This window comes from Xanthobacter dioxanivorans (assembly GCF_016807805.1).
Taxonomy (GTDB): Bacteria; Pseudomonadota; Alphaproteobacteria; order Rhizobiales; family Xanthobacteraceae; genus Xanthobacter; species Xanthobacter dioxanivorans.
This window is the reverse complement of sequence record NZ_CP063362.1, coordinates 619,063-674,773: the sequence shown is the minus strand read 5'-3', so window position 1 is coordinate 674,773 and position 55,711 is coordinate 619,063. Positions and strand designations below refer to the sequence as shown.

Below are 55,711 nucleotides of genomic sequence, written 5' to 3'. Positions count from 1 at the left end.
CTCGGCCGACGGGTGGCGGCGGCGGCCGAGCAGATGACCCGGCTCTATTGCGGCGCCGACGAGGTGCTGCCCCAGGACTACGCTGTCTATCGGTGAGGCTCGCGCCCGGCGCGAAAGTCCGCCGCATGCGGGCGTGTGACCAGCGCTGCCGACACTGCCCGCCGCGCGGGGGAGACCCTGCGCCGGATCCCGGCTCTCCTTGCGCTGCGCTTCAGTCGGCCAAGACACCAGGGCGGGAAGGCGCGGTTGCGGAGGCGGGCTGCGTTTCGGTCCCAGGCTTCCTGTGCCGGCCTCGGTTACCTGCGTGCGGGACTGTATCCGGGTGAAACTGGTATACATTATTCTAGACAATTAAATACACGGTACCAAATTCGGAATTGAAAATTCCATTGACACTAGTGGCATACGTTATACTCTTTTCAGGCCGCCCTAACGTAAGCGGCAAAAACGCCAAATAAAGCAATATGTTACGTCACGATCCGCAAAACAAACAAAGCGGACGATCCGGGAGGAAGACGACCATGCATTTGGCAATCGCCAGAACAGTCAGGAAAAGTGCGGCTGTGCTCGCCGTGGCGGCGGCCATGACGCCGCTCGGAGCTCTCGCCTGGGAACCCACGAAGACGGTGGAGTTCATCGTTCCCGCCGGCACCGGCGGCGGCGCCGACCAGATGGCGCGCATGATCCAGGGCATCGTTCAGAAGAACAACCTGATGAGCCAGCCGCTCGTGGTCATCAACAAGTCTGGCGGCGCGGGCGCCGAAGGCTTTCTGGATGTGAAGGGATCGAACCGAAATCCCCACAAGATCATCATTTCACTGTCCAACCTCTTCACCACGCCGCTCGCCACCGGCGTGCCCTTCTCCTGGAAGGACATGACCCCGGTCAGCATGCTGGCCCTCGACGAGTTCGTGCTGTGGGTGAACGCCAAGGCGCCCTATGACGACGTGAAGGGCTATCTCGCCGCGCTGAAGGCGGCGTCGGGCGACCAGATCTTCAAGATGGGCGGAACCGGCTCCAAGCAGGAAGACCAGATCATCACCGCCGCCATCGAGCAGAAGACCGGCGCCAAGTTCATCTACGTGCCGTACAAGGGCGGCGGCGACGTAGCCGCCCAATTGGTCGGCGGGCACGTGACGTCGTCGGTGAACAACCCCATCGAGGCCGTCTCCCAGTGGCGCGCGGGTGAGCTGAAGCCGCTCTGCGTGTTCGACGACAAGCGCCTGCCCTACAAGGAGCCCATCGCCAACGGCAAGTCCTGGGCCGACATTCCCACCTGCAAGGAGGCCGGCCTCGACATCGAATACCTGATGCTGCGCGGCATCTTCATGCCGCCGGGGGCGAACAAGGAGCAGGTCGACTATTTCGTCGAGCTGTTCAAGAAGGTGCGTGGCACCCCGGAGTGGCAGGAATTCATGCAGAAGGGCGCGTTCAACACCACCGCCCTCACCGGTCCCGAATATGCCGCCTGGCTCGGCAAGGCCGACACCACCCACAAGGACCTGATGGAGAAGGCCGGCTTCGTCGCGAAGTAGAGGAGCAAGGCTCCTCCGGTTTTCGCCGGGGGAGCCTTTCGCGACGCAAGACGCTTCTGCCGGCCAACCGGAGGACAGGTTCATGAGCAGCGAAACCGGGCATTCCGGACACAGTGAGACAACCGTCACCAACCGCACCGTGGACGTGGCGGTGGCCCTCGTCTTCATGGCGCTGGCCGCGCTGGTGATGGCGGACAGCGTGCGCGTCGGCATGAGCTGGGCGTCGGACGGGCCGCAGGCGGGATACTTCCCCTTCTATGTGGGCCTGATCATGTTCGTCGCCAGCGCCGTCACGGTGGTGCAGGCGCTGGTCACGCGCCATCCCGACCTCGGCAACTTCGTCGATCGCACCCAGCTCAAGTCGGTGATGCAGGTGCTGGTGCCGACGACGGCCTATGTGGGGCTGATCTTCCTGGTGGGGATCTACCTCGCCTCCGCCGTGTTCATCGCCTTCTTCATGTGGTGGCTCGGCAAGTATTCGATCGCGCGCATCCTTCCGGTCGCGGTGGGGGTACCCCTGGCGCTGTTCGTGATGTTCGAGATCTGGTTCCTCGTGCCGCTGCCGAAGGGGCCGCTCGAGACCGCCCTCGGCTACTGAGCGCCGCCTGAAATCCGAGGCGCCTGAAATTCGAGGCGCGCGACATCCTGATGCGTGAACGGGCCGGACCGCCGTATTGGCCCGGGGCCCGCAGCGCCCGCGCCTCCTGCGTCGCGTCCGCGTCCCCTTGCTCCCTCCGGGACGAGGCCGGCGGGCGCCCCGCGACCGTCAAGTCCGCGACAGGCGCGCCGGCTCAGCCGCGACGCCTGGAGACGGCGAAACCCGACCAACGAACCACGCGCCCGCCCCTCCAGCCGCCGCCAGAAGCCGGCAGAGGAGGCGCAACGGAGGACCCCCGTGGAAGCGCTCACGTCCCTCATCGGTGGGTTTGGCGTCCTCGCCGACCCCATGAACATCGTCTACATGTTCGTCGGCATCACGCTCGGCGTCCTCATCGGCGTGCTGCCGGGGCTCGGAGGCGCCAACGGCGTCGCCATCCTCCTGCCGCTCACCTTCTCGATGACGCCGGTTTCCGCCATCATCATGCTCTCCTCCATCTATTGGGGAGCGCTGTTCGGCGGCGCCATCACCTCCATCCTGTTCAACATCCCCGGCGAGCCGTGGAGCGTGGCCACCACCTTCGACGGCCATCCCATGGCCCAGAAGGGAAAAGCCGGCGAGGCGCTGACCGGGGCCTTCACCGGCTCCTTCATCGGCGCCTTCTTCGCGGTGCTGCTCATCACCTTCCTGGCGCCGGTGATCGCCAAGTTCGCGCTGCAGTTCGGCCCGGCGGAATTCTTCGCGGTCTATCTCCTCACCTTCTGCGCCTTCGTGGGCATGGGACGGGAGCCGGCGGCGAAGGTCATCGCCGCCATGATGCTCGGCTTCGCGCTGGCGGCGGTGGGCATCGACACGGTGACCGGCCAGCTGCGCATGACCTTCGGCTCGGTGGAGCTCTTGCGCGGCTTCGACTTCCTGGTGGCGGTCATCGGCCTGTTCGGGGTGGGCGAGATCCTGCTGACCATGGAAGAGGGCCTAGCCTTCAAGGGCAAGAGCGCCGCCATCAACGCCAAGGTGGTGTTCGAGACCTGGAAGAAGCTGCCCAAATACTGGGTGGGCTGCCTGCGCTCGGCCATCGTCGGCTGCTGGATGGGCGTCACCCCCGGCGGCGCCACCCCGGCCTCTTTCATGAGCTACGGCCTCGCCAAGAAGTTCTCCAAGAACGGACGCAACTTCGGCAAGGGCGAACTCGAAGGCGTGGTGATGCCGGAAGTGGCGGCCCACGCCGCCGGCACCTCGGCGCTGCTGCCCATGCTGACGCTGGGCATCCCCGGCTCGCCCACGGCGGCGGTGCTGCTGGGCGGCCTGCTGATCTGGGGCCTCCAGCCGGGACCCCTGCTGTTCGTGGAGCAGAAGGAGTTCGTGTGGGGCCTCATCGCCTCGATCTATCTCGGCAACATCGCCGGGCTGATCGTGGTGCTGACCACGGTGCCGATCTTCGCGGCGATCCTGCGCATTCCGTTCAGCGTCATCGCGCCGGTCATCCTCGTGATCTGCGCGGTGGGCGCCTACACGGTGCACAATGCCGGGCTCGACATCGCCGTCATGCTGGTCTTCGGCGTCATCGGCTACCTGTTCAAGAAGCTGCACTACCCGCTGGCGCCGCTGGTGCTGGCCCTGGTGCTGGGCGACATGGCGGAAAGCTCCTTCCGCCAGGCCATGCTGGTGTCCCAGGGCCATCTGTCCATCTTCTGGTCCAACCCGCTGGTGGGTTCCATCGTCACCCTCGCGCTGGTGATGCTGGTGTGGCCGCTGATCGCCATGGTCATGGCGCGGCTGAGGCCCGAGGGCGAGAAGCCGGCGGCCGCCGAGTGAGGCCGCCCCGGGGCGCGCGCGCCGCGCCCCGGCCGCCCGGGATTGCAGCTGCCGTCCATGTTGCGGCGCGCAATGGAATTCCGGGACGAGAGGATTGCGTTGGCGTTATGAAGACCGTATACAGTATTTCACGCGGATGGACGGCCTCGACAGAAGGCCGCCGTTCCAGGGAGAGGAAACCCAGGTCGTGCATCAATCGCCCGTGCATCAGACCCCCGTGCAGGCCACGGACCCTCCGAAGCTCAACGTGGAGCCGCTGGAGGCCGCGTCCAGCCTGCGCATGCTGGCCTATGACGCGCTGAAGCGGGCGATCACGCAGATGGACATCTACGGGACCACCGCCGAATTCCGCCTCGACGAGCGCCAGCTGTCCGAGACGCTGGGCGTGTCGCGCACGCCCATCCGCGAGGCCATGACGGTGCTGGAGCAGGAGGGCTTCGTTCGCTCCGTGCCACGCCGGGGCATCTTCGTGGTGCGCAAGACCAAGCGCGAGATCCTCGACCTCATCGTGGTGTGGGCGGCGCTGGAGGCCATGGCCGCGCGCCTCGCGGCCACCGCCGCGTCGGACGACGAGATCGCCGGGCTGAACCGCCTCTTCAAGGAGTTCGAGGCCCAGCCCATCTCGGCCCAGATGCACGAATATTCGGAGGCGAACATCGCCTTCCACCAGGCCGTCATCCGCATGGGCGGCTGCCGGCTGATCGTGGACATGACCGGCAACCTGTTCCTGCACATGCGCGCCATCCGCGCGGTGTCGGTGCGCCAGGAGAACCGGTTCGAAATCTCCATGCGGGAACACATGGCGATCATCGACGCGCTCGAGCACAGGGACCCCGATCTCGCCGAGCGCCTGGTGCGGGAACACACCATGGGCCTTGCGGCTCATGTGGAACGACACGGTGTCTTCCCCGAATAGGCCGGTCACAGGCTCGCCCGGAACGACACAAGTAAGGAGACGCCTCATGGCAACGGCGGAAAAGAGCAAGATCGAAGACAACGTGGTGCATCTCGACCCCGCGGCCGAGCCGGAGCTCACCGACGGCTTCCACCTGGTCATCGATGCCCTGAAGCTGAACGGCATCGAGACCATCTACGGCGTGCCCGGCATCCCGATCACCGACCTCGGCCGCATGGCCCAGGCCGAGGGGATCCGCGTCATCTCCTTCCGCCACGAGCAGAATGCCGGCAACGCGGCGGCCATCGCCGGCTTCCTCGGCAAGAAGCCCGGCGTGTGCCTCACCGTCTCCGCCCCCGGCTTCCTCAACGGCCTGACGGCGCTGGCCAACGCCACCACCAACTGCTTCCCCATGATCCTCATTTCCGGCTCGTCCGAGCGCGAGATCGTCGACCTCCAGCAGGGCGACTACGAGGAGATGGACCAGCTCGCCATCGCCAAGCCCCTGTGCAAGGCCGCCTTCCGCGTGCTGCACGCGGCGGACATCGGCATCGGCGTCGCCCGCGCCATCCGTGCGGCGGTGTCGGGGCGTCCCGGCGGCGTCTATCTCGATCTGCCGGCGAAGCTCTTCTCCCAGGTGATGGACGCCGAGGCCGGTGCCAAGTCCCTCGTCAAGGTGATCGATCCCGCCCCGGCGCAGATCCCCGCGCCTGCCGCCGTGGACCGGGCCATCGACCTGCTCAAGGGCGCCAGGCGGCCCCTTGTCATCCTCGGCAAGGGCGCGGCCTATGCCCAGGCGGACGAGGAGATCCGCGCCTTCATCGAGAAGAGCGGCCTTCCCTTCCTGCCCATGAGCATGGCCAAGGGCCTGCTGGAGGATACCCATCCCCAGTCGGCCGGCGCGGCGCGCTCCACCGCGCTCAAGGAAGCCGACGTGGTGCTCCTGGTGGGCGCCCGGCTCAACTGGCTGCTCTCCCACGGCAAGGGCAAGACCTGGGGCGACGCGCCCAAGAAGTTCATCCAGGTGGACATCGAGCCCCGCGAGATGGATTCCAACGTGGAGATCGCCGCCCCGCTGGTGGGCGACATCGGCTCCGTCATCGCCGCGCTCAACGCCCGCCTTGACGGCTCCTGGCAGGCGCCGCCCGCCGAGTGGATCGAGAACATCCGCACCAAGAAGGAAGCCAACATCGCCAAGATGGCGCCGAAGCTGCTCAAGAATTCGGTGCCCATGGACTTCCACGGCGCCCTCGGCGCCCTGAAGACCGTCGTCAAGGAACGCCCCGACGCCATCCTGGTGAACGAGGGCGCCAACACCCTCGACCTCGCCCGCGGCATCATCGACATGTATCGCCCGCGCAAGCGCCTCGACGTGGGCACCTGGGGGGTGATGGGCATCGGCATGGGATTTGCCATCGGCGCGGCGGTGGAGACCGGCAAGCCGGTGCTGGCGGTGGAAGGCGACAGCGCCTTCGGCTTCTCCGGCATGGAGGTGGAGACCATCTGCCGCTACGCCCTGCCGGTCACCATCGTCATCTTCAACAACAACGGCATCTATCGCGGCACCGACACCGATCCCACGGGCCGCGATCCCGGCACCACCGTGTTCGTGCCCGGCGCCCGCTACGACAAGATGATGGAAGCCTTCGGTGGCGTCGGCGTGAACGTCACCTCGCCGGACGCGCTCTACCGCGCGGTGAGCGCGGCCATGGACAGTGGCAAGCCCACCCTGATCAATGCGGAGATCGACCCGGCCGCCGGCTCGGAGAGCGGCAATATCGGCTCGCTGAACCCGCAGAGCGTGGTGAAAAAGAAGAAGTGAGAGCGTCGGGCTGACGCGACCGGCCGGCGGGATACGTCCCGCCGGCGCGAACCCGAAGACCAAACAAAAACAAAAGTAAAACCGGGAACGAGACCCAGAGCGGAATTGCGAGGACACTATGGGCAAGGCTTTAGAGGGAGTCCGCATCCTGGACTTCACCCACGTTCAGTCCGGACCGAGCTGCACCCAGCTGCTCGCCTGGTTCGGCGCGGACGTGATCAAGGTGGAGCGGCCGGGCGAAGGCGACGTGACGCGCGGCCAGCTGCGCGACCTTGGCGACGCGGACAGCCTCTATTTCACCATGCTCAACTCCAACAAGCGGTCCATCACCCTCGACACCAAGACGACGGACGGCAAGGCCGTGCTGGAAGACCTGGTGAAGCAGTGCGACGTGCTGGTGGAGAATTTCGCCCCCGGCGCGCTGGACCGCATGGGGCTGACCTGGGAGCGTCTGTCCTCCATCAATCCGCGCCTCATCCTCGCCTCGGTGAAGGGCTTCGGCCCCGGCCCGTTCGAGGACTGCAAGGTCTATGAGAACGTCGCCCAGTGCGCCGGCGGCGCCGCCTCCACCACCGGCTTCCGCGACGGCCCGCCGGTGGTCAGCGCGGCGCAGATCGGCGACAGCGGCACCGGCCTGCACCTGGCGCTGGGCATCGTCACCGCGCTGTTCCAGCGCGAGCACACCGGGCGCGGCCAGAAGGTGCTGTGCGCCATGCAGGATGCGGTGCTCAACCTGTGCCGCGTGAAGCTGCGCGACCAGCAGCGCCTCGCCCACGGCCCGCTCAAGGAATACAGCCAGCACGGCGAGGGCGTGCCCTTCGGCGACACGGTGCCGCGCGCCGGCAACGATTCCGGCGGCGGCCAGCCCGGCCGGATCCTGCGCTGCAAGGGCTGGGAGCACGATCCCAACGCCTACATCTACTTCATCACCCAGGGCCCGGTCTGGGAGAAGATCTGCGACGTCATCCACGAGCCCGAGTGGAAGACCGATCCCGGCTATGCGACGCCGGCCGCGCGCCTGCCGCACCTCAACGAGATCTTCACCCGCATCGAGGCGTGGACCATGGCCCACACCAAGTTCGAGGCCATGGAGATCCTCAACCGCTACGACATTCCCTGCGGGCCCATCCTCTCCATGAAGGAGATCGCCGAGGACCGCTCCCTCTACGCCACCGGCACGCTGGTGGAGGTGGAGCACCCGGCGCGCGGCTCGTATCTCACCGTCGGCAACCCCATCAAGCTGTCCGACAACCATGTGGACGTGGAGCGTTCGCCGCTTCTGGGCGAGCACACCGACGAGGTGCTGGGCGAGGTGCTGGGCTTCACGCCCGACCGCATCGATGCCCTGCGCCGGTCGGGCGCGCTCGGCACGCCGCGGCGGATGGCGGCCGAATAGGTTCCGCCCCTTCGGCCGGCGCCCTGAGGGACCGGCCGGGGAAAGAGCCTTGCCGCCGGCGAACCCTCCGGCGGCAAGGTCGAACGAAGTTCAGGAAGGAAGAGTTGGTCCCATGACTGCGGCCCTGGATCTTGCTCAGCTGCTGGATGCCGTCGGCGACGCCATCGTCGTCTGTGACGCGGCCGGCGCCATCACCCTCTGGAACCGGGCGGCCGAGCGCATGTTCGGCTTTAGCCCGGATGAGGCGCTGGGCCAGTCCCTCGACATCATCATCCCCGAGCGCCAGCGCCAGCGGCACTGGGACGGCTATCACGAGACCATGCGCACCGGCATCACCCGTTACGGGACCAGCCTCCTGCGCGTGCCGGCCCTCCACAAGGACGGCCATGCCCTCTCCATCGCCTTCACCGTCGCCATCGTCTCCTCGGGCGAGGGGCGGCCGTCCCAGATCGCCGCGGTGATCCGCGACGAGACGGCGCGCTGGAAGGAGGAGCGGGACCTTCGCAAGCGCCTCGCCGAGCTCGAGGCGAAGCTGAAGGAGCTTTCACAAGCAACATAGCCGGGCCAACCGGCAGGAAACGGACCGCCGGCGGCGTCCTGCTGCCCGGACCGGAGGGTTCCTGGGAGGAGACGGGCGCGAAGGTCCTTCTCACCTTGATCTTAAAGGCACTGTTGAAAGGGAACGCGACAATGACGAAGCCATTGGAAGGCATCAAGATCATCGATTTCACGCACGTCCAGGCGGGCCCCGCCTGCACGCAGCTCCTCGCCTGGTTCGGCGCGGACGTGATCAAGGTGGAGCGCCCCGGCTCCGGCGACGTGACGCGCAACCAGCTGCGCGACATCTCCAATGCCGATGCCCTCTACTTCACCATGCTGAACTCCAACAAGCGCTCGCTCACCCTCGACACCAAGACCCCCGAGGGCAAGGAAGTGCTCACGAAGCTCATCAAGGAGAGCGACGTGCTGGTGGAGAATTTCGGCCCCGGCGCGCTCGACCGCATGGGCTTCACCTGGGAGCACATCAAGGAGCTCAACCCGGGCATGATCGTCGCCTCGGTGAAGGGCTTCTCCGACGGCCACCATTATGAAGACCTGAAGGTCTACGAGAACGTGGCCCAGTGCGCCGGCGGCGCCGCCTCCACCACCGGCTTCTGGGATGGCCCGCCCACCGTATCCGCGGCGGCGCTGGGTGATTCCAACACCGGCATGCACCTCGCCATCGGCATCCTCACCGCGCTGCACGCCCGCAACAAGACCGGCCAGGGCCAGAAGGTGGCCGTGTCCATGCAGGACGCCGTCATCAACCTGTGCCGGGTGAAGCTGCGCGACCAGCAGCGCCTCGACCGGGTGGGCTACCTGGAGGAATACCCGCAATACCCCCACGGCACGTTCTCGGACGTGGTGCCGCGCGGCGGCAATGCGGGCGGCGGCGGCCAGCCGGGCTGGGTGCTGAAGTGCAAGGGCTGGGAGACCGATCCCAACGCCTACATCTACTTCACCGTGCAGGAGCAGGCCTGGGGCAAGGTGGCGGAAGCCATCGGCAAGCCGGAATGGATCAACGATCCCGCCTACAACACCGCCCGCGCCCGCCAGGACAAGATCTTCGACATCTTCGCCGTGATCGAGGCGTGGCTCGCCGACAAGACCAAGTTCGAGGCGGTGGACATCCTGCGCAAGTTCGACATCCCCTGCGCCCCGGTGCTCACCATGAAGGAGATCGCCGAGGACGAGTCCCTGCGCAAGAGCGGCACCATCGTCGAGGTGGACCACAAGCAGCGCGGCAAGTACCTGACCGTGGGCAGCCCGATCAAGTTCTCCGACATGAGCGTGGAAGTCACCGGCTCGCCGCTGCTCGGCGAGCACACCGACGAGGTGCTGTCCGAGCTCGGCTATTCGCCCGAGCAGATCAAGTCCATGCACGAGGGCCGCGTGGTCTGATCCGTCCGCTCGCACACGCGTGGTGGCCGGGCTTGTCCCGGCCACCACGCGGCAGGACCGGGCACGGTCCTGTCGCGTGGTGGCGGCGCCGAAACGTGGATGCCCGGCATACGGCGGGCATGACGCGTGCCCTCGCGCATTTCCCCGTTTCTCGGAATCGGTGAAATGCTCTGGATCTTTGAATTAACGCGTTTTCTTCACGCGGGCCGGTAACCACTTCGCCCGAAAACGCTCTAGACACAGGCTGCCTTTGAACGGCCCGCCTTCGACGCGAGCCGCGAGACGGCGGTTCCGCCGCCCGACCGGCCCGCCGCGCTGAGCGCACCGGCCGCCGGCTCCGCGCCGCCCCTGAGGGGCCCGGCGATCTTCGCCCCAAACCCGCCGAGAGCGTCACGCCTCCGGCCCCACCGGCGCCGTGTCGCATTGGTGCGTGCCGCCGATTGCGTGCACACTCCGACTTTGGTCGAAGTGCGCCGCCGGAAGAGCAGCGCCGGAGCCGCCACGCACGCGGCCCTCGACGAGGGAGGAAGCCCCGATGAACATTCACGAATATCAGGCCAAGGCCATCCTCAAGGATTTCGGCGTCCCGGTCTCCCGCGGCGTCGCCGCCTTCACCCCGGAGGCGGCGGAGGCCGCCGCCCGGGCGCTGGGTGGTATCGCCTTCGTGGTCAAGGCGCAGATCCATGCCGGCGGGCGCGGCAAGGGGCGTTTCAGGGAGCTGCCGGAGGGGGCGAAGGGCGGCGTGCGGGTGGTTCGGACCCCGGCCGAGGTGAAGGCGAACGCCGCCGAGATGCTCGGCAATACCCTCGTCACCCTCCAGACCGGCCCCGAGGGCAAGCAGGTGAACCGCCTGTACGTGGAGGAAGGCGCCCTGATCGACAAGGAGCTCTACCTTTCCATGCTGGTGGACCGCGCCACGTCCCGCGTCGCCTTCGTGGTCTCCACCGAGGGCGGCATGGACATCGAGGCGGTGGCGCACGCGACGCCGGAGAAGATCCACACCTTCTCGGTGGACCCCGCCACCGGCATCCAGCCCCTGCACGGCCACAAGGTGGCGCAGGCGCTCGGGCTTTCCGGCGACCTCGGCCGGCAGGCGGTGGCGCTGACGGAAGGCCTCTACCGGGCCTTCACCCAGAAGGACATGAGCCTGCTGGAGGTCAACCCGCTGGTGGTGACGAAGGACGCCCGCCTGGTCTGCCTCGACGCCAAGGTGGGCTTTGATGCCAACGCCTTGTTCCGCCATTCCGACGTGGCGCAGCTGCGCGACGAGAGCGAGGAGGACTTCAAGGAGATTGAGGCCTCGCGCTACGATCTTTCCTATATCGCGCTCGACGGCACCATCGGCTGCATGGTCAACGGCGCCGGCCTCGCCATGGCCACCATGGACATCATCAAGCTCTATGGCCGCGAGCCCGCCAACTTCCTCGACGTGGGCGGCGGCGCCACCAAGGAGAAGGTGACCGCGGCCTTCAAGATCATCACTGCGGACCCGAACGTCGAGGGAATATTGGTGAACATCTTCGGCGGCATCATGCGCTGCGACGTCATCGCCGAGGGGGTGATCGCCGCCGTGCGCCAGGTGGGTCTCAAGGTCCCCCTCGTGGTGCGCCTCGCCGGCACCAACGTGGACGAGGGCAAGAAGATCATCCGTGAGTCGGGGCTGAACGTGATCCCGGCGGACGATCTGGATGATGCGGCGCAGAAGATCGTGACCGCGGTGAAGAAGGAAGCTGCGTGATGTCCGTGCTCATCGACGCCAATACCAAGGTCATCACCCAGGGCTTCACCGGCAAGAACGGCACGTTCCATGCGGAACAGGCCATCATCTACGGGACGAAGATGGTCGGCGGCACCTCGCCGGGCAAGGGCGGCTCCACCCATCTGGGCCTGCCGGTGTTCGACACGGTGATCGAGGCGAAGGAGAAGACCGGGGCCGACGCCTCGGTGATCTACGTGCCGCCTCCGGGGGCGGCCGACGCGATCCTGGAAGCCATCGACGCGGAGATCCCGCTCATCGTGTGCATCACGGAAGGCATTCCGGTGCTGGACATGGTGAAGGTGAAGCGGGCGCTTTCGGGCTCCAAGAGCCGCCTCATCGGGCCGAACTGTCCGGGCATCGTGACGGCGGGCGAATCGAAGATCGGCATCATGCCGGCCAACATCTTCAAGAAGGGCTCGGTGGGCATCGTCTCGCGCTCGGGGACGCTGACCTACGAGGCGGTGTTCCAGACCTCGCAGGAGGGGCTGGGGCAGACCTCGGCGGTGGGCATCGGCGGCGACCCGGTGAAGGGGACCGAGTTCATCGACGTGCTGGAGATGTTCCTGGCCGACCCGCAGACCCAGTCGATCGTGATGATCGGCGAGATCGGCGGCTCGGCGGAGGAAGAGGCGGCGCAGTTCATCGCCGACGAGGCGAAGAAGGGGCGCAAGAAGCCGATGGTGGGCTTCATCGCCGGCCGCACGGCGCCTCCCGGCCGCCGCATGGGCCATGCGGGGGCCATCATCTCCGGCGGCAAGGGCGGCGCCGAGGACAAGATCGCGGCCATGGAGGCGGCGGGCATTCGCGTGTCCCCGTCCCCGGCTCGCCTCGGCAAGACCCTCGTCGAGGTGCTCAAGGGCTGATCCCCACAGTGCCCCGGACAAGCGACGGCGACAGCTGGAGTAGCTGATCCGGGGCCCAGGAAAAAGTCGGCGAAGCCGGCCGAAACAGCCCCGTCACAAGATGAAGCCGCCTTCAGCGCGGTCTTGCGCTGGGCCACGGCTCTCCTTCCACTTCGTTCCAGTCGGCCGAGGCACGAGGCTGCTGCCCGCCAAACAATCCCAGAGGAAACACCCATGGCCACCTGGCTGCGCTTCGCCGCCGACGGAAAGACCGGCTTCGGCACCCTTGAGGGCGACGCCATCGCCGTGCACGAGGGCTGCATGTTCTCCGGCGCCACCCCCACCGGCGCGCGTCTCGCCCTTGCCGACGTGACGCTGGAGGCGCCGTGCGCGCCCACCAAGATCGTCGCTTTGTGGAACAATTTCCATGAGCTGGCGGCCAGGCTGAAGGTGGCCGAGCCGGCCGAGCCGCTCTATCTGCTCAAGGCCACCACCTCGGTGGCGGCGCCGGGGGCCACCGTGCGCCGGCCGGCCGGCTATGACGGCAAGACCGTGTACGAGGGCGAGCTGGGCATCGTCATCGGCCGGACCGCCACCAACGTCTCTGAGGACGCGGCGGCGGACTACATCTTCGGCTACACGGTGGTGAACGACATCACCGCCGCCGATATCCTCACCCGCGATCCCACCTTCCCGCAATGGGCGCGAGCCAAGGGCATCGACGGCTACGGCCCGTTCGGCCCGTGGATCGTCACCGGCTTCGATCCGGCGACGGCGCGCGTGCGCACCATCCTCAACGGGCAGGAGCGGCAGGACTATCCGCTCTCCGACATGATCTTTCCGCCGGCACGCCTCGTCTCGCTGCTGTCGCGGGAGATGACGCTGAATCCCGGCGACCTCATCGCCTGCGGCACCTCGGTGGGGGTGGGCACCATGAAGGAGCCATCCAACACCATCGAGGTGGAGATCGCCGGCATCGGCACCCTCAGCAACACTTTCGTGCAGTGAGGGGATCGGGTCAGGCCCTGAGCGCCCGCGCCCCGCCGATCAGGATGCAGGCGCCGACGACGCCGGCCACCAGGTAGCCGAGCCAGCCGCCGAAGCTCACCCCCAGCAGCCCGAACAGGAAGCTGGCGATGGCGGCGCCGAGGATGCCGAGGATGATGTTCATGAAGAGGCCGGTACCGCTCTTCATGAAGGAGGATGCGATCCAGCCGGCGAGCCCGCCGATGATGATGGCGGCGATCCAACCCACTTGGGCGTCTTCCATAATGTGCCTCAACCGTTGGCGTCGCCGTCCGGCGCGCGCAAGGGAAACGGCCGGCGGCCGTGCTGGTTCCCGGCTGCGCGGTGGACGTGCCCGGTAAAAATGCGAAGGCCACCCGGACATGTGTCTCCGGGTGGCCTTGCTCGCTGGTGCCCGCGGTGCGGGGAATGGCGGCCCTTGCGAGCCGGCCGCCCTACTTCTTCAGCGCCGCCTGCGCCGCCGCCAGCCGGGCGATCGGCACGCGGAAGGGCGAGCAGGACACGTAATCGAGCCCCACCTCGTGGCAGAAAGCGACGGAGGCCGGGTCGCCGCCGTGCTCGCCGCAGATGCCGAGCTTGATGTTGGGCCGCGACCGGCGGCCGCGCTCCACGCCGATCTTCACCAGCTCGCCCACGCCGTCCACGTCGATGGAGACGAAGGGGTCGGTCTCCAGGATGCCCTTCTGCACGTACGGGCCGAGGAAGGTGCCGGCATCGTCGCGCGAGACGCCGAAGCAGGTCTGGGTGAGGTCGTTGGTGCCGAAGGAGAAGAATTCGGCGCCCTTGGCGATCTCTTCGGCGCGCAAGGCGGCGCGGGGCAGCTCGATCATGGTGCCCACCTGGAAGGTGAGGGTGGCGCCGGTCTCCTTCTCCACCGCCGCGGCGGTGTCGCGGATCACCTTGTCGACGATATCGAACTCGGCCTTGGTGGCGATGAGCGGCACCATCACCTCCGGCACCACCGCCTCGCCGGTGCTCTTGGCGGCGATGACCGCCGCCTCGAAGATGGCGCGCGCCTGCATCTCGGCGATCTCGGGGAAGGCGATGGCGATGCGGCAGCCGCGGAACCCGAGCATCGGGTTCACCTCGTGCAGCTCCTTGTTGCGCCGCTCAATGCGCTCCACGTCGACGCCGAGGCTCTTCGCCACCTCGGCGGTCTCCTCCGCCGTGTGGGGCAGGAACTCGTGCAGCGGCGGGTCGAGCAGGCGGATGGTGACCGGCAGGCCCTTCATGATCTCGAACAGCTCGACGAAGTCCGCCCGCTGCATGGGCAGCAGCTTGGCCAGGGCCGAGCGGCGGCCGGCCTCGTCGTCGGCGAGGATCATCTCGCGCACGGCGAGAATGCGGCCGGCGTCGAAGAACATGTGCTCGGTGCGCGACAGGCCGATGCCCTCGGCGCCGAACGAGCGGGCCATGCGGGCATCCGCCGGGGTCTCGGCGTTGGCGCGGACCTTGAGCTTGCGCACCTTGTCGGCCCAGCCCATGAGGGTGGCGAACTCGCCCGACAGCTCCGGCTGGAGCATGGGCACCTCGCCGGCCAGCACCTGTCCGGTGGAGCCGTCGATGGTGATGATGTCGCCCTTCCTGAAGGTCTGGCCGGCGACGGTCAGCGTCTGCGCCGCATAGTCGATGCGCAGAGAGCCGGCGCCGGAGACGCAGGGCTTGCCCATGCCGCGCGCCACCACGGCGGCGTGGGAGGTCATGCCGCCGCGCGAGGTGAGGATGCCCTGGGCGGCGTGCATGCCGTGGATGTCCTCGGGGCTCGTTTCCACGCGCACCAGGATCACCTTGCGGCCCTGCTCCTTCATGGCCTCGGCCTCGTCGGCGGAGAACACGATGGAGCCGGAGGCGGCGCCGGGAGAGGCCGGCAGGCCCGAGGCGATCACCTTGCGCTCGGCCTTGGGATCGATGGCGGGATGCAGCAGCTGGTCGAGGGCGGCGGGGTCGACCCGACCCACGGCCTCCTGCTCGGTGATCAGCCCCTCGGCGGCGAGCTCCACGGCGATGCGCAGGGCCGCCTTGGCGGTGCGCTTGCCGGAGCGCGTCTGGAGCATCCAGAGCTTGCCCTTCTCCACCGTGAACTCGAGGTCCTGCATGTCCCGGTAATGGTTTTCGAGCACATGCGAGATGCGCTCGAACTCCTTGAAGGCGTCGGGCAGGGCCAGTTCCATGGAGGGCTTGTCGGAGCCGGCGGCCTTGCGGGCCTTCTCGGTGAGGTCCTGCGGGGTGCGGATGCCCGCCACCACGTCCTCGCCCTGGGCGTTCACCAGGAACTCGCCATAGAGCGCGTTCTCGCCGGTGGACGGGTTGCGGGTGAAGGCGACGCCGGTGGCCGAGGTCTCGCCCATGTTGCCGAACACCATGGACTGCACGTTCACCGCCGTGCCCCAGCTCTCCGGGATGGAGTGCAGCCGGCGGTAGGTGATGGCGCGGGCGTTCATCCAGGAGCCGAACACGGCGCCAATGGCGCCCCACAGCTGCTCGTGCGGGTCCTGCGGGAAGGGCTTGCCGAGCTCGGCCAGCACCTTCGCCTTGTACTTCACCACCAGGGCCGCCCAGTCGTCGGCGCTGAGGTCGGTGTCGAGGGTGTGGCCGTTCTGGAGCTTGTAGTGCTCCAGGATCTCCTCGAAATGGTGGTGGCTCACGCCCAGCACCACGTCGGAATACATGGTGATGAAGCGGCGGTAGCTGTCATAGGCGAAGCGCCGGTCGCCGGCGAGCCTGGCCACGGCCTCCACGGTCTCGTCGTTGAGGCCGAGGTTGAGCACCGTGTCCATCATGCCCGGCATGGAGGCGCGGGCGCCCGAGCGCACCGAGACCAGGAGCGGGTTGGCGGCGTCGCCGAACGACTTGGCCGCCAGCTGGCCCACCTGCGCCAGCGCGGTCTCCACCTCGCCCTTCAGCTCGGCCGGGTAGGTCTCGCCGTGGGCGTAATAATAGGTGCACACCTCGGATGTGATGGTGAAGCCGGGAGGGACGGGCAGGCCGAGGTTGGACATCTCGGCGAGGTTGGCACCCTTGCCGCCGAGCAGGTTCTTCATGTCGGCTTTGCCCTCGGCCTTGCCGTCGCCGAAGGTGTAGACCCATTTCGTCATGTAGCTGATCCCTGTAGCTGGGACGTGCGGAATGTGGCCGTTGCTTTAGCGTGCAGCGCACACAGCATCAACTGCGCAATCGGCGGGCAGCCGCGCGGGCATGCCGCTCCGGTGCCGCGCCGGCTCAATGCCCCATCAGCCCGGTGACCCCGATAAAGATCAGGTAGAGCGCGACCAACACGTTGAGAAGCCTCGGAAAAGCGAGGATCAGGATGCCGGCGATCAGGGCGACGGCGGGCTGAACGATGACCATGTTGAAAGACATTGTGAACCTCCCGGGGGCCGACGCGCGCCGGGCCGTCTGCGGGCGCGTGCGGCGGCGGCGGCGGCGGCTCACGCTGGCGTGAGGCGCGCGCGATTGCAAGCGGGAGGGGAGGTGCCACAATCGGGTCGTCTCCTCCCGTGGCGGGCCGGTCGGGCCCGCCGAAGCAGAGAGAGGGTCTGCCTTGCCCTGCCGTGCCGTCCCGTCGGCCGTTCTCGCGGCCCTGTCCCGATTGCGTGCCCTTGCCGGGGTGTCGCCCCTGGCGCTGGTGCCGCTGGCCGTGACCCTGCTCCTGGCGGCGGGAACGGGGCTGGCGGCCGCCGCGCCGGAAAAGTGCCCGCGCATGGTCGCCGGGCCGAAGCCGGTGCGCCTCGCCGCCCTGGCGCCCGTCGCGCCCGGCTCGGCCCGCCGCGACGTATCGGCGCTGCGCCTCGCCCAAGGCCCGGACGGAAAGGCGGGCGGAGGGGCGGGGGAGGTGCGTCTCACCTTCCTCGGCCACGCCAGCTTCCTCATCGAGAGCCCGGCCGGGGTGACAATCGTCACCGACTACAACGATTACGTGCGCGCCCCGCTCGTTCCGCGGGTGGCCACCATGAACCACGCCCACGACACGCATTTCACCGAGGCGGCCGATCCGGGCATCGAATTCGTGCTGCGCGGCTGGAATCCGCAGGGCGGGGCGGCCCATCACGAATTGACCCTCGACGATGTGTGGGTCCGTAACGTGCCCACCAACACCCGCAACGGGTCGGGCACGGAGTATGACGGCAACTCCATGTTCGTGTTTGAGGTGGCGGGCCTGTGCATCGCCCATCTCGGCCACCTGCACCACCTTCTGACGCCCGACCATCTGGAGGCGCTGGGGCGCATCGACGTGGTGCTGGCGCCGGTGGACGGCTCCTACACCCTCGACATCGAGGGGATGGTGGAGACGCTGAAGGCCATCAACCCGCCCCTCGTCATCCCCATGCACTATTTCAGCGCGTGGGGGCTGGACCGCTTCCTGTCGCGGCTCGGCAAGGACTGGCAGGTGGAGCGCTCCGGCACGCCCACGGTGATGCTGTCGCGCCCGACCCTGCCGAAGGAGAGGACCCTGCTGGTGTTGCCGGGGCGGTGAGGGGAAGAGCGCGCAGCGGACAATGCCCGGCAGGGCCGGTCACACGGCACGCCTGCGGCGCACGGTTGCGCTGGGTCCCGGCGCACATTCCGCTACGTCGCATGCGTCCGGGTGGCCGGGGCCGTTCGCGGTGCTCAGTGCTTGCTGTTGCCCAGCTTGTCGGACCAGGCGAGCACCAGGCTCGATCCCACGAACACCACATGGATGATGACCAGCCACATGAGCGTGTTCTCGCTCATCTGGCCCTTGTCGATGTTCATGAAGGCCTTGAGCAGCTGGATCGCCGAAATGGCGACGATGGAGGCGAGCAGCTTCTGCTTGAGGCCGGTGAAATCCACCCGCGTCATCCATTCCGGCCAGTCCGGATGGCCCTCGGGATCGATCTTGGAGACGAAGTTCTCGTAGCCGGAGAAGATGACGATCAGCACGAGGTTGCCGGTGAGCGTCAGGTCCACCAGGGCGAGGATGCCGAGGATGGTGTCGCTTTCCGTCGCCCCGATGGCGTGGGTGATGAAGTGCAGCACCTCGGTGCCGAACTTGAACAGCAGCACCAGCAGCGAGACGACGAGGCCGAGATAGAACGGCGCCATGATCCAGCGGCTGCGGAACAGCACCGATTCGATCGCGCGCTCGATCATCCCCTCACCTCCATGCCCTGCGGTCTCCCGGCGCGTGACGCGCCGCAGCGAAGGCGGAAAGGGGTGCCACGGGCGCGGCCCCAGGGCAAGCGGGCAAAGCTTCGCAGGGGAAGGCCCGCCAGCCGCCGGCGGCGGGCGTCGCTACTCCTTCACCGCCCCGGTCATGGAGGAAACGTAGTAGTCCACGAAGAAGGAGTACAGGATCACCACCGGCAGCGACCCGATGAGGGCGCCGGCCATCAGCGAGCCCCACTCATAGACGTCCGAGCGCACCAGTTCGGTGAGCACGCCCACCGGCACGGTCTTGTTCTCCGACGACTGGATGAAGGTCAGGGCGTAGATGAACTCGTTCCACGACAGGGTGAACGAGAAGATGCCGGCGGAGATCAGCCCCGGCACGGAGAGCGGCAGCAGCACCTTGATCAGGATCTGCCAGCGCGAGGCGCCGTCCACCAGCGCGCATTCCTCCAGCTCGAACGGGATGGAGCGGAAATAGCCCATGAGCAGCCAGGTGGAGAAAGGCACCAGGAAGGTGGGGTAGGTGAGGATCAGCGCCAGCTTGGTGTCGTAGATGCCGAGGCCGAACACCATGATGGCCAGCGGGATGAACAGGATGGAGGGCGGCACCAGGTAGGCGAGGAAGATGCCGAGCCCCACCCACGGCGAGCCGTGGAAGCGCAGCCGCTCGATGGCGTAGGCGGCGAACACCGAGGTCACCAGCGAGATGACGGTGGCCGCCACCGAGATGTAGATCGTGTTCCACAGCCAATGCGGGTAGGAGGTCTCGAACAGGAGATACTTGATGTGCTCCAGGGTCGGCTCCACCACCCAGAGCGGAGAGTAGTTGTTGTAGTCGGTAAGCTGGTAGTTTGGCTTGATGGCGGTGATCGCCATCCAGTAGAACGGGAACAGCAGCACGAACACGAAGACGAGCAGCGGCAGGATCACCGTGACGAGCCGCTTGGGCAGGCTGTCGAGATAGCTCATGCCCGAGGAATTGTCGGTCATCTGGTCTGGGGCCTGGGTCATGGGCGTATCCTGATCAATCCTGCCGTCATGTCCCGGCTGGTCCGGGGCATCCACCGAGGCCTCCGGCGCGGTGCAGGCGGTGGGGTGGATCCTTCGCACAAGGCGGAGGGTGACGGCCGTTTCAGCTGCATCGGGCGGGGTCCACCCTGCGGTCCATGGAGCGCCATCAGTCCGCTCCGCCCTGCTGCCACCTGCGACGCTGGAGGCCGAAATAGCTGAACAGGATCGCCGCCAGCAGGAACGGGATCATCGCCACCGCGATGGCCGCGCCCTCGCCCAGGGAGCCGCCGGGAATGGCGCGCTGGAAGGACAGGGTGGCCATGAGGTGGGTGGAGTTGAGCGGCCCGCCGCGGGTCAGCACGTAGATGAGCTGGAAGTCGGTGAAGGTGAACAGCACCGAGAAGGTCATCACCACCGCGATGATGGGCGAGAGCATGGGCAGGGTGATGAAGCGGAAGCGCTGCCAGTTGGTGGCGCCGTCCAGCGTCGCCGCCTCGTGCAGGGAGGGCGAGATGGTCTGCAGGCCGGCCAGCAGCGAGATGGCGACGAAGGGGATGCCGCGCCAGACGTTGGCGGCGATCACCGAGGCCCGCGCATTGGTCACGTCGCCGAGGAAGTTGATGGGCTGGGAGATGAGCCCCATCTTGATGAGCGCCCAGGAGATAATCGAGTACTGGCTGTCGAAGATCCACCAGAAGGCGATGGCGGAGAGCACGGTGGGCACCACCCAGGGCAGCAGCACCACGGCGCGGAAGAACGACTTGAACGGCAGGTTCTGGTTGAGCAGCAGCGCCAGCCACAGGCCGAGGCCGAACTTCAGCACCGAGGCGACGGTGGTGTAGAGGATGGTGTTGAACACCACCAGCCAGAACAGGCTGTCGCCCATGAGCGACTGGTAGTTCTCCAGGCCGATGAACACGCCGGCGCGGCCGATGCGGGTGTCGGTGAAGCCGAGCCAGACGCCGAGCCCGAGCGGGTAGGTGAGGAAGAACAGCAGGAAGATCGCCGCCGGCAGCATGAACAGGATGCCGATGACGTGCCGCCCCTGGCCGATCCCGGCCCAGAAGGACCGGGAGGATCTGGGCTCAGCCGCTGCGATGTTGGCCATGGCATGAATCTCCGGAAGGTCTTTTTTGTGCCCCCAGCGGGGGGAAAGCCCCCCTCCCCTTGCGGGCGAGGGTGGATCGCGGCGAAGCCGCGAGACGGGTGAGGAGACCGCGCCACCGCGCCCGGCGCCTCCTCACCCCGGGCCCCTCTCCCGCAGAGGGAGAGGGGAGGAGGTTCGCGCTCAGCGGTAGATGCGCTCGGCCCGGGCCTGGGCGCGCTTGGCGGCCTCTTCCGGGGTGCGCTGGCCGGTGGAGGCTTCCGCCACCATGTCCACCACGATCCAGTCCGCCATGGCCGCCGCCGACTTCGGGCCCAGGGGGCCGGCATAGCCGTTGGGCCGCAGGGTGTCGGAGGCCTTGGCATAGGCGGCATGGATGGGCTTGGAGGTCCACACCGGATTGTTGGCGAAGGCCTTCAGCGTCTGGCAGCAATAGGCGCTCGCGCCGGTCAGCCAGGCATTGTACTGCGGCGCGTCGAACATGAAGGACAGGTAGGCCTGCGCCGCCTTCGGGTACTTCGTGTACTTGAAGATGCAGGCGGTGGTGGTCTGGTGCAGCTCCACCGACTTGCCCACGGGACCGATGGGGAAGTTGGTGGACCGCATGTCCGCCGCCATGTCGGCGAGCTTGGGGTCGTTCGCCGCCGCGTAGTAGACCGAGACGCCGTTCGCCGTCACCGACAGGTCGCCGGCGATGAAGGCGCGGTTGTTGTTGACGTCGAGCCAGCTTTCGGTGCCCGGAATGAAGGTCTTGTAGAGCTCGGCGGCGTAGCGCAGGGCGTCCACCGTCTCGGGCGAGTTGAGGACGACCTTGCCGTTCTCGTCCACCATCCGGCCGCCGTGGCTCCACAGCACCCAGTGGGTGTAGTTGTTGCCGTCGCCGACGCCGTGGCCGAGGGTGAAGCCCATGGGGTGGCCCTTGGCCTTCAGCGCCTTGCCCAGCTCCAGGAAGGCCTTGGTATCCTTCGGGAACTCGCTGAACCCGGCTTCCTTCACCCAGCTGTCGCGATAGACCACGGCATTGCCGATGGTGGCGAGGGGCAGGCCGACGAAGCGGTTGTTCACCTGGGCGTAGACCTCGTTGCCCGGATAGAAGCCGCCATAGGTGGCGGAAAGCCCCTTGGCGAGGTCGGTCACGTCGAGCAGCTTGTCGGGATATTGCTGGGCGTCGTCGAACCACACCCAGACCATGTCCGGGCCGGAGCCCACGTTGGCCGCGACGGCAGCCTTGGGACGGATGTCCTCCCAGCTCTCCTTGTCGATGCGCACCTCGATGCCGGTCTTTTCGGTGAACTTCTTGGTGTTGGCGATCCAGGCGTCTTCCTCGCCCTTGACGAAGGGCGACCAGCGCAGCAGGCGCAAGGACGCGCCGGGTTCCGGCTCGAACGTCGGCACCGACTGGCCGAGGGCGGACGTGCCGCCGAGAAAGGGAAGGGCCATGCTGCCGGCGGCGAGGCCGGCGCCGCCCATCAGCACGTCGCGTCTGGAAATGGTCATTGGTCTTCCTCCCGTGAAGATGCCGTCTTGTTGTCTGGCGCCGCCCTGGCGTTTGGGGTTTTGGCGTTGCCGGGCGGTCTTTTCACCGTGCCACTGGGTCAGAGGCGGTTGCCGGTCGCCTCCTCGAAAAGGTGCGTGAGGCCCGGCTGCGGCGCGATGCGGATGGTCTCGCCGGGGGCAAACGACAGGCGCTCGCGGAACAGGCAGGTGACTTCCTGTCCCAGCGCCTGGGTGCCGAGGCGGGCGACCACGAGGATCTCCGAGCCGGTGGGCTCGGTCACCACCACCGTCGCGGGGACGCCCTCGGGATCGAGGCGGATGTGCTCGGGGCGCAGGCCGTAGATCACCGGCTTGCCATCGGTGAGCCCGTCCGCCACCGGCAGCGGCACCGCGACGCCGCTGTCGGTCTCCAGCAGCGGCGTGCCCGACAGGCGCACCTTGCCCTTGATGAAGTTCATGGAGGGCGAGCCGATGAAGCCGGCGACGAACTGGTTGGCGGGCCGGTCGTAGAGGTCGAGGGGCGCGCCGATCTGCTCGACGATGCCGTCGCGCATCACCACGATCTTGTCGGCCATGGTCATGGCCTCGATCTGGTCGTGGGTGACGTAGACGGTGGTGGTCTTCAGCCGCTGGTGCAGTTCCTTGATCTCGGTGCGCATCTGCACGCGCAGCTGGGCGTCGAGGTTGGACAGGGGCTCGTCGAACAGGAACACCTGCGGGTCGCGCACGATGGCGCGGCCCATGGCCACGCGCTGTCGCTGACCGCCGGAGAGCTGGCGGGGATAGCGGTCCAGCAGCTTGGACAGGTTGAGGATGCCCGCCGCCCGGTTGACGCGGCTGTCGATCTCGGATTTCGGCGCTTTGCGCAGCTTCAGCGAGAAGCCCATGTTGTCGGCGACGGTCATGTGCGGATAGAGCGCGTAGTTCTGGAACACCATGGCGATGTCCCGTTCCTTCGGCGGCATCTCGTTGATGACGCGATTGCCGATGAGGATCTCGCCGCCGGTGATGTTCTCCAGCCCAGCGATCATGCGCAGGAGCGTGGACTTGCCGCATCCGGAAGGGCCGACCAGAACCACGAACTCGCCGTCGCGAATGCTCACATCCACGCCGTGGATGACCTGCGTCGCGCCATACGCCTTCTTCACACCGCGAATGTCCACGGTCGCCATGAAGCGTCTTCTCCCCGTGTGATCGGTCGCCGCCGACGGATCTTAGCCCGCCTTTCTGTCGCGCCCGTGTCGCTTCAACGTTTCTTGAACGCTTCTTGGGCCCACCGAGGCCGGCGTCTCCTGCGACGCGGCGCGATCATGGTGCGAGGCGCGGCCGGGATCAAGGGGAATTTAAAACGATTGAACTTTCGTTGGGCCGTGGCCCGGGATCGCGCTAAACAGGGGATGCGCCGCGGCCGCGGCCGCTTCCGGCATCGCCTCCGGCGCGCCGGGCGGCTAGGTTCCCGCGTCTTCTCCTTCCGCCCCGCGGCCTGCCGGGGGCCACACCTGCGAGCCTTGCGATGACCGATGGAGCCCGCCCGGCTGTACTTCTGACCGGCCCCGTGATGGAGGACGTGGTGGAGCACCAGCTCTCCGCCCGCTGCACCCTGGTGCCGATCGAGACCCTCGATGCGAGCAACGCCGCGGGCGTGCGCGCCATCGCCACCCGCGGCAAGGTGCGGGTGGACGACGCGCTGATGGCGCGCCTGCCCGACCTGGAGATCGTCGCCAATTTCGGCGTCGGCTACGACACGGTGGACGCCGCCGCCGCCGCCCGCCGCGGGGTGATGGTGACCAACACGCCCGACGTGCTGAACGAGGAAGTCGCGGACCTCACCCTCGGCCTGCTGCTGGCCACGGTGCGGGACATCGTCCAGGCCGACCGCTTCGTGCGGGCGGGCGGATGGAAGGCGGCGGCCTTCCCCCTGGGGCCCACCCTGCGCGACCGCACCGTGGGCATCCTCGGCATGGGCCGCATCGGCAAGGCCATCGCCAGGCGGCTCGACGCCTTCTCGGTGCCGGTGGTCTACCATACCCGCCGGCCGCAGCCCGACGTGTCGTACCGCTATTATCCGCACCTCGTCGACATGGCCCGCGCCGTGGACGTGCTGGTGGTCATCGTGCCCGGCGGGCCGGCGACGCGTCACCTGGTCAATGCCGAGGTGCTGGCGGCCCTGGGGCCAGACGGGATCTTCATCAACGTGGCGCGGGGCACGGTGGTGGACGAGGCCGCCCTCCTCGCCGCCCTGAAGGAGCGCACCATCCTCGCCGCCGGCCTCGACGTGTTCGAGGACGAGCCCAACGTGCCGGAGGGCTTCCTCGCCCTCGACAACGTGGTGCTGCTGCCGCACGTGGGCTCTTCCACCCGCTACACGCGGGGCGCCATGGGCCAGCTGGTGGTGGACAACATCCTCTCCTGGCTCGACGGCGCAGGGCCGCTCACCCCGGTGGCCGAGACGCCCTGGCCGAAGGCCTGAGCCGGCCCCTTCGGCCCGCCGCAGCCCGGCGCCCGGTCCCGGGATTGCGCCTGACGGATGATCAGCCGGGCGCGAGGTGGTAGCATGGCCGTCTCGCATCGGTATCGAGGGCACGATGGGTCCACGGCAGCTGCTCGGCCTCGCATTGGTTCTGGGAACGGCGCTCGGCCCCTGCGGGGCGCCGGTGGCGGGGGCGGCGGAAGAGCCTCGCCCCGCGCCGCCCCCGGCGGCGCAGAAGCCGGCGCCGGCCACGCCGCGGCTCGACCCGGCGGTGCGGGAGGCGGGCACGCGGCTCGCGGGGCCGTTTCGCCTCACCAGCGCTGACGGGGCGCGCGCCTGCGCCTTCACCCTGAAGACCGAGCCCCTCGGCCCCGGCCTGGCCGTGGAGTTCGACAAGGTCGCCTGCGCCGAAATCGGCTTCTCGAACCAGATCGCGGCCTGGCTGCCGGATCCCTCCGGCTCCATCCGCGTGCTGAACGGGCAGGGCCGCACCGTGGCGGAATTCACCGAGGGCGCCGGGGGCAGCTATGAGGCCCTGCGCGAGGGGGACGGCGTCTACTTCCTCGCCAGCCCGGTGGCCGAGGACAGCACCGACGTGAAGGTGGAGGAGGTGGTGGGCGAGTGGGACCTCGCGCGCATCGCCGGCACGCCGGTCTGCCGCTGGACCCTGCTCGAGGAGGCCGTCGGCAAGGGCGGCGGCCACGCCGTGGCCGTCGCCGCCGGCTGCGATGCCGCGCTGCTGCGGTTCGGCCCCGCCGCGTGGGACATCGAGGGCGGCAACATCCTCATCCGCGGGGCCGGGGCGGGGAACGTGATTCGCTTCGCCCGCCAGGAGGATGGCGGCTGGGCCCGCACCCCCGAGCGCGGCCGGCCCCTGCTCATGACCCGCCCCTGACCCGCCGATCCTGAGCCGACCTGCGGGCGGACCCGGGCCGACGTGACGCGACTCGCCGCCCTGCCGCTGCGGAAATTGTGCGCCCGCCGTGTCTTTCGCATCAGGGTGGTGCGCCGGTGCGGCGAGTTTTCACTATTTTGATACCTCTCCACAGAGGGCGTGGCCCTTCGTCGGCACACGGTTTTCTTGCGAGGAAGAGGTGAAATCGCCGTTTCGACACCGTGCGTTGCATCGATGCAACACAAGAATCGAGCATCCATGCGGCTTTGCCTATTATGGCGCCATCCTGTGCCTGATTTTTCCTAATGGACAGAAGCCGGGGACGTGATTTTTATGGCTCTAAATCGCTGCGGGGTAACGTTATGAAGAAGATTGCAGTCGTCGCCGCCTCCATGCTCCTGGCCGGAGCCGCCTCGGCCGCCGACATGAGCCAGCCGTTGCCGGTCAAGGCGGCGCCTGCTCCGGAAGCGCCGTTGTGGGACGTGGCCTTTGGCGTGACCGCCACGACCGACTACCTGTTCCGCGGCATCAGCCAGACCAACAACAACCCCGCCATCCAGGGCTATGCCGAGCTCCAGCTCTTCGACTGGATCTATTTCAACGTGTGGGCGTCCAACCAGAACTGGGTGAACACCACCATCAACGGCCTCGGCTACTCGGACGGCAACAGCTCGCTTGAAGTCGACTTCGCGGCCGGCCTGCGCCACACCTGGGGCAGCTTCACCGCCGACGTCGGCGCGGTCTACTACACCTATCCCGGCAGCAGCTCGACCTACAATCCGCTCCTGGCGCCCCCGGTCGGCCCCGGCTCGACCGACTTCAACTACTGGGAAATCTACTTCAAGCCCACCTACGTGGTCGCGCCCTGGCTGACGCTCGGCGCCAACCTGTACTGGACCAGCGATTTCGCCTCCACCGGCACGGACGGCACGGCCCTCTCGGTGACCGCGAAGGTTCCGCTCCCGTCCTTCGGCAGCGGCGGCGAGTTCGGCTGGTACGCTTCGGGCGAGTTCGGCCATCAGTGGCTGTCCACCAGCGCCTACAACTACACCGTGGGCCCCTTCATCCAGGAAATCCCCGGCTACAACTGGTGGAACGTGGGCGTCGCCTTCACCTACAAGGCCGCCACGCTTGACCTGCGCTACTCCGGCACCGACCTCGACGGTTTCGACTGCGGGTTCATGATCAGCAACACCAATTCCTGCGGCAACAAGTTCCTCGCTTCGCTGTCGTTCGCCACGTCGTTCAACGCTCTGAAGTGAGCTGAGACAGCATCCCTGACGCAAGAAGGCGCCGCGCACTCGCGCGGCGCCTTTTTTGTGCGCCCTTTTTTATGCGCGCGGAGGGGGGCGAAGCGACTGCGCCGCTGCGATACAGGGGCGCGGTTCCAAGGCCTGGCGCCACCCGCGCCGTGCCTTCGCGCCGCGCCGGCCCGGGTCGTTCCCGATCTCCGCGCAGGCCGTCCCGCGGATCACCGTCCCTCGGATCGCCGTCGCCGGGACGCCGCCGTCGGGGGGCGGGGCATCTCGGGGGCAGAGGGTCTCTTGGGCAAAAAGATCCTCTTGGGCGAAGGGTCCTCTTGGGCAGAGGTCTCGGGCCGCGGAGGCGGCCGGCTGGCGCCCCCGGCCGGGCAGGCTTCGCCCGCCATCGCGTTCCGTCAGGCTTGGGAGGCGGCTTGGGAAGGCGGGCTTTGGCGGGTCGTCCAGGCGTCCCGTCAGATCAGCCGCAGCCCCTTCAGGCTGGCATGGCCGTCCTTGCCGACGATGATATGGTCATGCACCTCGATGCCGAGGGGCTTGGCCACCTCGATGATGCGGCGGGTCATGTCGATGTCCGCGCGCGACGGGGTCGGGTCGCCGGACGGGTGATTGTGGCACAGGATAAGGGCGGAGGCGGACACCTCCAGCGCCCGCTTCACCACCTCGCGCGGATAGACCGGGGCGTGGTCCACCGTGCCGGTCTGCAGCACCTCGTCGGCGATGAGCTGGTTGCGCTTGTCGAGGAACAGCACGCGCACCTGCTCGCGTTCCGCATAGGCCATGGCGGTGCGGCAATAGTCGATGACCGCGCTCCAGGAGGACAGCGCCGGGCGGCGCTTCACCTGCCCGCGGGCGAGGCGCTGCGCCGCCGCCTCCACCACCTTCAGCTCGGTGATGATGGCGTCCTTCACCCCGGGAATTTCCGCCAGCAGCGGAACCGGCGCCGCCACCACCTCGGCGAAGGAGCCGAATCGGTCCACCAGCGCCTTGGCCAGGGGCTTCACGTCCCGCCGGGGCACGGCGCGGAACAGCACCAGCTCCAGCAGTTCGTAGTCGGCAAGCGCTAGCGCCCCCGCCTCGCGGAAGCGCGCCCTCAGCCGGTCGCGGTGCCCGTGGAAATGGGGCGCCTCCTTGAAGCCGTCGTCCGGCGCATCGGCCATGGCTTCTTCCAGGATCCTCAGGCAGCGACGTGCGGCGCGACGTAGGGCGGCTTGTGATAGCCCTTGGGGCTGAGGGTGAAGATCTCCACGCCGGTCTCGGTCACGCCCACCGCATGCTCGAACTGGGCGGAGAGGGAGCGGTCGCGCGTCACCGCGGTCCAGCCATCGGACAGCACCTTCACGTGCGGGCGGCCGAGATTGATCATCGGCTCCACGGTGAAGATCATGCCCGGCATCAGCTTCGGGCCTTCGCCGCGGCGGCCCACATGCACGATGTTCGGCTCGTCGTGGAACACCTGGCCGACGCCGTGGCCGCAGAAATCGCGCACCACGCTCATGTGCTGCGGCTCCACGAAATCCTGGATCGCCGCGCCGATGTCGCCCACGTGGCCGCCGGGCCGGATGGCGGCGATGCCCCGCATCATGGCCTCGTAGGTCACTTCCAGCAGCCGCTCGGCCCGCCGCGGCACCGGGCCGACGGGATACATGCGGCTCGAATCGCCGTACCAGCCGTCCAGCACCAGGGTCACGTCCACGTTGACGATGTCGCCCTCGCGCAGCGGCCGCACATTGGGCATGCCGTGGCACACCACGTGGTTGACCGAGGTGCAGACCGAATAGCGGTAGCCGCGATACATGAGCGTCGCCGGATAGGCGCCGTGATCCATGGCGAAGTCGAAGATGAGCTTGTCGATGGCGGCGGTGGTGACGCCCGGAGCCACCATCTCGGCCACGGCGTCGAGCGCCTTCGCCGTGAGCGCGCCGGCCCGGCGCATGCCTTCGAAGCCTTCGCGCCCGTAGAGCTTGATATGGCCGGTCTTGCGCAGCGGCGCCAGGGCCGCCTCCACATACGTCATGACGTCACCCTGTGGACGGCTGATCGGCACCGCCCGTGCGAGATATCTCCAGAGGAAAGATTTAGGCCAAGCTGTCGGCAAAGCAAGCGTGGCGGGCGTGTGCCGGGGATTTCGGCCCGTTGTGCGTGCCGCGGGGGCATCGGTTTCCGTCCGGGCGCTTCGCCCTTTAAGATCGCGCACCGCGAATCCGAAGAGCCGCCATGTCCGCCCGCCGTCCGCCCATCCGCCGCCTGCCGCCCGTCCTCATCGACCGCATCGCCGCCGGCGAAGTGGTGGAGCGGCCGGCCGCCGTGGTGAAGGAACTGGTGGAAAACGCCCTCGATGCCGGCGCCCGCGCCGTCGAGGTGGTGATCGGCGGCGGCGGCCGGCGCCTGGTGCGCGTCACCGACGACGGCGCCGGCATGGGGCCGGACGACCTGGCCCTGTGCGTGGAGCGCCACGCCACCTCCAAGCTCTCCGGCGAGGATCTCCTCGCCATCGCCACCCTGGGCTTCCGGGGCGAGGCGCTGCCCTCCATCGGCGCGGTGGCGCACCTCGCCATCGCCAGCCGCCCGCCGGGCGCGGCGCATGCCTTCGAGGTCAGGGTGGACGGCGGGGTGGTGACGCCGCCGCGCCCGGCCGCCCTCGCTGGCGGCACGCGGGTGGAGGTGCGCGACCTGTTCTACGCCACCCCGCGCGGCTGAAGTTCCTGAAGTCGGACCGGGCCGAGGGAGCGGCCGCCACCGACGTGGTGCGCCGCCTCGCCCTGGCGCGGCCGGACGTGGCGTTCACCCTCGTCACCGAGGACCGGGCCGCGGTCACCTTCCCGCCGCGCGCCGCCGACGCCGCCGGCCGCGCCGCCCGTCTCGCGGACGTGCTGGGCGTCGATGCCGGGCGCAATGTCATCACCGTCTTCGGCACCCGCGGCGGCGTGGTGCTGGAGGGGCTCGCGGGGCTGCCCACCTTTTCCAAGGCCAATTCGCTCAGCCAGTTCCTGTTCGTGAACGGCCGCCCGGTGCGCGACAAGCTGCTGATGGGCGCGGTGCGGGCCGCCTATGCGGACCTCCTGCCCTCCGACCGCTATCCGGTGCTGGCCCTATTCTTCTCGCTCGATCCGCGCGAGGTGGACGTGAACGTGCATCCGGCCAAGACCGAGGTGCGCTTCCGCGACGGCGGCAACGTCCGGGCGCTGGTGGTGCGCACCCTGAGCGATGCGCTGGCCGCGCGCCTGCCGTCCACCGCCGCCACCATGGCCGACCGGCTGGTGGCGCTCGCCCGCGCGCCGGAGCTGGAGGGGCCGCGCACCGGCTTTGCCCCGGTCCCGGCCCGGCCCTCGCCGTTCGCGGTGCGGCCGCAGGCTTCCCTCGACTATGACTGGCGCGGCTCCGCCGCCCGCCCCCTGGAGCCGGGGCGCTTTGACGCCGGCCTCGCCGAGGACGGGCAGGCCGACCTCGGCATCGGCGCGCCCTCGGCCGATGCCCGCGCCGATACGGCGCCGGTGGCGCCGGGCGACCTCGACCGTCCGCTCGGCGCCGCGCGGGCGCAGCTGCACGAGACCTATATCGTCGCCCAGACGCGGGAGGGGCTGGTGCTGGTGGACCAGCACGCCGCCCATGAGCGGCTCGTCTACGAGAAGCTGAAGGCGGCGCTGGCGCGGGACGGCGTCGGCCGGCAGGGCCTGCTCATCCCCGCCGTGGTGGACCTCGACCCGGCGGACGCCGACCGCCTCGCCGAGCGCGCATCCGACCTTGCGGCGCTGGGGCTGGTGCTGGAGCCGTTCGGCCCCGGCGCGGTGCTGGTGCGCGAGGTGCCGGCGCTGCTGAAGGATGCCGACGTCTCCCGGCTCGTCGCCGACCTCGCCGAGCATGCGGCGGAGTGGGACGATGCGCTGCCCCTGGAGCGCCGGCTGCTGCACGTGGCCGCCACCATGGCCTGCCACGGCTCGGTGCGCGCCGGGCGGCGGCTCCGGGTCGAGGAGATGAACGCCCTGCTGCGCGAGATGGAGGCCACCCCCAATGCCGGGGAGTGCAACCACGGCCGGCCCACCTTCGTCACCCTGTCGCTGAAGGACGTGGAGAAGCTGTTCGCGCGGCGGTGAGTGCGGGGGGGGGTGAGCGCGGGGTCGTTCGGGGCTGGCGGCGGCCGAAAGGCCTCAGGCCGCCTTCAGCAGCTTCTGCAGGTCGCGGTGGATCATCTCGTTGCCGGCGATGATGTGGCCCTTCTCCAGCATCTTGTCACCGTTCTCCATGTCGGAGACGAAGCCGCCCGCCTCGCGCACCAGGATGATGCCCGCCGCCATGTCCCAGGGCGACAGGTTGCGCTCCCAGAAGGCGTCGAAGCGGCCGGCGGCCACCCAGGCGAGGTCGATGGCGGCGGATCCCGTGCGGCGCAGGCCGGAGACCTGGGGCTGCACCTTCTCCAGCTCGCGGTTGAACTGGCCATGGTTGCCCCGGCCCATGTGCGGCAGGCCGCAGCAGACCACGCTGTCGGCGAGCTTCTTGCGGGCGGCCACGCGCAGGCGCCGATCGTTGAGGTAGGCCCCTGTCCGCTCTCGGCCACGTAGAGCTCGTCCATGACCGGATTGAAGATCACCCCCGCCACCGGCACGCCGTTGCGCACCAGCGCCAGCGAGATGGAGAACAGCGGGATGCCGTGCAGGAAATTGGTGGTGCCGTCCAAAGGGTCCACCACCCAGGTGTTGGCCGGGTCCGAGCCGTCCACGCCGCCGCGCTCCTCCATGAGGAAGCCGTAGGCGGGCCGCGCCTTGGACAGCTCGGCGAACAGGGTGTCCTCCGACTTGCGGTCGGCGGCGGAAACGAAGTCGCCGGGCCCCTTCATGGAGACCTGCAGCTGCTCCACCTCGCCGAAGTCGCGGGTGAGCGCGCGGCCGGCCTTGCGGACGGCCTGGACCATGACGGTGATGAGGGGAGAGCGGATCATCAGGAAACCTTGGAAGACAATGCCCTTCGGGCGAGAACGGGCGGGCAGGGACGTGTGCCCCCCAAGCGTGTCGCCGTCAAGGCGGTTCCGGCCAGCGGGACGGAAGTCTCAGGGGCGTCCCGCTTCCCAGCGGGACGGGAGTCTCAGGAGCGTCCCCCTTCCCAGCGGGACGGGAGTCTCAGGAGCGTCCCGCTTCCCAGCGGGACGGGCGTCTCAAGAGCGTCCCGCTTCCCAGCGGGACGCCTGGACCTCCGCCTTCTTGCGGTCGGCCTGAGGCAGCTTTTCCATCACGTCGTCGAGCATGGGATCGCCGAGCCCGCGCTTCTTGGCGAGAAGATGCCAGGCCACCGCCATCACCTTGTCCTGCTGCACGCCGCGCCCCACCGCCAGCAGGCGCGCATAGCGGTTCTGCGCGATGACGTTGCCGCCGAGGGCCGCCTTGCGGAACAAGGTGGCGGCGGCCACCTCGTCCTTCGGCACGCCCACGCCGTTGAACTGCATGATCGCGAATTCCACCTGCGCGGTGATGTGGCCGAGCCGCGCCGCCGTGGCCATGAGCCGGGCGGCGGCGGGAAGGTCGCGGTCCACGCCGTTGCCCTCCTTCAGCAGCACGGCGAGGGCATACTGGGCATCCTCCACGTCCTTGGAGGCCGCGAGCTCGAACCACCGCGCCGCCTCAGAGGTCTCCCGGGGCAGCTTGCGGCCCTGCAGGTAGAGCAGGCCGAGATTGTAGGCGGCCGGGCCGTGGCCCTTCTCCGCCGCCTGCCGGAACAGCTTGGCCGCCGCCACCTCGTCGGCGGGGCCGACGTCGCCCGAGAGGGTCATCAGGGCGATGGCGAAGACGGCGGCGGTGGAGCCGGCGTCGGCCGCCTTGCGATACCATTCGAGCGCCGTCTTGCGATTGAGAGGCACGCCGTAGCCGGCGAAATAGAGCTCGCCGAGAAGCGTCATGGCGGCCGGGTCGGTGCCGGCGCGCACCCGCTTCATCGCCTCCTCGTAGGCGGTGAGATAATAGCCGCGCTGGTAGGCGCCGAAGGCGATGTCGGCCCCTTCCGCCGGCGGCGCCACGGGTGCCGGCTTGCCATCGGCCGGTTTGGCCGGCGGCTTGCCGGCGGAGGGCCGTGCCGGAGCCGGCTTGGTTGGGGCCGGCTTGGTTGGGGCCGGCTTTGTTGCGGCGGGTTTGGCGGGGGCTGGCTTGGCCGGGACAGGGGTGGCCGGGGTGGGGGAGGCCGAAGGGGATCTGGGCGCGGCGGGCTGTGCCGGCGCCTCCGCCTGCGCCCCGGCCGGCGCGACCGAGGCGGGCACGGCGCAGGCCAGCGCGATGGCGCAGGCGAGGACGTGCCGTGCCGGCCGCACGGGGGCGGCGGTCCGCCGTGCCGCGCCGCGGCCCTGCCTCATGACGTCGAGCCCGGCGATGCCAGCCGTGCCTGCGCGGCCGCGACCGCGTCGGGGCCGGTGACCGTGAGGCTTTCGGTGAGCAGCACGAAGTCCGCGCCTGCGCCGGCGAGCGCTGCCACCTCGTCGAGGGAGGAGGCGACACCGACGCAGGGCACCTCGAACATCTCCGCCCACCAGGCAACGAGATCGAGGGTGTCGGGAAAGTCGCCGGCGGCCGGCGCGAGGGCGCCGAACAGCACGTAGTCGGCGCCGCTTTCCCCGGCCTCCATGGCATCGTGGCGGGTGGAAAGCCCGCCGGCGCCGACGATGGCCTCCGGCTTCAGCGCCTTGAGCGCGGCGGGAAGGCCGGCGGGCGCGGACACATGCGCGCCGTCGAGGCCGCCGGACGCGACCAGCCGCTCCGGCCCCTCGAGCAGGGCCGCCGCGTCGTGGCGCTGGATCGCGTCGACCACTGCGCCGAGATGCGCGGGCGGGACGGCGGCGGCCTCAGGCAGGCGCAGCACCACCGCCGCGACGTCCCCCGCCTTCACCGCCGCCTCCACGGCCGCGGCGCCGAGGTCGGGGGAAATGGTGAAGGCGAGCATGAGGCGCGCGCCGGGAGCGGGGTGGGGTGCGGTCATGAGGGGATCGGTCAACCAAGAACCCGGCAAATTGGGGGCGCGGCGAGGGCATCCGGTGCTTTCCGCCGCCACGGGCGATGCACTGGGCGGTGCGAGGCGGCCCCGGCAGCCGGCGCAGGTCGGCCGCGGGGCTTTCCCGCCATGGCCGGCGCGTCGCCGCGGGACCCATGCGAAAAGGGCCGGCATGCGCCGGCCCCGGTTCGTGACGCGGGACGGCGCTCAGGCCGCCTTGCGCTCCGCGTCCGTCGACCACTGGCCGAGGGCGGCGAGGGAGTTCATGTGCGCGCGGTGGGTGAAGGCGGCCTGCGCCGCGGCCACGTTCTCCGCCTTGCCCGACCACGCCTTCTGCGGCGCCGCCTGGAGGGCGCGGCCGTAGGAATAGGTGAGCTTCCACGGCAGGTCGCCGAGCTTCACCATGGCGTCGAGGTGGGCGGTGGCCTCCTCGTCCGACTGGCCGCCGGACAGGAAGGCGATGCCGGGCACCACCGACGGCACGCAGGTTTTCAGCAGGCGCACGGTCTTCTCCGCCACCTCGTCCACCGACGCCTTCTTCGCGGACTTCTTGCCGGGCACCACCATGTTGGGCTTCAGCACCATGCCCTCGTGGCGGACGCGCTGGTAGTACAGCTCCTCGAACACGGTCTTCAGCACCCACTCGGTGACCCGGTAGCAGGTGTCGATGTCGTGGTCGCCGTCCATGAGCACTTCCGGCTCGACGATGGGGACGATCTTCGCCTCCTGGCACAGGGCGGCGTAGCGGGCGAGCGCATGGGCGTTGGCGCGCACGGCCGGGTAGGAGGGAATGCCGGCGCCGATGTCGATGACCCCGCGCCACTTCGCGAAGCGGGCGCCGAGGTCGTAATATTCCTTGAGGCGACCGGCGAGACCGTCGAGGCCCTCGGTGATGGTTTCGCCCGGGCAGAAGGGCAGGGGCTTGGCGCCGGTGTCCACCTTGATGCCGGGTACCGCGCCGGCGGCCTGGATGAGGCTGACGAGCGGGGTGCCGTCCTTGGCCTTCTGGCGAATGGTCTCATCATAGAGGATCACGCCGGAAACGTACTTCTTCATGCCTTCCGAGCGGAACAGCAGCTCGCGATAGTCGCGGCGGTTGTCCTCGGTGGATTCGACGCCGATGCTGTCGAACCGCTTCTTGATGGTGCTGGTGCTCTCGTCTGCCGCCAGGATGCCCTTGCCGTCGGCCACCATTTTCTGCGCGATCGCGTCGAGCTCAGCCGTCATGTGTCTTCACCTGCCTTTTGCCGCCCCTCGGCGGGAGTGGAAACCGGGGCGTGGCACCCCGGCCGGATCCCCGAAGCGTTTTCCCGCCAAGCGGGAACCCGCCTTCGCGTGAAGAAACGCCTCAACGCAACACTCGCACCGCGGACCTTCCGCAAGGGGGCGCGGCTCGAAAGCGCCCGCCGCGGCGGGCCGGGCGGGCGCTCGTTTCACCATTATATCACGCAACGCACACTTATCGCCGCAGCGCTTCCACGCCCGGCAGGGCCTTGCCTTCCAGCCATTCGAGGAAGGCGCCGCCGGCCGTGGAGACGTAGGAGAAATCCTCCGCCACCCCGGCATGGTTGAGCGCGGCCACCGTGTCGCCGCCGCCCGCCACCGAGAGCACGCGGCCCTCGCGGGTCAGCTTGCCCACGTAGCGGGCCACCGTTACGGTGGCGGCATCGAACGGCGCCATCTCGAAGGCGCCGAACGGGCCGTTCCACACCACGGTCTTCGCGCCGTCGAGCTTCTCCTCGACGCGGGCGACCGTCTGCGGCCCCGCGTCGAGCATCATCTCGTTTTCGCCCACGTCGTCCACGCCGGCGACCCGATGCGGGGCGTTGGCGCGGAATTCGCTGGCGAGCACCGCGTCCACGGGCAGGACGATCTCGCAGCCGGCGGCTTCCGCCTTCTTCAGGATGTCCCGCGCCGTATCGGCGAGGTCGTGCTCGCACAGGGACTTGCCCACCTTCTTGCCCTGGGCGGCGAGGAAGGTGTTGGCCATGCCGCCGGCGATCACCAGCACGTCCACCTTGCGCACGAGATTGCCGAGCAGCTCGAGCTTGGTGGACACCTTGGAGCCGCCGACCACGGCGAGGACGGGACGCGCGGGGGCCTCCAGGGCCTTGGTGAGCGCCTCGATCTCGCCTTCCATGGAGCGGCCGGCATAGGCCGGCAGCTTGTGCGCGAGGCCTTCGGTGGAGGCGTGGCTGCGATGGGCGGTGGAGAAGCTGTCGTTCACGTAGATGTCGCCGAGGCTCGCGAGGGCATCGACGAAATCCGGCGCGTTCTTCTCCTCGCCCGCGTGGAAGCGGGTGTTCTCCAGAACGATCACCTCGCCGGCGGCGAGGCGGGAGACGGCGTTCTGCGCCGCATCCCCCACGCAGTCCTCGGCGAAGGACACCTTCCGCCCGAGCTGGGCTTCCAGCGCCTTCGCCAGCGGCGCGAGGGACTGGCTGGCGTCGCGGCCCTTGGGCCGCCCGAAGTGCGAGAGGAGCACGGCCTTGCCGCCCTGGTCCGTGATGGCACGGATGGTGGGCAGGATGGCCCGGAGGCGGGTGTCGTCGGTGACGCGCCCGCTCTCCATGGGAACGTTGAGATCAACGCGGACGAGGACCCGCTTGTGGGCGAGGTCGGCGTCGTCGAGGGTGCGGAAGGCGATCATGATGGCGCCCCCTTTCCGCCGGCTAGCCCAGCTTCCCCATGGCGACGGCGGTGTCGCTCATGCGGTTCGAGAAGCCCCACTCGTTATCGTACCACGACAGCACGCGCACCAGCGTGCCTTCCAGGACCTTGGTCTGGTCGAGATGGAAGGTGGAGGAGTGCGGATCGTGGTTGAAGTCGATGGAGACGTTGGGCTGGTCGGTGGTGCCGAGGATGCCCTTCAGCTCCTGGGACGCGGCCGCGATGATGGCGGCGTTGATCTCGTCCCTGGTGGTGGCGCGCCTGGCGATGAACTTGAAGTCCACCACCGAGACGTTGGGGGTCGGCACGCGGATGGAGGTGCCGTCCAGCTTGCCGTTGAGCTCCGGCAGCACCAGGCCCACCGCCTTGGCGGCGCCGGTGGACGTGGGGATCATGGACATGGCCGCCGCGCGCCCGCGGTAGAGGTCCTTGTGCATGGTGTCCAGCGTCGGCTGGTCGCCGGTATAGGCGTGGATGGTGGTCATGAAGCCCTTCTCGATGCCCACCGCATCGTTGAGGACCTTGGCCACCGGGGCGAGGCAGTTGGTGGTGCAGGAGGCGTTGGAGACCACGAAGTGCTCAGGCGAAAGCTTCTCGTGGTTCACGCCGTAGACCACGGTGAGGTCGGCGCCGTCGGCCGGGGCCGAGACCAGCACGCGCCTGGCGCCGGCGGCGAGGTGCGCCGCTGCCTTGTCGCGCGCGGTGAAGATGCCGGTGCACTCGAGCGCGATGTCCACGCCCAGCTCCTTGTGGGGGAGCTGCGAGGGATCGCGCACGGCGGTGACCTTGATGGGGCCGCGGCCCACGTCGATGGTATCTCCGGCGACCTTGACCTCGCCGGGGAAGCGGCCGTGCACGCTGTCGAAGCGGAACAGGTGGGCGTTGGTCTCCACCGGGCCGAGGTCGTTGATCGCCACGACCTCGATGTCGGTCCGGCCGGATTCGATGATGGCGCGCAGAACGTTACGCCCGATGCGACCGAAGCCGTTGATGGCCACCTTGACGCTCATAATGGGTCCTCCATGAGCCGGCTTGAAGCCCGGCCTCCCTGAATTGCGATCCGCGGCCACGGGCTTATCCCGCAGCGCGGTCCTCTCGCGCCCGCCGTGCGCCGGTGATCATTCTCGATGATCACCATCGATGGTCATCCTTGCCGGAGAAGGTCGAGCGCCCTGGCTGCGACCGCATCCGGTGTAATGCCGAAATGGGTGAACAGATCCTTTGCTGGCGCGCTGGCGCCGAACGAGGTCATTCCCACGAAGGCGGCATCCGAACCGACGATGGCGTCCCACCCCATGCGGATGGCGGCTTCCACCGCCACCTTGGCCGGAGCGTCCCCGATCACCTTGGCCCGCTCTGCGGCGGGCCTTGCGAGGAAGAGTTCGAACGAGGGGATGGAGACGACGCGGGTGGGCACACCCTTCGCCTCCAGAATCCTGGCGGCTTCAACCGCCGTGGACACTTCCGACCCGGTGGCGAACAGGCTGGCCTGCGCCTTGGCCGAGGCGGCGAGGATTTCATAGGCGCCGCCCGCCGAGCGGTTCTCGGCGGTGGCGTCGGTACGCAGGAGTGGCAGGTTCTGCCGCGACAGGATGAGGGCCGAGGGCCGGTCCTGCGAGTGTAGCGCAATCTGCCAGGCTTCCGCCGTCTCCACCGTGTCGCAGGGGCGCAGCACGAGCAGGTTCGGGATGGCGCGCAGGGCCGCCAGGTGCTCCACCGGCTGGTGGGTGGGCCCGTCCTCGCCGAGGCCGATGGAATCGTGGGTGAGCACGTGGATCACCCGCTCGCCCATCAGCGCCGCGAGGCGGATGGCGGGGCGGCAATAGTCCGAGAACACCAGGAAGCCGCCGGAGAAGGGCACGAGGCCCTTGTGCAGGGCCATGCCGTTCATGGCCGCGGCCATGCCGTGCTCGCGCACGCCGTAATGCACGAAGGTGCCGGAAAAGTCGTCCGGCGTGACGGACTTCGCGCCCTTCGCCTTGGTGTTGTTGGAGCCGGTGAGGTCGGCCGAGCCGCCGATCATCTCCGGCACCGCCGGGGTGATGAAATCGAGCACCAGCTCGGAGGACTTGCGGGTGGCGATGGCGCCGCCGTCCTTCACCGCCTTCTCCTTGACCGCGACGATGGCACCTTCCAGCGCCTCAGGCAGCGTGCCGGCGACGCGGCGGTCGAATTCGGCGCGGGCCTCGGCGGGCAGCGCCGCGAGGCGGCTTTCCCAGGCGGTGCGGGCGGCGGCGCCCGCGGCACCGGCGGCGCTCCAGCCGGCGCGCACGTCGTCGGGGATCTCGAAGGCCGGCGCCTCCCAGCCCAGCGCCACGCGGGTGGCGGCGATCTCCTCGGCACCCAGCGGCGAGCCGTGCACCTTCTCCGATCCCGCCTTCTTGGGCGAGCCGAAGCCGATGGTGGTGCGGCAGGCGATCAGGGTCGGCCGGTCGGAGGCCTTGGCCGCTTCCAGCGCCGCGAGGATGGCCTCGGGGTCATGGCCGTCGATGCGGGTGGTGGCCCAGCCGGAGGCGGAAAAGCGCGCCAGCTGGTCGGTGGAGCCCGACAGGGAGGTGGGGCCGTCGATGGAGATGTGGTTGTCGTCCCACATGACGATGAGCTTCGCGAGCTTCAGGTGGCCGGCGAGGTCCGCCGCCTCCTGGCTGATGCCTTCCATGAGGTCGCCGTCGGAGCACAGCACGAAGGTATGGTGGTCCACCACCTCCTTGCCGAAGCGCGCGGCCAGCGCCCGCTCGGCCATGGCCATGCCCACGGCGGTGGCGATGCCCTGGCCCAGCGGGCCGGTGGTGGTCTCGATGCCCTCGGTGACGAAGTTCTCGGGGTGGCCGGGGGTGAGGGAGCCGAGCTTGCGGAAGCGCTTGATCTCCTCGATGGTCACTTTCTCGTAGCCGGCGAGGTGCAGCACCGAATAAAGCAGCATGGAGCCGTGGCCGGCGGAGAGCACGAAGCGGTCGCGGTCGGGCCAGAACGGGCGGGACGGATCGTACTTCAGGACCTTGGTGAACAGCACCGTGGCGATGTCAGCAGCACCCATGGGCAGGCCGGGATGCCCGCTGTTGGCGGCTTCCACGGCGTCCATCGCGAGAAACCGGATGGCGTTGGCCATGCGGTCATGGCTCGTGCGGCTCAGCATGAAATCAGTTTCTCCGGCGCCTGCACCGGCCTCTCTCGCCCCGCACGGGACAGTCCCGGGCGGTGGCAGGTCCAGCCATTGGCGGGGGCCTTGATACCAAGGCTCATGGGGCTGTCAAACCTGCCTCTTCGCCGAAGGTCAAGCGGGATGGGGCGGCTCCGGGCGCGCCGCATCGTCGCGGCGTGCCCGGCGGCCTTGCGGTGCGGTAACCGCGGAGCTTCCTGCGGTGTGCGGCGTAACATCATGTGAACGGGCCGGGGCGCCCTTCGGGCTGCGGGCGGCAATGCGGCGGGGGGAGTGGCGCTTGGCGGCGACTCGGCTACACTGCCGCCAATGTATGCGCTGAAGCACCGCCCGCCCCTGCAGGACGCCTCCATCGAGGCGGCGACCCGGCGGCTGCATGCCGCGCTCGATTCCCTCACCGACATGATCGAGCGCCGCCGCGAGGCGGATCGCCACCAGGAAGCCCTGCTCGCCCAGCTCCACGCCCTCGGCAACGACCGGGCGCGGCTCGCGGCGGAGCTGGACGTGGCGAAGGCCGAGTCGGGCGAGGTGGAGGAGGTGGGCCGCGAGGTCATGCGCCGCCTCGACGTGGCCATGGGAACCATCCGCGACGTGCTCGCGACCCACGGCGGCTGAGCCGATGCCCCATGTCTCCGTCACCATCGCCGGGCGGCAGTACAGGATGGCCTGCGACGAGGGGCAGGAGGAGCACCTCATCCGCCTCGCCCACGATATCGACGGCCGGATCTCCCAGCTGCGCGTGGCGTTCGGCGAGATCGGCGACCAGCGCCTGGTGGTGATGGCGGCGATCACCATCGCCGACGAGTTGGCCGAGGCGCGAGGCCGCATCCGCGCGCTGGAGAGCGACATCGAGAGCCAGCGCGACGCCCGCGCCTCCGCCATCGCCCGCATCGAGGCGAGCGAGGAGGAGGTGGCGCGCACCATCGACCAGGTGGCCGAGCGCATCGAGCAGCTGGTGGCCCAGCTGGCGCCGAAGGAGCGCGGCACCGTCGGCATGGGCTGAGAGGCCCGGGCCGGGCGGGCCTTCCCTCGCGGCTATACCCATCCGCGCGGGGGGCCGCCGAAGCCCCGTTTTCCGCTCGGTTTTCCCCATCCGCCACCCGCAAAAGAAAATGCCCGCCGGAGCGGGCATTCTCGTTGTGAAGGGATATCGCGTCAGGCCTGCGGCTGCGGCTCGATGGAGCCGCCGGCGCCGCCGGGGCGGGGGCGCTTGGCGGTGGGGATGGCCGAGCCGCGCGGATTGGCCGGCTCGATCACGCTCTCCCGGTTCGGCGTCTTGCCGTCCAGGAGGTCGATGATCTCGTCGCCCGAGAGCGTCTCGTATTCGAGCAGCCCGCGCGCCAGCGTCTCGAGGCCCTCGAACTTCTCGGTGAGGATGCGCTTGGCCTCCACATAGCCCTCGTCCACCAGCCGCCGGACTTCCTTGTCGATGGTCTGGGCGGTGGCTTCCGAGACGTTCTGGTGGCGCTGCATGGACATGCCGAGGAACACGTCTTCGTTGTTCTCGCCATAGGCCACCTGGCCGAGCAGGTCGGAGAAGCCCCAGCGGGTCACCATCATCTTGGCGAGGCGGGTGGCCTGCTCGATGTCGGAGGCGGCGCCGGAGGTCACCTTGTCGTGGCCGAACACCAGTTCCTCGGCCACGCGTCCGCCCATCATGATGGCGAGGCGCGAGGTCATCTGCTCGTAGGACATGGAGAGCTTGTCCCGCTCGGGCAGCTGCATGACCATGCCCAGCGCGCGGCCGCGGGGGATGATGGTGGCCTTGTGCACCGGATCGGTGGCCGGGACGTTGAGGGCGACGATCGCATGCCCGCCTTCGTGATAGGCGGTCAGCATCTTTTCTTCCTCGGTCATGACCAGCGAGCGGCGTTCCGCGCCCATCATCACCTTGTCCTTGGCGTCCTCGAACTCGGCCATCGTCACCATGCGCTTGCCGCGCCGGGCCGCCATCAGCGCCGCCTCGTTGCAGAGGTTGGCGAGGTCCGCGCCGGAGAAGCCGGGGGTACCGCGGGCGATCACCTTCAGGTTCACGTCGGGGGCGACCGGGATCTTGCGGGCGTGCACCTTCAGGATCTGCTCGCGGCCGACCACGTCCGGGTTGGGCACGATGACCTGGCGGTCGAACCGGCCGGGGCGCAGCAGCGCCGGGTCGAGCACGTCGGGACGGTTGGTGGCGGCGATGAGGATGATGCCCTCGTTCGCCTCGAAGCCGTCCATCTCCACCAGCAGCTGGTTGAGGGTCTGCTCGCGCTCGTCATTGCCGCCGCCGAGGCCGGCGCCGCGATGACGGCCCACCGCGTCGATCTCGTCGATGAAGATGATGCACGGCGCATTCTTCTTCGCCTGCTCGAACATGTCGCGCACGCGGCTCGCGCCGACGCCCACGAACATCTCCACGAAGTCGGAGCCCGAGATGGTGAAGAAGGGCACGTTGGCCTCGCCGGCGATGGCGCGGGCGAGCAGCGTCTTGCCGGTGCCGGGCGGGCCGACCAGCAGCACGCCGCGCGGGATGCGGCCGCCGAGGCGCTGGAACTTCTGCGGGTCGCGCAGGAAGTCCACGATCTCGGTGAGGTCGCTCTTGGCCTCGTCGATGCCGGCCACGTCGTCGAAGGTGACGCGGCCATGCGCCTCAGTGAGCAGCTTGGCCCGGCTCTTGCCGAAGCCCATGGCCTTGCCGCCGGCACCCTGCATCTGGCGCGACAGGAAGATCCACACGCCGATCAGCGCCAGGAAGGGCAGCCAGGAGACGAGCAGGCTCACGAACCACGGCACGTTGTCCGATGGCGCGCGGGCAGTGATCTGCACGCCCTTGCCGTAGAGCCGCTGGACGAGGGAGGGATCGTTGGGCGCATAAGTCTGGAAGCTGCCGGAGCGATCGGAATAGGTGCCGGTGATGTTCGGCCCCTCGATCACGACCTCGCGCACCTTGCCGGCGTCCACGTCGGTCAGCAGCTGCGAGAAGGAGATCTCGTTCGCATTGGTGCGCTGCCCCGGGCTGTTGAACAGCGAGAACAGGGCCAGCAGCAGCAGGACGATGATCACCCAAAGGGCGAAATTGCGTAGATTGGCGTTCATTGAACCCTCGTGGGGACAGCCGGGGCCAGCCCGTTTCGACGCCTTACCATAGGGAAGGGAAACCCTCCTCGCCGGCCCGCCGTCGATGGAACCTCCCGCACCATCCGCTGCTTAATCTAGGAGCGACCCCCGCTCTTGCCAAGGATGCCGGGCGCAGCCGGCCCTGAATTCGGCGCCTGAACGCGCTTTTCCCCCTCGGGGGTGCTGACGTTACGGTGACTTCGCCGCCCCGGATCGCCACCAGCGCCCCCGCGAGGGTGCGGCGAAATGGAGCAGGCCCATTTTCCGCGGCGACCCGCAGGGCCTGGGTGAGCACCTCGAGCTTGGCAAGTTCCACCGGGCCCTCGGTGCCGGCATGGGCGAGCGCGCGGCCGATGAGGCGCAGCGCGATCTCCTCCGGCAGATCGGCGAAGCCGGCGCGGTCGAGGCGGGCCGGCCCACCGTGCCGCCAGGGCACCGGCGACAGGCGCTGGACCGCATCGTCGGTCGTCGCCTCCAGGGCGGCGTCGGCGCGGGCGGCGCGCCGGGAGAAGGTGGCGAAGCGGCGGGCGCTGAGTTCCTCCGCCGCCAGCGCCGGCATGAGCACGCGCAGCCGCGCCCGGGTGAAGCGCCCGTCGAGGTTCGACGGATCCTCGGCGAAGGCGATGCCCGCCGCCTCCAGCGTTGCCACGAGGCGCGCCTTGGGCACGCCGAGGAAGGGCCGCAGCAGGTCGAGGCCATCGCGTGTGGACACCGCCTGCATGCCGGCCAGGCCGGCGAGGCCCGAGCCGCGCGCCAGGCGGAACAGCACCGTCTCCGCCTGGTCGTCGAGGGTGTGGGCGACGGCGATGGCCTGCGCGCCCGCCTGCCGGGCCGCGGCGGTGAGGAGGGCGTAGCGCGCCGCGCGCGCCGCCGCCTGGATGCCGCGCGCAGGCTTCGTGCCGGTCCAGGCCAGCGTGCGGTGGGGCACGCCGAGAGCTTGCGCCTGTTGCGCCACCATCGTCGCCTCGTCGGCGGAGGCCGGCCGGAAGCCGTGGTCGATGGTGGCGGCGACGAGCGTCGGCCCCGCTCCGGCACCGGCGCGCCAGCGCGCCGCCAGATGCAGCAGCGCCGTGGAATCCGGCCCGCCCGAGACCGCGATCAGGATCGAGGAATATCTGTCGAAGCCGGCGAAGAGCCCGGAAAGCTCATCGTCGGCAATGGGCCTTCGCTCGTCAGCATCCGACACGCTTCTGTTCCTGCTCCACCGCCTGACGGATGGACGATGCGGCGCGCGGATACTTGCGCTCCAGCTGCTGGAGGGCGGCGCAGGCGGTTTCCTTCTGGCCGATCATGGCCAGCGACTGACCGAGCCGCAGCAGCGCCTCCGGTCCGCGGGTCGAATTGGGGAACTTGGTGGTCACGTCGAGGAAGGAGGTGGCCGCGTCGGCGTAGTTCTGGCGCAGGAAAAGGCTCTCGCCGAGCATGAAGGTGGCGTCGGGGACGACGCGGTCGCTCGGATAGGTCTCAAGCAGCTGGCGAAAGGTCTGCTCCGCCGCGGCGTAGTCCTGCCGCTGAATCTGGGCCTGGCCGATGTCGTAGATCTCGCGCGCCGCGCCGCCGGGAGCGGGCAGCGCCGCCAGCTGGGAGCCGGCGGCCGCGCCGCGGCCGGCATCCGCCGAGCGGGGCTGGGCGGCGCTCGCCGGGGAGCCGAGCGGCTGGGGCGCGCCCGGCGCCGAGGGGTCGGCGTTCGGATCGAAGGCGTCGGAGCGCTTGCCGGGGGTCGCGGGCGTGGGTGCCGGCCGCCCGCCGGGGCCGCCGGCCGGCGGCGCGAGCGGCCCCGTGGCGGGGGGGGCGCGGCCCCACGGCTGTGCCCGCGCCGCCGCCCTCCTCGAGGCGGCGGATCTTGTCCTCAAGCTGCTGATTGCGGAACTGCAGCTGCTCCACCTGCCCGGTGAGCTGGCGCAGGGAGGATTCCAGTCGCTCCATGCGGGCGACGATCTCGGAATCGGTGCCGGCGCGGCCTGCATCCTGCGTGGCGGCGGCCGGAGGCTTGAAGATGTTGCCGAAGAGCCCGCCATCGGTCTGGGCGGCCGCCGGGCCGACGGCACCAAGGAGAAGGGCGAGGGCTCCCAGCAGTGGCAGTCGGATCATCATGAGCGGAGGCATGTGGCTCGAAAATGAGGGTGGGAACGCGGTTCCCGCAGCGCCGTCAGCATAGGGCGGCGATCGCGTCCAAAGTGTGACTCCGCAACGGTTTACCCACCGTGTCACACCGGCCTGGCGAAAACGAGAGGGCCGGTGGCCGCAGGCGGCACCGGCCCTCTCGTTCGGTGTGTGCGCGGTCGCGATCAGGCGCCGCCGGCGTTCAGCACGGTGACGGCGCGCCGGTTCTGCGACCAGCAGGAGATGTCGTTGCAGACCGCAACGGGACGTTCCTTGCCGTAGGAGATGGTGCGCATGCGCGCCGGATCGACGCCGCGGGCGGCGAGATAGTCGCGCACGGACTGGGCCCGGCGGGCACCGAGGGCGATGTTGTACTCGCGGGTGCCGCGCTCGTCCGCATGGCCTTCGATGGTGAAGGTGTAGCGGTTGTACTGCTGGAGCCACTGGGCCTGGCGGTCGAGGGTCGCGCGGGCCTGGGAGGTGAGGTCGGTCTGGTCGCTCTCGAAGAAGACGCGGTCGCCGACGGCCACCACGAACTCCTGCGGCGAACCGGGAGGGCCACCCGCGCCGCCGAGGCCGGCGCCGTTCGGGTTCGGCGTATTGGAGCAGGCGGCGAGCGCCAGCGCGAAGCCGAAAAGAGCCGCGAACCGGAAGCCGCGAGCAAGCCTTAGGAAACGCATTCCGGTATCTCCCTTCTCAAACGCTGGACCGGAGGCTTTCGTCTACCAGCCGTCCGGTTAAGCGAACGTTCCGTGCACGGCCCGGGGCCGCCATCGAGGCCCTGAAACCGGGCTTGGGCGGGCTTTCCCGCGTGCCATGGTTTCCGAGCCGTTATCGGGTTCCCCCAAAGGCGCGCACGCCACCGCGCTCCCGGACCCGGGGGGACCGACGCGACCTTTCGGAGAGGGCTGGCGGATGGGCGATTGCGTTCCCGTCCGACGCGACCTTCAGTGATGCCGCCTCGTGGCGTCATCATGGCGAGGACGTGCAGGGCTCGGGGCAGGGGCGGGAGCCGGTGAAAGGGGCGAAGGCTGTTGCCGTTGCGCAACAGGCGGAGCGGCGGGACCTCCCGGCACCGGGCTGGGCCCGGCGCGGGGGGGCTGGATTCACGAGCGCAGGGGCGACCAGGCGGGGTCGGAGGCGTAGCTCGGGGTCGGCACGCGCTGCTCGTTGTAGCCGGTGATGTCCACCGTGTAGAGCTGCGGGCCGGCGGCGCCGCCCGGATCGCGGAAGAACATGATGACGCGGCCGTTGGGGGCGAAGGTCGGCCCCTCGTTGTGATAGCCCTCGGTGAGGATGCGCTCGCCGGAGCCGTCGGGACGCATCACGCCGATGGCGAACCGGCCCTCCGACTGGCGGGTGAAGGCGATCCAGTCGCCCTTGGGCGACCACACCGGGGTGGAATAGCGCGCGTTGTTGAAGGACACGCGCTTCGCGCCGGAGCCGTCGGCGCCCATGATGTAGATCTGCGAGGAGCCGCCGCGGTCGCTCTCGAAGCAGATCTGCCGGCCGTCCGGCGAATAGCACGGGGCGGTGTCGATGGCCGCCGTGTCGGTGAGGCGGGTGGTGGCGCGCGAGCGCAGGTCCATGACGAAGATGTTGGAATTGCCGCCCTGCTGCAGGCTCATGATCACCCGCTGCCCGTCCGGGGCGAAGCGCGGCGAGAAGCTCATGCCGGGGAAGTTGCCGACGATCTCGCGCTGGCCGGTCTCGATGTTGAGCAGGAACACCTTGGGGTCGGCGGTCCCGTAGGACATGTAGGTGATTTCCTGGCTCGTCGGCGAGAAGCGCGGGGTCAGCACCAGCGAATCGCCGCGGGTGAGGTAGCTCACGTTGGCGCCGTCCTGGTCCATGATGGCGAGGCGCTTGTTGCGGCGTTCCTTCTGCCCGCTCTCGTCGACGAACACGATGCGGGTGTCGAAATAGCCCTTTTCGCCGGTGAGCTTCTCGTAGATGGCGTCGGCGATGATGTGGGAGATGCGGCGCCAGTTGTCCGGCTGGGCCACGAACTGCTGGGCGGCGAGTTGCTGGCCGGCCACCACGTCCCACAGGCGGAACACCACCTGGAACCGCCCGTCCGACTGGCGGGTGACCCGGCCGGTGAGCAGCGCCTGGGCGTTGATGACGCGCCAGTCCTGGAAGCGGGGCGTGTCGGGATTGGTGATCTGCTCCACGAACGCCTTGGGATCGATGGGCGCGAACAGGCCGGAGCGCTTCAGGTCGGCGCTGATGACGCCGGACATGGCGCGGCCCTGCTCCACCTCGCCGAGGAGGTCGGTGATGGCGATGGGGATGGGCTGCGGCGCCCCACCGCTCAGATCGAGGCGCAGGGCGGCCTGCGCCGGCGTGGCGAGCCCGGCGAGGCAGGCCGCTCCCGTGGTCAGGAAACGCCTGCGGTCAATGCTGAGGGGCTTCGCGGGCGGGGTCATTCGTCCTCTCGAGGGTTGCATTCGGCGGCGTCGGGAGCAGTGGCCGGGACCTATCTGCGGCTCATCAGCTTTCGCGCCTCATCCGGGGTGAAGCCGATTTCGATTTCCTTCCACGCCTCGTACTGCGACTGCGGCAGGAAGGAAAAGGGGGCGGACGCCATGACGGCCCGGATGGCGGACTCGCCGTAGGCTTGAACGTAGGGGGACCCGGCCGGGCTGGATTCGATCACGCGCGGCGTTCCGGCGAGGCTGCCGTCCGGGCGCAGGGTGAAGCGGACCACCACCTGCACCCACTGGTCGAACGGGATCTGGGCCGGATACCAGTTGCCGAAGATCTTGTCGTGCAGCGCCTGCTGGTAGTTCACGCTCAGCGTCGCCGCGCCGCCGGTGCGGGTGCCGAGGGACTGGGTGCTGGACGGCGCATCCGCGCTCGCCACGCGGCGCGTCGGCGTCTGCTTGTCGAGCAGCTCGCTGATCCTGTCGCTGGCATCGCGCTGGGGCTGGTTCTGCGCCTCCACCGGCTTGGCCGGCTCACGCGGGGGAGCGGGCTTGCGCGGCGGCAGGGGGGCGGCGGCGGGCTCGCTCTTCGCCTCCTCCTTCGGCTGCTCCTGCTTCTGCGGCTCGGGCTTCAGCGCCACGTCCGCCTGTTCCTTGGGCGGGGCCTGCTCGGCCTTGGGCGGGGCGGGCTGCGGCTGGTCGACCTTCGGCGGCGGGGGCGGCGGCGGCGGCGGGGGCGCGGTCGCCTCCACCGGCGGCTTCTCGCTCACCTTGAGCTTGGGATCGTCGACGGGGCTGGGCGGGGCCACCTTCTCGGCCACCTGCTTGGGGGTCTCGGCCTTCGGCGCGTTCCGCGTGCCCTTCATCATCTTGGTGAGGTCGGTCATGGACACCACGTCCACCGGTACGGTCTCGGGCATGGACTCGAACGGCTTCGCCCCGGTGAAGGACACCAGGGCAAAGACGATGACCGCCGCATGGGCGATGGTGGATGCCGCAAGCCCCGCGCGCATCTTCGAGGTCAGCCTCCCTGCTCGACTTCGGTGACGAGGGCCACGTGCTTGAAGCCCGCGCCGGACAACCGGCCCATGATCTTCATCACCTGCCCGTAATTGGCCTGCTTGTCGCCGCGCACGAAGATCCGCTCATCGGCCCCGCCGCGCGCCTGGGTGATGGCAAGCAACTTCGGGACCAGCTCTTCGAACCGGATCTCGGTGGGGTTGCTCGACAGGAAGATGCGCCCCTTGTCGTTCACGGTGAGGACCACGGGTTCCTTGTTGTCCTGGTTGACCGCGCTCGCCTGGGTCTGCGGCAGGTCCACCGGCACGCCGACCGTCAGCAGCGGCGCCGCCACCATGAAGATGATGAGCAGCACCAGCATGACGTCCACCATGGGCGTCACGTTGATCTCGGCCATCACCGGCGCCGACTTGCGGCGCGAGCGCCGGCTCTGCCAACCTCCCGCTCCCCCTGCCGCCATGCCCATGCTTCAGCCCTTCTGCTCGTCGATCTGGCGCGAGAGGATGGCGGAGAACTCGTCCGCGAACCCTTCGAGCCTCTGGGCCTGGCGCCCCGCCTGGGAAATGAACTTGTTGTAGAAAATCGTCGCCGGGATGGCGGCAATGAGGCCCATCGCGGTCGCGAGCAGGGCTTCGGCGATGCCCGGCGCCACCACGGCGAGGGAGGTGTTCTTCGAGGCGGCGATGGACTGGAACGAGGTCATGATGCCCCAGACCGTGCCGAACAGGCCGATGAACGGCCCGGCCGAGCCCACCGTCGCCAGCACCAGCAGGCGCGATTCGAGGCGCTCCACCTCGCGGGCGATGGTGACGTTCATCACCTTGTCGAGCCGCTGGTTGAGGCCGGCCAGGGAGCGCGCGCCACCCTCATAGGTGCGCTTCCACTCGCGCATGGCGGCGACGAAGATGCCGGCCATGCCGTGATTCGAGCGGCCGGCGAGGGTGCGGTAGAGGTCTTCCAGGCTCTGGCCGGACCAGAACACCTGCTCGAACCGGTCCATCTCCCGCTTGTTGCGGGAGAACAGCATCCATTTGTCGATGATGATGGCCCACACCCAGATGGAGGCCGCCATCAGCCCCAGCATCACCAGCTTCACCACGAAGTGGGCCTGGAGGAACAGGGACAGGAAGGAGAAGTCCGCGGGGGCCGGGGCCCGGCGGCGGGGGCGGCGGAGGGCTGCCCGGCCGGCGGCGGGGTGGCCGGGGCCGCTGTCACCGGCGCCGTCGGCGCGGGAGTCAGCGGCGCCACGCTCTGCGCCATGGCCGGCGCCGCGAGCGGCGTCAGGAGGGGGGACGATATCAGAGCCAGAAGCAGAGCCATGGCCGTGATGAAGTGTTTCATGTGCGATACCACGCCCCGCGTCGGTCCATCTCCGCAACCGGAGCCCGTCCGGCGTTTCGCGGGCTCTTTGAGCCAGCGATCCTGTCCAAACTTTGACGGGCATGCCGATCCGCGCTGCGACGCAACACGCCGCAGCTCGCCGAGAAGCTGTGCACGAACAGGCTTAATGAGCGGTTAGCGTCCGCCCGCGGCGGGGCGAAAGGCGCCTCACCTTTTCGCGTCGGCGAGGGATTCGGTCTCGCGCGCATCCTCGGCGGTGGCCTGGCGCAGGGCGTCGGGAATGCGCTTGGCGCGGCCCTCGGACACGAAGGCGACGCGGACGATCGCGGAGACCAGCACCTCGCCGTCGCGCTTGACCTGCTGCAGCAGGGTGATGGAGGCGCCCGCCACCTCCTTGGAGAGGGTGACGATCTCCAGCACGTCGTCGATGCGGGCGGGCTTGCGGAAGTCGATCTGCATGGAGCGCACGACGAAGTGGAAGCCGGGGGCCTCCTCGGCCGCCTGGGCGAACAGTTCGCCCTGCACCACGCCCAAAAGCCGCATGTAGTCGGAGCGGCCGCGCTCCATGAAGCGCAGGTAGTTGGCATGGTAGACGATGCCGGAGAAGTCGGTGTCCTCGTAATAGACCCGCACGTTCAGCGCGTGCCCGCCCGGGACCAGGCGGCCGGCGAGGGTGAGGTGCGGATCGGACGGGGAGGGGGTCAGGCGCTCGATCATGGCGCCCTCATAAACGAGACCGCGCCCCTTGTGAACAAAGGGCGCGGTCGAACGTGTCGCGGCGAATCTCCCGGTGGGGCCGGCCCCGGCGCGTGGCGAAGGGCCTCCCGCCGGCGTCAGTTGCCGCTGGAGGGGTCCGGCTGCGGCGGGGCGGGGCGGCGGCGCTCGGCCATGAACTGGTCGAACTCGGCCTTGTCCTTGGCCTGGCGCAGGCGCTCCACGAAGTCCTTGAACTCCTTCTGCTCTTCCTCGAGCCGGTGCAGCGTGTCCTGCCGGTACTCGTCGAAGGCGTGGTTACCGCTGGACGGCATGGGCCGGGTGCGGCAGCCGAAGCCGTTGCGCATGGCTTCCGCCCCCTGCTCCTGCCAGCGGCTGAAGCCGCGCTTGGCACCGCATCCCATCCGTCCACTCCCGATTGCGAAGGCCAGAATCGCCAGACCGAGCGGCCACCAGGCCATGAAGCCGAGGACCGTCAGCGCGATCCAGGCCGGTTTGCCGTAACTGTCGAGCTTGTAAGCGAGCTCCATGGCTGCCGTCCCGGTTAATGTTAAATACATTTACATAGATGGGGCAGATCCCGCCCCTTGTCAATGGCGGCCTGCGTTCAGCTGCCCGAGGGCGCGCCCAGGCCCTTCAGATAAACCAGGAATGCGGCCTCCAGAAGTTCGTCCGGCCCCATGGGCAGCTTGCGCCGCGCCCCGTCGGCGCGGCCGAACAGGGAGGCGACCCCATGCGCCAGCGACCAGGTGTGGAGCGCCACCATCAAGGCCGGCGGGCGGGATGGGCCGGCAATGTGAGAGACCAGAACTTCCGCCGCCTCGCGCAGGGCGCCGAAGGCGCGGTTGCTGGCCTGCTGCAGATCCTCATGCCCCTCCGGGGGCAGGCCGGCCTCGAACATGGCCACGTATTCCGCCGGATTGCGCCGGGCGAAGTCGAGATAGGCACGCCCGACCCGCTCATAGGCGGCCGAGGCGGAGGGCTTGCCGTTCTGCCAGGCGGTGGTCAGCGCCGCGGTCAGGCGGTCGAAGCCCATGGTGGCCACCGCCGCCAGCAATTCATCCCGGTCGCGGAAATGACGATAGGGCGCCGCCGCGCTCACGCCGGCCCGGCGCGCCGCCTCGGCGAAGGTGACGCCGGCGACGCCCTTCTCGAGGATCAGGTCGAGCGTCGCCCGCATCAGGGCTTCCCGCAGGTTGCCGTGATGGTAGGAGCGCGTCTCGCCGTTTCGGGTCCAGCTCATGTGAACGTGACTTACATGGGGGGCGGGGCGGCGTCGACGAATTACTCGTCCGCGGCGCCGCCCGCGTCGAACAACGGCAGGGGCCGCGCGTTCACCGGCTCCGGCAGGCCGAGATGGCGGAAGGCGGAGGCGGTGAGCAGGCGTCCGCGCGGGGTGCGCTGGATGAAGCCCTGCTGCACCAGGAACGGCTCGACGATCTCCTCGATGGCGTCGCGCGGCTCGGACAAGGCGGCGGCCAGGGTGTCCACCCCCACCGGCCCGCCGGCATAGAACTCGGCGATGACGGTGAGATAGCGCCGGTCCATGGCATCGAGGCCGGCCGCGTCCACCTCCAGGGCGAGGAGCGCACGGTCGGCGACCTTGCGGTCGATGCGCTCGGCCTCGGCCACCAGGGCGAAGTCGCGCACCCGCCGCAGCAGCCGCCCGGCGATGCGCGGCGTGCCCCGTGCCCGGCGGGCGATCTCGGTGGCCCCGTCCGGGGCAATGGCGATGCCCAGCACCCGCGCCCCGCGCACCACGATCTTCTCCAGCTCCTCCACCGTGTAGAACTGGAGCCGCACCGGAATGCCGAAGCGGTCGCGCAAAGGCGTGGTCAGCAGGCCCGAGCGCGTGGTGGCGCCCACCAGGGTGAATTTCGGGAGCGAGATCTTCACCGAGCGCGCCGCCGGCCCCTCGCCGATGACGAGGTCGAGCTCGTAATCCTCCATGGCGGGATAGAGGATCTCTTCCACCGCCGGGGACAGGCGGTGGATCTCGTCGATGAAGAGCACGTCCCGCTCTTCCAGGTTGGTGAGGATGGCGGCCAGGTCCCCCGCCTTGGCGATCACCGGCCCGGAGGTGGAGCGGAAGCCCACCCCCATCTCCCGCGCCATGATCTGCGCCAGCGTGGTCTTGCCGAGGCCGGGCGGGCCGACGAAGAGCACGTGGTCCAGCGCCTCGCCGCGCGCCCGCGCCGCCTTGATGAACACCTCGAGATTGGCGCGCGCCTGCGCCTGGCCCACGAACTCCTGCAGGAGCTGGGGCCGGAGCGTGGTGTCGGCGGCATCCTCGCCGCGCTTCTCGCCCGAGAGCAGGCGGGTATTCATGGAGCGCCTTGCTCCCCTTCGGGCTGGTGATCGGATACGTTTGATCGGCGACTTGCGACTCGCGCGACTTTAGTGCGCGCCGGTCCGGTACGGAAGGGGAACAGGCGCCGGGAGGGGCGGATGGACACGACGTTCGCCCGACATCCCCCGACACACCGCGACGACCCGGACCCGACACTCGGCCATGTCGGCCATGTCGGGTGCGTGTCGGCGTCGCGCAGATCGAACGGAGGCGTTCCATGAAGGACCTGCCGCTCGCCGAGGTCTACCAGCTGATCGAGCCGGGGCCGGTGGTGCTGCTCACCACCGCGCGCGCCGGCCGGGCCAACGTGATGACCCTGTCGTGGCACATGATGGTGGAGTTCACGCCCCCCCTCATCGCCTGCATCGTCTCCGGCGCCGACCACAGTTTTGCGGCCCTGCGCGCCACCAAGGAATGCGTCATCGCCATCCCCGCCGTGGAGCTGGCGGAGAAGGTGGTCCAGGTGGGCAACTGCTCCGGCCGTGACGTGGACAAGTTTTCCACCATCGGCCTCACCCCCCGGCCGGCGGCGAAGGTCAAGGCGCCGCTGGTGGCGGAATGCTTCGCCAACCTCGAATGCCGGGTCATCGAGACGCGCCTCGTCAACCGCTTCAACCTGTTCGTGCTGGAGGTGGTGAAGGCGTGGTGCGACCCGGCGCAGAAGGCGCCTCGCACCATCCATCACCGCGGCTACGGCAGCTTCGCGGTGGATGGGGAGGTGCTGAAGATCGCGTCGCGGATGCCGTGAGGCCGGCGCGGGGCCTACTTCGCCAGCTCCTTCAGCCCCAGCCGGATCAGCGTCTCCGCCGGCGCCTCCTCGCCCCCCGTGCGCAGGGCGGAGGCCACGGCGGCATTGGCCTGGGGGATGGCGTAGCCGAGATTGACCAGCGCCGACACCGCGTCCGCCGCCGCGCCGCCCTTCACCGACGCCACGACGCCGAGCTGCGCGGCCAAAGGCTCGGCGGCGGAGAAGCCCGGCATCTTGTCCTTCAGCTCGGTGATGATGCGCGTCGCCACGCGCGGGCCGACGCCCGGCGCCCGGGCCACGGTCGCCTTGTCGCCGAGGGCGATGGCCTGGGTGAGCTCCGACGCGCTCAGGGTTGAGAGCACGGCGAGCGCCGTCTTGGTGCCGATGCCCTGCACCCCCTGCAACAGGCGGAACCAGTCGCGCTCCGCCACCGAGGTGAAGCCGAACAGGCGGATCTGGTCCTCGCGCACGTGCGTCTCGATGAACAGGCTTGCCGCCTCCCCCGCCCGCGGCAGGGCCGAGAGGGTGCGGCCGGAGCAGTGCACGAGATAGCCGACGCCATGGACGTCGAGGATCACGTGGTCCTCCTCCAGCGTGTCCACCACGCCCTTCAGCTTTCCGATCATCTCACGCCTTTCAGGTGACGGCGGCCCAAAGGAAGACCAGCGTGGCGAGCGCGCCGAGGCCGGTGCGCACCATGTGCAGCTGGCCCCAGTTCTCGATCAGCTGGCGCGTCTCCGGCCCGGCCGCGGTTTCGCCGGTCGCCAGCAGGCGTCGGTTGGTGGGCATGATGCCGATGAGGGTATAGGGCCAGTTGGCGAGCATGAGCACCCCGCCCGCCAGCCAGTGCCAGTCGCCCTCGCGGGCGAACGCCACCGCTCCCAGCACGGCGCCGGCCAAGGCGAGGGAGGCCTGCATGGCGAAGCCGCGCTTGTAGGCCGGCTTCCATTGCCGCAGGGCCGCCGCGTCTGCCAGCGCCAGCCGCGCCGGCTGCTCGGCCACGTTGATATAGACAGCGGCCCCGGTGAAGAGCGCCGCCACCACAAGTGCCAGATGCCCGACGATCATGCCCGCCCCCTGCGGTGTGAAACGCAGTGATCCTACAGCGCGGCGTGGGCGCGCGCAGCGGCGCCGCGATGATGGGCGTGGGTGACGGCCACGGCGAGCGCGTCGGCGGCATCCTCGGTCTGCGGCGTCGCCTTCGGCAGGAGGATGGAGATCATCATGCGCACCTGCGCCTTTTCCGCCCGTCCCGCGCCCACGACGCTCTTCTTCACCAGCAGCGGCGCATATTCGGCGACGGAAAGCCCCATCTGAGCCGGGGCCAGCATCACCACCCCGCGGGCCTGCCCGAGCTTGAGGGTGGACGAGGGGTTCATGTTCACGAAGGTCTCCTCCACCGCCGCCTCCTGGGGCGTGAAGTGGGCGAGCACCGCTGCGAGCTCGCGGTGGAGCGCCGCGAGGCGTTGGCCCATGGGCGCGTCCTCCGGCGGCAGGATGGTGCCGCAGGCCACGAAGGCGAGGCGCGAGCCCGTGACGTCGATGACGCCCCAGCCGGTGCGCCGGAGGCCGGGATCGAGCCCGAGGATGCGAATCGTGTTGGAATCCATCATGGCAGGGTGCGTCAGCCGGCGCCGCGACGGAAGGGGCGGCGCGTGCCCGTGCCGCGCCGATGCCGTCCTGCGGCCGGCGCGCCTAAGCCGGAGCGCCGCCGCGCCGGGCCGGAAACCGCGTCATTTGGTCGATGAGGGGCGGCTCGCCGGCTTCGTGCTCGCCATCTGCGCTCCTGCCATCTGGGCTCCTGCTGCCTGCGGGCTCGCCGCCGGGGGCCGGGCTTGCGGGGCGGCGGACAGCGGGGCGGCGGGCTGGTTGCTCGCCAGCAGCAGCCCCTTGTCCGTCGCCGGCGCCGTGCTGCCGGCCATCCCCTGGGTGTCGGCGCCGTCGGTCCATTCCGGGCGCAGGTCCACCATGTTCGCCGACGGGTTCGGCGTGACCGGCACGAACACCGCGGATGCCTGCTGGGCGCGGGCGAGGGTTGCGGCGTCGGTGTCGCGGGCGATGATGTCGCGCTTCTTGGCGCTGTCGTCGTCGCCCTGGGCGGCGGCGAGGTTGAGCCAC

At 69.2% G+C, this 55,711-nt stretch carries 51 protein-coding genes and 2 pseudogenes (2 of these 53 running past the window's edge); 20 read left to right on the top strand and 33 right to left on the bottom strand.

Features of this window, described 5'->3' with window-relative positions:
- The 12 genes from EZH22_RS03205 to EZH22_RS03150 form a co-directional block, all read left to right on the top strand.
- Window positions 1-96, top strand: partial view of an IclR family transcriptional regulator gene (locus EZH22_RS03205; protein ID WP_203194340.1) — the final stretch only. Its footprint begins 759 nt before the window's first position; 96 of the gene's 855 nt are visible here — the last part of the coding sequence; the start codon falls outside the window, past its left edge; the stop codon is at window positions 94-96.
- 425 nt (window positions 97-521) lie between these two features.
- Window positions 522-1,535 (top strand): Bug family tripartite tricarboxylate transporter substrate binding protein, encoded by a 1,014-nt coding sequence (locus EZH22_RS03200; RefSeq protein ID WP_203194339.1) that lies wholly within the window; start codon window positions 522-524, stop codon window positions 1,533-1,535.
- Window positions 1,536-1,617: 82 nt separating this feature from the next.
- Entirely contained in the window at window positions 1,618-2,133 is a 516-nt protein-coding gene (locus EZH22_RS03195; RefSeq protein WP_203194338.1) for a tripartite tricarboxylate transporter TctB family protein, read from the top strand.
- Window positions 2,134-2,481: 348 nt separating this feature from the next.
- Window positions 2,482-3,948, top strand: a complete 1,467-nt coding sequence (locus EZH22_RS03190; RefSeq protein ID WP_408647715.1) for a tripartite tricarboxylate transporter permease — start codon at window positions 2,482-2,484, stop codon at window positions 3,946-3,948.
- A 280-nt stretch (window positions 3,949-4,228) separates the two neighbouring features.
- Window positions 4,229-4,864 carry a GntR family transcriptional regulator gene (locus tag EZH22_RS03185; RefSeq protein ID WP_231711484.1) on the top strand — a complete coding sequence of 212 codons (636 nt, stop codon included), beginning with the start codon at window positions 4,229-4,231 and terminating at the stop codon, window positions 4,862-4,864.
- A 46-nt stretch (window positions 4,865-4,910) separates the two neighbouring features.
- A complete protein-coding gene (oxc, locus tag EZH22_RS03180; protein WP_203194335.1) occupies window positions 4,911-6,665 on the top strand; it encodes an oxalyl-CoA decarboxylase in 1,755 nt (584 codons plus the stop codon).
- 118 nt (window positions 6,666-6,783) lie between these two features.
- Window positions 6,784-8,061: a formyl-CoA transferase gene (frc, locus tag EZH22_RS03175; RefSeq protein WP_203194334.1), complete on the top strand. Its 1,278-nt coding sequence runs from the start codon at window positions 6,784-6,786 to the stop codon at window positions 8,059-8,061.
- Window positions 8,062-8,173: 112 nt separating this feature from the next.
- A complete protein-coding gene (locus EZH22_RS03170) occupies window positions 8,174-8,620 on the top strand; it encodes a PAS domain-containing protein (RefSeq protein ID WP_203194333.1) in 447 nt (148 codons plus the stop codon).
- Between the two features lie 131 nt (window positions 8,621-8,751).
- Window positions 8,752-10,002 (top strand): formyl-CoA transferase, encoded by a 1,251-nt coding sequence (gene frc, locus EZH22_RS03165; RefSeq protein WP_203194332.1) that lies wholly within the window; start codon window positions 8,752-8,754, stop codon window positions 10,000-10,002.
- 535 nt (window positions 10,003-10,537) lie between these two features.
- A complete protein-coding gene (gene sucC / locus EZH22_RS03160) occupies window positions 10,538-11,740 on the top strand; it encodes an ADP-forming succinate--CoA ligase subunit beta (protein ID WP_203194331.1) in 1,203 nt (400 codons plus the stop codon).
- Window positions 11,740-12,624 (top strand): succinate--CoA ligase subunit alpha, encoded by an 885-nt coding sequence (gene sucD, locus EZH22_RS03155; RefSeq protein ID WP_203194330.1) that lies wholly within the window; start codon window positions 11,740-11,742, stop codon window positions 12,622-12,624. Before sucC ends, sucD begins: the two co-directional genes overlap by 1 nt.
- 213 nt (window positions 12,625-12,837) lie before the next feature.
- Window positions 12,838-13,611, top strand: a complete 774-nt coding sequence (locus EZH22_RS03150; RefSeq protein WP_203194329.1) for a fumarylacetoacetate hydrolase family protein — start codon at window positions 12,838-12,840, stop codon at window positions 13,609-13,611.
- 10 nt (window positions 13,612-13,621) lie between these two features.
- Here EZH22_RS03150 and EZH22_RS03145 read toward each other — a convergent pair whose 3' ends face one another.
- The 3 genes from EZH22_RS03145 to EZH22_RS03135 all read right to left on the bottom strand — a co-directional run bounded on the left by EZH22_RS03145 (window position 13,622) and on the right by EZH22_RS03135 (window position 16,989).
- Window positions 13,622-13,873, bottom strand: a complete 252-nt coding sequence (locus EZH22_RS03145) for a GlsB/YeaQ/YmgE family stress response membrane protein (protein ID WP_203194328.1) — start codon at window positions 13,871-13,873, stop codon at window positions 13,622-13,624.
- Window positions 13,874-14,063: 190 nt separating this feature from the next.
- Complete coding sequence (gene ppdK, locus EZH22_RS03140; protein ID WP_203194327.1) at window positions 14,064-16,724, bottom strand: pyruvate, phosphate dikinase; 2,661 nt, start codon at window positions 16,722-16,724, stop codon at window positions 14,064-14,066.
- A gap of 124 nt (window positions 16,725-16,848) precedes the next feature.
- Window positions 16,849-16,989 carry a DUF3096 domain-containing protein gene (locus tag EZH22_RS03135; protein ID WP_203194326.1) on the bottom strand — a complete coding sequence of 47 codons (141 nt, stop codon included), beginning with the start codon at window positions 16,987-16,989 and terminating at the stop codon, window positions 16,849-16,851.
- A 181-nt stretch (window positions 16,990-17,170) separates the two neighbouring features.
- On the opposite strand from EZH22_RS03135, the gene EZH22_RS03130 reads away from it, so the two are divergent.
- Window positions 17,171-18,103 (top strand): MBL fold metallo-hydrolase, encoded by a 933-nt coding sequence (locus EZH22_RS03130; protein ID WP_231711280.1) that lies wholly within the window; start codon window positions 17,171-17,173, stop codon window positions 18,101-18,103.
- A 134-nt stretch (window positions 18,104-18,237) separates the two neighbouring features.
- Here the strand turns inward: EZH22_RS03130 and EZH22_RS03125 are convergent, their stop codons facing one another.
- From EZH22_RS03125 to EZH22_RS03105, 5 genes are all read right to left on the bottom strand, one after another.
- Complete coding sequence (locus tag EZH22_RS03125; RefSeq protein ID WP_203194325.1) at window positions 18,238-18,741, bottom strand: TIGR00645 family protein; 504 nt, start codon at window positions 18,739-18,741, stop codon at window positions 18,238-18,240.
- Window positions 18,742-18,882: 141 nt separating this feature from the next.
- A complete protein-coding gene (locus EZH22_RS03120) occupies window positions 18,883-19,770 on the bottom strand; it encodes a carbohydrate ABC transporter permease (protein ID WP_203194324.1) in 888 nt (295 codons plus the stop codon).
- 166 nt (window positions 19,771-19,936) lie between these two features.
- Entirely contained in the window at window positions 19,937-20,788 is an 852-nt protein-coding gene (locus EZH22_RS03115) for a carbohydrate ABC transporter permease (RefSeq protein ID WP_231711483.1), read from the bottom strand.
- A gap of 270 nt (window positions 20,789-21,058) precedes the next feature.
- On the bottom strand, window positions 21,059-22,372 hold the full coding sequence (locus tag EZH22_RS03110; protein WP_203194323.1) for an ABC transporter substrate-binding protein: 1,314 nt from the start codon (window positions 22,370-22,372) through the stop codon (window positions 21,059-21,061).
- Between the two features lie 98 nt (window positions 22,373-22,470).
- Window positions 22,471-23,544 (bottom strand): ABC transporter ATP-binding protein, encoded by a 1,074-nt coding sequence (locus EZH22_RS03105; protein WP_203194322.1) that lies wholly within the window; start codon window positions 23,542-23,544, stop codon window positions 22,471-22,473.
- A gap of 341 nt (window positions 23,545-23,885) precedes the next feature.
- On the opposite strand from EZH22_RS03105, the gene EZH22_RS03100 reads away from it, so the two are divergent.
- From EZH22_RS03100 to EZH22_RS03090, 3 genes are all read left to right on the top strand, one after another.
- Window positions 23,886-24,842, top strand: coding sequence for a 2-hydroxyacid dehydrogenase (locus EZH22_RS03100; RefSeq protein ID WP_203194321.1), 957 nt, complete (start codon window positions 23,886-23,888; stop codon window positions 24,840-24,842).
- Window positions 24,843-24,957: 115 nt separating this feature from the next.
- A complete protein-coding gene (locus tag EZH22_RS03095; protein WP_203194320.1) occupies window positions 24,958-25,737 on the top strand; it encodes a protease inhibitor Inh/omp19 family protein in 780 nt (259 codons plus the stop codon).
- 362 nt (window positions 25,738-26,099) lie between these two features.
- Window positions 26,100-26,999 (top strand): TorF family putative porin, encoded by a 900-nt coding sequence (locus EZH22_RS03090; RefSeq protein WP_203194319.1) that lies wholly within the window; start codon window positions 26,100-26,102, stop codon window positions 26,997-26,999.
- A gap of 452 nt (window positions 27,000-27,451) precedes the next feature.
- Here the strand turns inward: EZH22_RS03090 and radC are convergent, their stop codons facing one another.
- Both radC and map read right to left on the bottom strand, forming a co-directional pair.
- Complete coding sequence (gene radC / locus EZH22_RS03085; RefSeq protein WP_203194318.1) at window positions 27,452-28,156, bottom strand: RadC family protein; 705 nt, start codon at window positions 28,154-28,156, stop codon at window positions 27,452-27,454.
- Between the two features lie 17 nt (window positions 28,157-28,173).
- The gene (map, locus tag EZH22_RS03080; protein ID WP_203194317.1) at window positions 28,174-29,013 is read right to left on the bottom strand and encodes a type I methionyl aminopeptidase; all 840 of its coding nucleotides are present in this window, start codon (window positions 29,011-29,013) and stop codon (window positions 28,174-28,176) included.
- A 200-nt stretch (window positions 29,014-29,213) separates the two neighbouring features.
- On the opposite strand from map, the pseudogene mutL reads away from it, so the two are divergent.
- Window positions 29,214-31,090, top strand: a pseudogene (gene mutL / locus EZH22_RS03075) (DNA mismatch repair endonuclease MutL).
- A 54-nt stretch (window positions 31,091-31,144) separates the two neighbouring features.
- Here the strand turns inward: mutL and EZH22_RS03070 are convergent.
- The 7 genes and pseudogenes from EZH22_RS03070 to tkt all read right to left on the bottom strand — a co-directional run bounded on the left by EZH22_RS03070 (window position 31,145) and on the right by tkt (window position 39,768).
- Window positions 31,145-31,905, bottom strand: a pseudogene (locus EZH22_RS03070) (inositol monophosphatase family protein).
- Window positions 31,906-32,145: 240 nt separating this feature from the next.
- On the bottom strand, window positions 32,146-33,330 hold the full coding sequence (locus EZH22_RS03065; protein ID WP_203194316.1) for a tetratricopeptide repeat protein: 1,185 nt from the start codon (window positions 33,328-33,330) through the stop codon (window positions 32,146-32,148).
- Window positions 33,327-33,950, bottom strand: coding sequence for a thiamine phosphate synthase (locus EZH22_RS03060; protein WP_203194315.1), 624 nt, complete (start codon window positions 33,948-33,950; stop codon window positions 33,327-33,329). Before EZH22_RS03060 ends, EZH22_RS03065 begins: the two co-directional genes overlap by 4 nt.
- Before the next feature lie 219 nt (window positions 33,951-34,169).
- Entirely contained in the window at window positions 34,170-35,189 is a 1,020-nt protein-coding gene (locus tag EZH22_RS03055; protein WP_203194314.1) for a class I fructose-bisphosphate aldolase, read from the bottom strand.
- A 232-nt stretch (window positions 35,190-35,421) separates the two neighbouring features.
- On the bottom strand, window positions 35,422-36,612 hold the full coding sequence (locus EZH22_RS03050; protein ID WP_203194313.1) for a phosphoglycerate kinase: 1,191 nt from the start codon (window positions 36,610-36,612) through the stop codon (window positions 35,422-35,424).
- Between the two features lie 22 nt (window positions 36,613-36,634).
- Entirely contained in the window at window positions 36,635-37,642 is a 1,008-nt protein-coding gene (gene gap / locus EZH22_RS03045) for a type I glyceraldehyde-3-phosphate dehydrogenase (RefSeq protein WP_203194312.1), read from the bottom strand.
- Window positions 37,643-37,776: 134 nt separating this feature from the next.
- Complete coding sequence (tkt, locus tag EZH22_RS03040; RefSeq protein WP_203194311.1) at window positions 37,777-39,768, bottom strand: transketolase; 1,992 nt, start codon at window positions 39,766-39,768, stop codon at window positions 37,777-37,779.
- Window positions 39,769-40,101: 333 nt separating this feature from the next.
- Here tkt and EZH22_RS03035 point away from each other — a divergent pair, with 333 nt between their 5' ends.
- Together EZH22_RS03035 and EZH22_RS03030 are read left to right on the top strand one after the other, a co-directional pair.
- A complete protein-coding gene (locus EZH22_RS03035) occupies window positions 40,102-40,407 on the top strand; it encodes a DUF4164 domain-containing protein (protein WP_203194310.1) in 306 nt (101 codons plus the stop codon).
- A gap of 4 nt (window positions 40,408-40,411) precedes the next feature.
- Complete coding sequence (locus EZH22_RS03030; RefSeq protein ID WP_203194309.1) at window positions 40,412-40,795, top strand: cell division protein ZapA; 384 nt, start codon at window positions 40,412-40,414, stop codon at window positions 40,793-40,795.
- A gap of 152 nt (window positions 40,796-40,947) precedes the next feature.
- Here the strand turns inward: EZH22_RS03030 and ftsH are convergent, their stop codons facing one another.
- The 12 genes from ftsH to ruvB form a co-directional block, all read right to left on the bottom strand.
- Window positions 40,948-42,870: an ATP-dependent zinc metalloprotease FtsH gene (ftsH, locus tag EZH22_RS03025; protein ID WP_203194308.1), complete on the bottom strand. Its 1,923-nt coding sequence runs from the start codon at window positions 42,868-42,870 to the stop codon at window positions 40,948-40,950.
- A 43-nt stretch (window positions 42,871-42,913) separates the two neighbouring features.
- Complete coding sequence (gene tilS, locus EZH22_RS03020; protein ID WP_231711279.1) at window positions 42,914-44,077, bottom strand: tRNA lysidine(34) synthetase TilS; 1,164 nt, start codon at window positions 44,075-44,077, stop codon at window positions 42,914-42,916.
- On the bottom strand, window positions 44,064-44,744 hold the full coding sequence (gene ybgF, locus EZH22_RS03015; RefSeq protein WP_231711278.1) for a tol-pal system protein YbgF: 681 nt from the start codon (window positions 44,742-44,744) through the stop codon (window positions 44,064-44,066). Before ybgF ends, tilS begins: the two co-directional genes overlap by 14 nt.
- A 435-nt stretch (window positions 44,745-45,179) precedes the next feature.
- Window positions 45,180-45,674 carry a peptidoglycan-associated lipoprotein Pal gene (pal, locus tag EZH22_RS03010; protein WP_203194307.1) on the bottom strand — a complete coding sequence of 165 codons (495 nt, stop codon included), beginning with the start codon at window positions 45,672-45,674 and terminating at the stop codon, window positions 45,180-45,182.
- A gap of 426 nt (window positions 45,675-46,100) precedes the next feature.
- A complete protein-coding gene (gene tolB / locus EZH22_RS03005; RefSeq protein ID WP_203194306.1) occupies window positions 46,101-47,423 on the bottom strand; it encodes a Tol-Pal system beta propeller repeat protein TolB in 1,323 nt (440 codons plus the stop codon).
- A 50-nt stretch (window positions 47,424-47,473) separates the two neighbouring features.
- Window positions 47,474-48,433 carry a TonB C-terminal domain-containing protein gene (locus EZH22_RS03000; protein WP_203194305.1) on the bottom strand — a complete coding sequence of 320 codons (960 nt, stop codon included), beginning with the start codon at window positions 48,431-48,433 and terminating at the stop codon, window positions 47,474-47,476.
- An 8-nt stretch (window positions 48,434-48,441) separates the two neighbouring features.
- Entirely contained in the window at window positions 48,442-48,906 is a 465-nt protein-coding gene (gene tolR / locus EZH22_RS02995) for a protein TolR (protein WP_203194304.1), read from the bottom strand.
- Window positions 48,907-48,909: 3 nt separating this feature from the next.
- Entirely contained in the window at window positions 48,910-49,539 is a 630-nt protein-coding gene (gene tolQ, locus EZH22_RS02990; RefSeq protein WP_408647662.1) for a protein TolQ, read from the bottom strand.
- 449 nt (window positions 49,540-49,988) lie between these two features.
- Window positions 49,989-50,498: a tol-pal system-associated acyl-CoA thioesterase gene (gene ybgC, locus EZH22_RS02985; protein ID WP_203194303.1), complete on the bottom strand. Its 510-nt coding sequence runs from the start codon at window positions 50,496-50,498 to the stop codon at window positions 49,989-49,991.
- A gap of 116 nt (window positions 50,499-50,614) precedes the next feature.
- Entirely contained in the window at window positions 50,615-51,025 is a 411-nt protein-coding gene (locus EZH22_RS02980; protein WP_203194302.1) for a DUF2852 domain-containing protein, read from the bottom strand.
- 77 nt (window positions 51,026-51,102) lie between these two features.
- On the bottom strand, window positions 51,103-51,738 hold the full coding sequence (locus EZH22_RS02975; protein WP_203194301.1) for a TetR/AcrR family transcriptional regulator: 636 nt from the start codon (window positions 51,736-51,738) through the stop codon (window positions 51,103-51,105).
- Window positions 51,739-51,779: 41 nt separating this feature from the next.
- Window positions 51,780-52,823, bottom strand: coding sequence for a Holliday junction branch migration DNA helicase RuvB (gene ruvB / locus EZH22_RS02970; protein ID WP_203194300.1), 1,044 nt, complete (start codon window positions 52,821-52,823; stop codon window positions 51,780-51,782).
- 239 nt (window positions 52,824-53,062) lie between these two features.
- Here ruvB and EZH22_RS02965 point away from each other — a divergent pair, with 239 nt between their 5' ends.
- Complete coding sequence (locus tag EZH22_RS02965; protein ID WP_203194299.1) at window positions 53,063-53,593, top strand: flavin reductase family protein; 531 nt, start codon at window positions 53,063-53,065, stop codon at window positions 53,591-53,593.
- A gap of 14 nt (window positions 53,594-53,607) precedes the next feature.
- On the opposite strand, the gene ruvA is transcribed toward EZH22_RS02965, so the two are convergent.
- The 4 genes from ruvA to EZH22_RS32330 all read right to left on the bottom strand — a co-directional run.
- Window positions 53,608-54,219, bottom strand: coding sequence for a Holliday junction branch migration protein RuvA (gene ruvA, locus EZH22_RS02960; protein ID WP_203194298.1), 612 nt, complete (start codon window positions 54,217-54,219; stop codon window positions 53,608-53,610).
- Between the two features lie 10 nt (window positions 54,220-54,229).
- Window positions 54,230-54,661 (bottom strand): DUF1772 domain-containing protein, encoded by a 432-nt coding sequence (locus EZH22_RS02955; RefSeq protein WP_408647661.1) that lies wholly within the window; start codon window positions 54,659-54,661, stop codon window positions 54,230-54,232.
- A gap of 32 nt (window positions 54,662-54,693) precedes the next feature.
- The gene (gene ruvC, locus EZH22_RS02950; protein ID WP_203196354.1) at window positions 54,694-55,203 is read right to left on the bottom strand and encodes a crossover junction endodeoxyribonuclease RuvC; all 510 of its coding nucleotides are present in this window, start codon (window positions 55,201-55,203) and stop codon (window positions 54,694-54,696) included.
- Window positions 55,204-55,326: 123 nt separating this feature from the next.
- A protein-coding gene (locus tag EZH22_RS32330; protein ID WP_203194297.1) for a tetratricopeptide repeat protein crosses the window boundary here: on the bottom strand, window positions 55,327-55,711 show its 3' end. The gene runs 2,141 nt beyond the window's last position; the window shows 385 of its 2,526 coding nt (coding positions 2,142-2,526); the start codon falls outside the window, past its right edge — the gene reads right to left on this strand; the stop codon is at window positions 55,327-55,329.

What these genes read in the sequence shown, in the direction of transcription:
- EZH22_RS03200 (WP_203194339.1), top strand. Translation starts at nt 522, where the DNA reads ATGCATTTGGCAATCGCCAGAACAGTCAGGAAAAGTGCGGCTGTGCTC.
- EZH22_RS03195 (WP_203194338.1), top strand. Translation starts at nt 1,618, where the DNA reads ATGAGCAGCGAAACCGGGCATTCCGGACACAGTGAGACAACCGTCACC.
- EZH22_RS03190 (WP_408647715.1), top strand. Translation starts at nt 2,482, where the DNA reads ATGAACATCGTCTACATGTTCGTCGGCATCACGCTCGGCGTCCTCATC.
- EZH22_RS03185 (WP_231711484.1), top strand. Translation starts at nt 4,229, where the DNA reads ATGCTGGCCTATGACGCGCTGAAGCGGGCGATCACGCAGATGGACATC.
- oxc (WP_203194335.1), top strand. Translation starts at nt 4,911, where the DNA reads ATGGCAACGGCGGAAAAGAGCAAGATCGAAGACAACGTGGTGCATCTC.
- frc (WP_203194334.1), top strand. Translation starts at nt 6,784, where the DNA reads ATGGGCAAGGCTTTAGAGGGAGTCCGCATCCTGGACTTCACCCACGTT.
- EZH22_RS03170 (WP_203194333.1), top strand. Translation starts at nt 8,174, where the DNA reads ATGACTGCGGCCCTGGATCTTGCTCAGCTGCTGGATGCCGTCGGCGAC.
- frc (WP_203194332.1), top strand. Translation starts at nt 8,752, where the DNA reads ATGACGAAGCCATTGGAAGGCATCAAGATCATCGATTTCACGCACGTC.
- sucC (WP_203194331.1), top strand. Translation starts at nt 10,538, where the DNA reads ATGAACATTCACGAATATCAGGCCAAGGCCATCCTCAAGGATTTCGGC.
- sucD (WP_203194330.1), top strand. Translation starts at nt 11,740, where the DNA reads ATGTCCGTGCTCATCGACGCCAATACCAAGGTCATCACCCAGGGCTTC.
- EZH22_RS03150 (WP_203194329.1), top strand. Translation starts at nt 12,838, where the DNA reads ATGGCCACCTGGCTGCGCTTCGCCGCCGACGGAAAGACCGGCTTCGGC.
- EZH22_RS03145 (WP_203194328.1), bottom strand. Translation starts at nt 13,873, where the DNA reads ATGGAAGACGCCCAAGTGGGTTGGATCGCCGCCATCATCATCGGCGGG.
- ppdK (WP_203194327.1), bottom strand. Translation starts at nt 16,724, where the DNA reads ATGACGAAATGGGTCTACACCTTCGGCGACGGCAAGGCCGAGGGCAAA.
- EZH22_RS03135 (WP_203194326.1), bottom strand. Translation starts at nt 16,989, where the DNA reads ATGTCTTTCAACATGGTCATCGTTCAGCCCGCCGTCGCCCTGATCGCC.
- EZH22_RS03125 (WP_203194325.1), bottom strand. Translation starts at nt 18,741, where the DNA reads ATGATCGAGCGCGCGATCGAATCGGTGCTGTTCCGCAGCCGCTGGATC.
- EZH22_RS03120 (WP_203194324.1), bottom strand. Translation starts at nt 19,770, where the DNA reads ATGACCCAGGCCCCAGACCAGATGACCGACAATTCCTCGGGCATGAGC.
- EZH22_RS03115 (WP_231711483.1), bottom strand. Translation starts at nt 20,788, where the DNA reads ATGCTGCCGGCGGCGATCTTCCTGCTGTTCTTCCTCACCTACCCGCTC.
- EZH22_RS03110 (WP_203194323.1), bottom strand. Translation starts at nt 22,372, where the DNA reads ATGACCATTTCCAGACGCGACGTGCTGATGGGCGGCGCCGGCCTCGCC.
- EZH22_RS03105 (WP_203194322.1), bottom strand. Translation starts at nt 23,544, where the DNA reads ATGGCGACCGTGGACATTCGCGGTGTGAAGAAGGCGTATGGCGCGACG.
- EZH22_RS03100 (WP_203194321.1), top strand. Translation starts at nt 23,886, where the DNA reads ATGACCGATGGAGCCCGCCCGGCTGTACTTCTGACCGGCCCCGTGATG.
- EZH22_RS03095 (WP_203194320.1), top strand. Translation starts at nt 24,958, where the DNA reads ATGGGTCCACGGCAGCTGCTCGGCCTCGCATTGGTTCTGGGAACGGCG.
- EZH22_RS03090 (WP_203194319.1), top strand. Translation starts at nt 26,100, where the DNA reads ATGAAGAAGATTGCAGTCGTCGCCGCCTCCATGCTCCTGGCCGGAGCC.
- radC (WP_203194318.1), bottom strand. Translation starts at nt 28,156, where the DNA reads ATGGCCGATGCGCCGGACGACGGCTTCAAGGAGGCGCCCCATTTCCAC.
- map (WP_203194317.1), bottom strand. Translation starts at nt 29,013, where the DNA reads ATGACGTATGTGGAGGCGGCCCTGGCGCCGCTGCGCAAGACCGGCCAT.
- EZH22_RS03065 (WP_203194316.1), bottom strand. Translation starts at nt 33,330, where the DNA reads ATGAGGCAGGGCCGCGGCGCGGCACGGCGGACCGCCGCCCCCGTGCGG.
- EZH22_RS03060 (WP_203194315.1), bottom strand. Translation starts at nt 33,950, where the DNA reads ATGACCGCACCCCACCCCGCTCCCGGCGCGCGCCTCATGCTCGCCTTC.
- EZH22_RS03055 (WP_203194314.1), bottom strand. Translation starts at nt 35,189, where the DNA reads ATGACGGCTGAGCTCGACGCGATCGCGCAGAAAATGGTGGCCGACGGC.
- EZH22_RS03050 (WP_203194313.1), bottom strand. Translation starts at nt 36,612, where the DNA reads ATGATCGCCTTCCGCACCCTCGACGACGCCGACCTCGCCCACAAGCGG.
- gap (WP_203194312.1), bottom strand. Translation starts at nt 37,642, where the DNA reads ATGAGCGTCAAGGTGGCCATCAACGGCTTCGGTCGCATCGGGCGTAAC.
- tkt (WP_203194311.1), bottom strand. Translation starts at nt 39,768, where the DNA reads ATGCTGAGCCGCACGAGCCATGACCGCATGGCCAACGCCATCCGGTTT.
- EZH22_RS03035 (WP_203194310.1), top strand. Translation starts at nt 40,102, where the DNA reads ATGTATGCGCTGAAGCACCGCCCGCCCCTGCAGGACGCCTCCATCGAG.
- EZH22_RS03030 (WP_203194309.1), top strand. Translation starts at nt 40,412, where the DNA reads ATGCCCCATGTCTCCGTCACCATCGCCGGGCGGCAGTACAGGATGGCC.
- ftsH (WP_203194308.1), bottom strand. Translation starts at nt 42,870, where the DNA reads ATGAACGCCAATCTACGCAATTTCGCCCTTTGGGTGATCATCGTCCTG.
- pal (WP_203194307.1), bottom strand. Translation starts at nt 45,674, where the DNA reads ATGCGTTTCCTAAGGCTTGCTCGCGGCTTCCGGTTCGCGGCTCTTTTC.
- tolB (WP_203194306.1), bottom strand. Translation starts at nt 47,423, where the DNA reads ATGACCCCGCCCGCGAAGCCCCTCAGCATTGACCGCAGGCGTTTCCTG.
- EZH22_RS03000 (WP_203194305.1), bottom strand. Translation starts at nt 48,433, where the DNA reads ATGCGCGCGGGGCTTGCGGCATCCACCATCGCCCATGCGGCGGTCATC.
- tolR (WP_203194304.1), bottom strand. Translation starts at nt 48,906, where the DNA reads ATGGGCATGGCGGCAGGGGGAGCGGGAGGTTGGCAGAGCCGGCGCTCG.
- ybgC (WP_203194303.1), bottom strand. Translation starts at nt 50,498, where the DNA reads ATGATCGAGCGCCTGACCCCCTCCCCGTCCGATCCGCACCTCACCCTC.
- EZH22_RS02980 (WP_203194302.1), bottom strand. Translation starts at nt 51,025, where the DNA reads ATGGAGCTCGCTTACAAGCTCGACAGTTACGGCAAACCGGCCTGGATC.
- EZH22_RS02975 (WP_203194301.1), bottom strand. Translation starts at nt 51,738, where the DNA reads ATGAGCTGGACCCGAAACGGCGAGACGCGCTCCTACCATCACGGCAAC.
- ruvB (WP_203194300.1), bottom strand. Translation starts at nt 52,823, where the DNA reads ATGAATACCCGCCTGCTCTCGGGCGAGAAGCGCGGCGAGGATGCCGCC.
- EZH22_RS02965 (WP_203194299.1), top strand. Translation starts at nt 53,063, where the DNA reads ATGAAGGACCTGCCGCTCGCCGAGGTCTACCAGCTGATCGAGCCGGGG.
- ruvA (WP_203194298.1), bottom strand. Translation starts at nt 54,219, where the DNA reads ATGATCGGAAAGCTGAAGGGCGTGGTGGACACGCTGGAGGAGGACCAC.
- EZH22_RS02955 (WP_408647661.1), bottom strand. Translation starts at nt 54,661, where the DNA reads ATGATCGTCGGGCATCTGGCACTTGTGGTGGCGGCGCTCTTCACCGGG.
- ruvC (WP_203196354.1), bottom strand. Translation starts at nt 55,203, where the DNA reads ATGGATTCCAACACGATTCGCATCCTCGGGCTCGATCCCGGCCTCCGG.